The following is a 57,671-nucleotide window of genomic DNA, read 5'->3' on the forward strand; positions in this document are numbered from 1 at the left end:
ACATTCTAAACACAATTGAAAGAAACAAGGACTCGGTTTATATAAATAGTTTAATAAAAAGGGACAAAGCCGCTAAAGATCAGACTGTAGAAACCACTATGGACCTAGGCATATCAGGTCCTATTCATTGGTATGACCCTAGTTACAAGCCATTAAACTGGCGTAAAATCAACATACCCGGTTATTGGGAAGACCAAGGCATCAAAGATTTAAATGGCACGGTGTGGTATAGGAAGGAAATTAAGGTACCACAATCTATGGCAGAAGCGGAGGCTAAGCTATTTTTAGGAAGAATTGTAGATGCAGACCAAGTTTATTTAAATGGTACCAAAATAGGACAGACTTCGTACCAATATCCACAACGTCAATACTCCATTCCCAGTAATCTTTTGATAACTGGTAAAAATACATTGGTCGTAAAGGTTACCAATTACAACGGTAAAGGAGGCTTTGTGCCAGATAAACCATATTTCATTTCTTCAGAAAAAGACACTGTAGGTATTAAAGGATATTGGGAGTATAAAGTAGGTGAAGTATTTGCACCAAAGAACACGCCAAACGGCACAATATTCAATGCCCAAAACGAGCCTACCGCATTGTACAATGCAATGGTGGCTCCATACACCCAACTTGCACTCACGGGCGTATTATGGTATCAAGGGGAAAGCAATTCCGGTGAACCGGAAAAATATGCCCAATTATTACAAGGATTAATCATAGATTGGAGAAACCAGTTTGAACTACCCAATTTACCCTTTATATATGCGCAACTACCCAATTTTATGGATGTTAATTATCTACCGGAAGAAAGTAAATGGGCCGAGTTCAGACATGCGCAATCAAACGCATTGCAAATAGCAAATACAGCTATGACCGTTAATATAGATTTAGGGGAATGGAACGATATACATCCTGAAAACAAAAAAGATGTTGGGGAGCGTATGGCCTTGGCCGCGTTTAAATTGGCCTATAATGAAGACGTTGTTTTTTCAGGACCCCTATATAATGGCCATACTATTGAAAACAATAAGATCCTTCTTTCCTTTTCATATACAGGTAGTGGATTAATTACTGTAGATGGCGGTGCGCCGGCCCAATTTGCCATTGCCGGGGAGGATAAAAAATTTGTATGGGCCAATGCCAAAATTGAAGACAATAAGGTCATTGTATGGCATAATGACATAAGTGCTCCAAAATACGTGCGCTATGCATGGTCAGATAACCCAGATAACGCAAATCTTTATAACAAGGAAGGCTTACCAGCTTCACCATTTACTACGGAATAGAATTCTTAGAATTCTATAGGCACAGTTTACTATACACTTAACCACCTGATTTATTTTTCATTATAATTGCAAGGTCAATTTATTATAGTATTTTGATAGGCTAGATACCATTATTAACCCATTTCCATTTTAAAAAATTACATTGCAAATAGTACTAAACCATACATGTTAATGAAGATTGCCGTATTATCCCAAAACCCCAACCTATATTCCACCAAACGCTTAATCGAAGCAGGAATGAACAAAGGCCATGAAATGCATATCATAGACCATTCTAAATGTGATTTGATCATAGAGAAAAAAAGACCAGGTCTTATATACCAAGGAAAGGAACTGGAGGGTTTTGATGGGGTCATACCACGTATAGGAGCTTCCATAACTTTTTATGGAACGGCCGTTGTTCGCCAATTTGAAATGATGAAAGTCTTCAGTTCCGTAGAATCCCAGGCATTGGTTCGTTCAAGGGATAAATTAAGAAGTTTACAAATTTTATCAAGAGCCGGTCTAGGATTGCCTAAAACCATATTTAGCAATTATTCAAAAAATGTAGGTGCCATCATTGACAAGGCCGGTGGTGCCCCAGTAGTCATAAAATTATTGGAGGGGACCCAAGGTCTAGGTGTGGTGCTAGCGGATAACCGCAATTCCGCAGAATCTATTCTCGAGGCTTTCAACGGTCTTCAGGCAAGGGTCATTGTACAAGAATTTATAAAAGAGGCAAAAGGGGCAGATATTCGTGCTTTTGTAATAGATGGTGTCGTAGTAGGCTCAATGAAACGACAGGGCAAGGAAGGTGAATTTAGATCAAACCTTCATCGTGGAGGTTCAGCCCAAATTATTGAACTGACGGACGAAGAGGAAAATGCAGCTATAAAAGCTGCAAAATGCCTAGGATTGGGCGTTGCCGGTGTAGATATGTTACAATCTGACCGAGGTCCCTTAATTTTGGAGGTAAATTCATCACCAGGTCTAGAAGGTATTGAGGCCGCCACAGGAAAAAATATTGCAGGTAAAATTATAAAGTACGTAGAAAGAAATGTCGATTAAAAAACATAAGGTCCTAGGACAGCGTATTGAAAAAGGAAAAGGAGCCCAACTAAGTTTGGATATCGCAAAATTACATACGAGGACAAAGATAGAGGTCCCCGTAATTATAGAACGTGGAAAAAAGGACGGCCCTACACTATTGATAACGGGCGGAATTCATGGCAATGAGATAAACGGTGTTGAAATTGTTCGCCAAATCGTTTCAAAAAAGTATAACCGGCCAACCTACGGTATGGTCATTTGTATTCCGGTAGTGAATATTTTTGGATTTTTGAACCAGACAAGACAATTTCCTGACGGGAGAGATCTTAACCGGGTTTTTCCCGGTAGTTTAAGAGGCTCCCTGGCAAGTAGGTTCGCCTATCATTTGGTGAAGGACATAGCACCTATAATAGATTGTTGTATAGATTTCCATACTGGTGGTGATAGCCGTTTCAATGCCCCACAAATACGGATAGACAAGGATGATGAGGACGGTTTGGCCCTGGCAAAGGAATTTGGAGCAGAATTTATAGTAAAATCCGCAGGTAGGGAAAAATCGTTCAGGGAAACTTTACACAAACTGAAGAAAAAAGTTTTGTTATACGAAGGAGGAAAATCGCTCCATATTGATAAGGAAATCACCAACACCGGTATAGTGGGTGCTTTACGCATAATGCAACATTTAGGAATGCGTAATTTTGATGATGAAATTTCGCAATTATCCACAAAACCGGTAACCCCAAAATTGGTAAATGCCTCTAAATGGATACGGGCAAAACATTCCGGCATGTTTCATCCAATCGTAAAAGTTGGAGAGAAAGTTTCCAAAGGTGCCGAACTGGGAAGTATTTCAGGGCCTTTTGGATATTTTGAACGAAAGATAAAAGCAACGGAAAATAGCTATATCCTATGCATCAACCAATCTCCGATCGTAAATCAAGGAGATGCCATATTGCACATTGCCCATGATGTGGAATAACGTCTAAAAAACGCGTATACCGGCTATTTTCATATCATCCATTTTCATAAATTAGATTTAAAGATCCCCTAAAATTAAAATACACTAAAAGACTGATTACCCATGTATTAGGGTACATAAAAAACCTATTCCTATCATGAATGAAATAGAACAAACCCTAACACTTAAAAATGTGCGTCCAACGGCAATGCGCATTCTTATCTATAAATATATGGCAGAAAAAAAATCTGCCCTTGCATTGACAGATATAGAAAATGCCTTTGAAAAAGCTGAACGTACTACCCTATACCGTACCCTTAAAACATTTGAGGAAAATGGTATAGTACATCAAATAGATGATGGCACCCATGTTTCTAAATTTGCACTTTGTGAACCTGGTTGCAACTGTGAAATTGACCAAGATCTTCATTTACATTTTCACTGCAGCCAATGCGATACAACGATTTGCCTGACCGAGCATAAAATACCCCATATTAATTTACCAAAAGGTTACATTGCAGAAGATGTGAATTTGGTAATAAAGGGAGTCTGCGAAAATTGCAGCACGCATTAATTGCACTACTGTTGCATTCATAATTTATGGAACTTGCGATAATTATGAAGCATCAAAAGAACAAAGAGTTAGAAAAGAATACCATAAATCCCAGTACATGCGCGCATTGTCATGATGACCATAAAAATGACCTAAACGACAATGATACAAATAGACTTAAAGTCTATATACCAGCTATATTTAGCTTTTCCTTGCTGGTACTGGGAATAATCTTGGATTACAACCAGATTTTATTTAGGAATGGGTGGATCCGTCCATTATGGTATATCATAGCATATATACCCGTTGGTCTACCAGTATTAAAAGCCGGTTGGGAAAGTATTCAAAAAGGGGATTTTTTCACTGAATTCTTTTTGATGGGCATTGCAACCATTGGCGCCTTTGCAATTGGTGAATACCCAGAAGCTGTAGCTGTAATGCTATTTTATGCCGTAGGGGAACTTTTTCAAGGCGCAGCGGTCAAAAAGGCAAAAGGCGATATTAGGGCACTATTGGAGGTAAGACCAAAATTAGCTACGGTACTCCGTAATAATGAATATATTGGCGTAGCCCCGGAATCCGTATCCATCGGGGAGGTAATTCAAGTTCGCGCAGGAGAACAAATACCGTTGGATGGTATACTGCTTTCCGCAAAAGGCTCTATGAACAAATCTGCGTTGACAGGAGAAAGCAAACCAGATTCGGTAAAGAAAGGGGAAAGCGTATTTGCAGGAAGCATCAATTTAGACGGGGTCATAGAGGTTGAAACCACTAAAGCCTTCAAGGATAGCTCCATAGCCCGTATTATAGAAATGGTTCAAAATGCAACTGCCCGCAAATCCAAAACAGAACTGTTCATACGTAAATTTGCGCGCATTTACACACCTATTGTAGTTTTTCTGGCAATAGGCCTAACCTTTATACCCTATTTTTTTGTTCAAGACTATGTATTCAGCACATGGTTATATAGGGCATTGATTTTTCTAGTGATTTCATGCCCTTGTGCGTTGGTCATTTCAATTCCCCTTGGATATTTTGGCGGTTTGGGAGCAGCTTCCCGTAACGGAATTCTTTTTAAAGGCGCCTCCTTTTTAGATAGCATGACCAAAGTGAATACTGTAGTCATGGATAAAACAGGTACGGTAACCAAAGGGGTATTTAAAGTTCGTGATCTTGTTACAGATCAGATCATTACAGAGGCCGATTTCATGAACTACTTGATCGCTATAGAAAGTAAATCTACCCACCCCATAGCAAAGGCAATTATAGCGTACAATACAGAAGCCAATAAATATACCGCAACTGGTGTCGTAGAAATTCCGGGCAAAGGACTTAGGGGCAATGTAAATGGCAAAATAGTTTTGGCAGGGAACAAAGCTTTGATGACGGCCCATGATATTAAAGTACCAACAACTACCGATCAAATTGTGGAAACCATCATTATGGTTGCGATTGACGGAAAATTTGCCGGCTATATTACCATTGCCGACGAACTTAAGGATGATGCCCACCAAGCAATAAAACAAATACGTGATGCCGGAGTTAAAAAGATTATTATGCTTTCTGGGGACAAAGACCAGATCACCCAAAAAATAGCCGTTGAATTGGGTCTGGATTGGGCATTGGGCGGTCTCTTACCGGAAGATAAGCTTCGCGAAGTCGAGAAATTGCAAAAAGACCCGCATGTTAATGTTGCTTTTGTAGGAGATGGGATAAATGATGCTCCGGTACTGGCCATCAGTGATGTAGGTATTGCCATGGGTGGGCTAGGTAGTGATGTTGCAATAGAAACAGCGGATATTATCATACAAACAGACCAACCTTCAAAAATTGCAAGGGCCATTAAAATAGGAAACTCTACCCGAGCGATCGTTTGGCAGAATATTGTGTTGGCATTTGGTGTAAAAGTACTTGTATTGGCATTAGGTGCCGGTGGTCTAGCAACAATGTGGGAAGCTGTTTTTGCCGATGTAGGCGTTGCTTTACTTGCAATTTTAAATGCCGTAAGACTTCAAAGGATGAATTTGGATTAATTAGATTTACGAGAAATTCGTTAATACATATTTATCAAAAGTATTTTTGATAAATGAAACAATTGGTACAGGTATTGTATTTGGAAAACTTAAAATTAATAACAGTCTGTCTTTATAAGCCCTTTATTTTGCAGTTCCTCAATAGTAAGGGTAGTATTTTCAATCAATATAGTTTCCAACACATCGAGTACCTCATGCTGCATGGCTAAAGAACCGCAAATCATGACCGTGCCATCATTAGTTAAAGTATGCAACACAACATTTTGTTGTTCACGGACCAAATCTTGAACGTACCGTTTTTCATCTTCCCGGGAGAAACATGGCATGAAAGAAATTTTTTCGTTCGTTGTAATAATCCCATTTAAGAAATTCTCGTAGATTAAACTAGAATTCCGCGTTCGCCCTCCCCAGAACAATGCAATTTGCTTCTGTCTAGTATGTTGTAGCATACCTAAAAAAGGAGCTATGCCCGTACCATTGGCAATTAATATGGCCATGGCCGATTTTTCAGGAAAATGAAAATGCGCATTAACATCTATTGCAGCTTCTATAACGTCCCCTACTTCCAGTGCATATAAATAATTGGATCCACGACCCATTTCATGTTTTTTAACACTAAGTAATACTTCATCATTGATTTTGGCAATGGAATATTGACGTACCAGACCCGATTCATCTGGAAATACAGCCAACAGATCACCAGAAGTGAAGGTTATTTTTTGTTTTGGCCTAAATTTCAGCAAAAAGGTGTCATCCACATTAAGGCCCGTACGTTCAGTTAGCTCGAACGGGATTTTTACACGTTCTACCTCCTTAATGTAAGTATGTTCCAAAGAAATTTTTAAACCTTGACGATTACCCCATTGATCTACCCAATTGGCAAGGGTTTCATGATTTGCACTGTCTACCTTACACAAAGGCATAACCGGAGTAAAATTTGAATCTGCCTGTAACAATGCATCAATCTGGATTGCAAACTTGCAATAATCCGGGTATTCCAAGGATCCAAAACCAATTACCGCATATGAGATTGTATTAGGTTGCTTGATGTTAGAAAACAAGGTCGAAAACTTTCTGGCATTGGTAGGTGGCTCACCCTCACCATAAGTAGCTGTACAGATAATCATATGTGTTGCACGCGCGTAAGTGGTATATTTATTTAATTCGGCCAGATACACTTTCTTTCCGGTTTTACTTAATCCATCATAGAAACGTTGGGCAAAATCAAAGGTTGTTCCGGTTTCGGAACCCACCAGAATAATATATTCACATTCATCTTTATTAGGCATTTTTATGCTGACCTTTCCTTTTTTCCTTCGTTTTAAAGTCATTACGAAACCAGAATACATAAAAAACAGAATAGAAGCACTTGCCAATAATAAAATAATGGACCACAGTACATTGCCCTCACCGGTATGCAAGACCAGACTCAATCTGGAAGCCAGTACGGTAAAAGGATAATTGATACTGGTCACAATAGCTCCCGTCTGCTGATTTACTTGTATCTCCCTATCGGACAACGCTATTCTATAGTAATCCTCAGGATCGTCAGAAAAAGGAAATTCTACTTGCCGTACATCGTCCAAAGTGGTTTCCTTAAAAAATGGCACGTCCTGTATATCAGCAAAGACCTCAGCACTATGGTCAACATCCATTTCTTGGGGTACTTCTATACTATCTGGAAGCAGATCAAACTTTTCTGCGGATAGATAGACCCCGGTTATGGATAAAATAATAATGGGTATTAGAAACCACCTACTTAAGATTACGTGATAACGAAGTTCAAAATAATCTTTTTGAACCTTGTTAAATATTTTTTTGAACCCACCTTGGCGTTTGGCAAGTAAAACCAAGCCGGTGACCACTATAATAAACAATAATAAGGATATCAATCCTACAAAAAATCGGCCAACGCTTTTTAGAAACAAGGAACGGTGCAAATTGGTAGCAAATGTATAGATATAGGGCCGCTCCTCTACTTCCCCTAACTTTCCTCCTGTTTTTGGATCAATATAAATATCCAATGTCTCCAAATCCATTGTCAATACCTGTGCCTTAACAAAACCGGAAGATTCCACCTCCAGGCCAAGCACCTCATCATAGTTTTGTTTCAATGCATTTATGGCGACTCCTAATGGCACATCTTCCAAATCATGAACGGCATACCCCTTGGTCTGATATGTTATAGGCTCCACAGCCAGAATAACACCGGTAACCGCAGCAACCAGCAAGAACAAAGAAGATACAAGGGCAAGAACTAGGTGACTATAGCGCCAAATGGAAATGGTCATAGAAATATAAAAATAACGTAAACGGAAACCTTCAAGAAGGGCTTATATTATGGATTAAATGTAAGTAAGTAGTATAATCTAAATGTTCTGGAATATCGGTCTACGGACATCCCAGAACATTTAATTCAACATAAACACTAACACTATTGAGGTAACATTCTTACATAGCGGATAAATCCTTTGCCTTCTACTTTCGCCTTAAGGTTTTCTGAAGTCAGCTCAAATTGGATATCGTCCGCAAAATAGCCTTTATCCTCCACAGAAGTTTCAAATCGTATACTATACCCGTTATCTATTTTATCCTTTGGAATCTGTAGTACGGACAAGGTACGTTCACCACCACTAATGGTCTCCCCTGAAATAGCATCGATATTTGGCCTACTCTTACCGTAGAATTTCCACCATTCCGTAATCTCGCTGTACCATTCACTATCTTTACCTATTACATATAAAGTCTCCTCATAATTGGCTTTATCATTAACAATGGAAACAACTATATACGCTCCTTCACCACTGTAATTGGTCAATTGAATTAAGCATTTAACAGGTTGTTTGTCTACTGTGGTAAATGCCGTTAACAATGACCCTACCAATAGTATTGCCGGTATAAATTTGATTAATTTTTTCATTTATTACTCTATTCTATATTTAACTAATTGATGTGTGATCCATCATCAATTCTATATACTATTTACGATTACCCTTAAAGGCAAAATTACTTTAAGAAATTTAATGAAGTCTGTCCTTTGGCCAACACTTCGTTTTCACTTGCCAAATCATAGACCGTTTCTTCAAAATCGGTCGTTATTTTGGTATCCGCTCCCTTGGACACTAAATATTTGAGCATACGATCATTTTCCGCCTTCATCGCCGCCAAATGCAAAGCGGTCAATCCCTCGTTATTTTTAGCATTAATAGCAATGTTAAAACTATCCAGTTTTTTCAACAATTCCAGGTCATTGTTTTTAGCTGCAATATGAAGTAAGGTATTATTTCCCGCCTGTACGGTATTGAAAGCAACACCCTGCTCTTTTAACGATTGTAGTTTAGCATCAAAATTTTGAGGTTTTCTGGAGTTATGGGAAGCTGCCAAATAATAAGCCAATGAATTGCCCTCAGCATCTTTGACCGATGCATCTGCACCATTTTTCAGTAAATAGTCTACTACATTTGGATTATTATTTTCTACTGCAAGCATTAATGCTGTTTGACCATCATTATTGGCCAAATTATAGTTTTTGACATTTTCACCTAAAAGTTCAACAATAGCCAAATCGTTACGAGAAGCTGCATTTAAAAACGGAGTATTTCCCATTTCATCCTTTTGATTGACATTGACACCAGCAGCTAGAAAAAATTTAAAGATATCTACATCCTTATTACCAGCTGCCAATCTATGTAATGGCGTAGTTCCCGTTTTGGTCACCACATTGGGTTCCAATCCTAAGCTTTTCAAATATTCATACACCGGTAACGGGTTGCTATAGCCTCTTCCACCCTGGGTAGCGAACAAGAAAGCATTGCCCCCTTCCTTATTCAAACTTTTATAGTCCACACCTTTTGAGACCAATAATTTCAGAAAATCAATATTTCCCTTTTTAACGGCATAGTTAAAAATACCGTTACCGTCATCGTCTTTACTTTCAAGCGCTAGCCCTTTAGACAAAAAGAAATTTAGTTCTTCTTCATTTTTAATAGAAGGTGCAGCCATTAACAATAAGTTGGCGCCGTGATCATTCTTTTCTTTGGCAAGATCAACTCCTTTACCTTCAAAAGCATTATAAATTGCAGGGTTGGTCAATCCGGCATTTGCCGCAAAGGCCAATGGAGTAAATTGATGACTATCCAATGCCGTTACGGATGAACCTTGCTCCAATAAATAGTTGACCACCTCTTCATTACCTGCATAACCGGCCCAATGAAGATATATACGACTATCATGTGTTTTTTTATCCACGGCATTACCGTCCAATGATAACAGATAGGCTATGACATCTACACTGGCCTTACCCATTAAGGCAAAGGTAGTTGCATCAAAGGCATTATTATTACTTGCTACGGGATCGTTACCCTCCGCTATTTTTTGTTTTACGATTGCAACGGAAGGGTTGCTCTTCCAAAACCCACGGTCATGCAATTCATTTTTTTGTTGGGCCGTAACAACGGTACCCAGAAATAAGGCGACTAAGGATAGATTCTTAATTACTTTCATTTTAAAATATTTAGTTCTTTACAAATGATTCTATTACTTGGTTAATTTTAGCTTGGTCCTCATATCCTTCATCAAAAAGATATTTATACAATACTTTATGGTCAACTTTCTCCGCTAAGGTCAAGTCTTTGTTCCTACCGTATACTTGATCCCATTTTGTACGTACCAAAGCCCATTTATCTGCATTTTTCTTCCACCAATTAGCCGCTGCGGCACATTGCCCATCATCTACCTTAACATAGGTGTTATACCCTTTTTCCTTAGCCAAAACAATATCTTCCTTGCCTGGCTCACGAATAACCTTGGCATTGTCCTGATCGTGCAACCAGCCGTATTCCGTAATTTCCTGTCTATTACCACGAACAGTCAAATTATAATCACTTCTAGTGGTATATTCCCTTCTTGGCAATGGCGCATCTGCAGTATTCTCCCAAAAACTTTTGCCGTCAACATGTACCCAAGATGACGAACCCTCATATCGTGGACTATCATCAACTTGATATACTTTTTGGGTCCATTGACCCTTTACCTTATCGGCAGGCAAATTAGTATAGGACCACGTATTGTTTGCATTATATGTGTAGAGGTCCGTATTCTGGTAAAGCCAATCTTGTCTCCAATGCTTAACTATGTGTGGGGCCGATGGGTCGCCGACCTGAAGCAAATGCTGAATTGAAATCTTATCATCCTCATCAACAATTAATTGTGCCCATTCCAAACCTTTATCAACTTTTGTTTTTGATGGTTTATAAAGGGAATCATTACTATAATGAAAGGTTTCCGCAAAATTAAAAGTTACCTCATAGCAGCCGCACATACTCTTGATTGCATTAATGTCCTGTTTCTTTTTCTGCTTTTGCGCTATTATTGGTCCCGATACGAACAGGACGATAAGGAAATATAAAGGTGTTTTCATTGGTTGAATTTTTCTCATATAAAGTTCATGGACAAAAATAACTATTTTTATTTATTCTAAATAAGAATTGTTTATATATTTGCTCACTATTAAGAATTATTCTAAATAATATTGATGCGTTTAAATATTTATCTTCTAGTAGCGTCCGCTTCCATATATCAGGTAATGGCCCAAACGGCTAATGTTGCCGAAAAAGATTCTGTGGAAGCACTACACCTTACCGAAGTTATTGTAACCGCTACCCGTACAGAAAGGCAATTATCGTCACTGCCCCTTCCTGTAACCTTAATCGATAAAGAATCTATCCGCAGAACGGGTACTGTCCGTTTGAACGAAATACTGAACGAGCAAACAGGAATTATTACCGTAACCGATGAAAGCGGTTTTCAAGGTATTCAGATTCAAGGCATAGCTTCGGACTATATATTGATATTAATAGACGGCGTACCACTTGTAGGTAGAAATGCAGGTAATTTTGACCTAAGCAGGTTAACTGTAGGTAATATCAAACAAATAGAAGTTGTCAAGGGTCCTTCTAGTAGTCTGTATGGTTCTGAGGCGTTGGGCGGCGTCATCAATATTATTACCGAAAAGCCTAAAGGAGAAATTTTTGATGGTAATCTGTCCTATAGAATTGGCACGTACAGTCAACAGGACATTAATGTGGATATCAAACAAGGATTTAAAAAGTTTAGGTACGGTTTTTTTGCAAATAGATTTTCAAGTAACGGCTACGATTTAAATAAGGATATTGCCGGACAAACCGTAAACCCATTTAAAAACTATACATCTAATGGGCGCCTATACTATGATTTTAATGACAAATTAACCCTGTTTACATCTGCCCGTTTCTACAAACAGGTTCAAAATGGAGGTTTTATACAAGATAGTATAGCATTCCAAGGTGATACCGAAGAACAGGAATGGAACACCCATGTAAGACTTGACCATAAACCAAATGCACGTTTGCACACCTCCTATGAAATATATTACACCAACTATACCGCACAGGAATATTTAGAGGACCCAATTACCGCCATCGTTGCCAGCAATAGTTATTTTGACCAAAAACTATTTAGACCGGAAATAAGGGGAAGTTACCAGTTTAAAAATCCCAACAATGCAAAGGATACCGGCTTGGGCACAGGAACCCTTACTGCTGGAACAGGTTTACAATATGATGCGTTGGAGCGCACATACTTTGATGAGTCCGTTAGGTTTATATCTAATTATATGTATTTGCAATATGATGTGGAGCCTTTGGAAAAATTAAATGTTATAGCGGGACTCCGGTTTGATAAACATTCGGAGTACAACAATCAATTTAGCCCAAAACTTGCAATACGCTACAAGGCAAATAGCACATTTTCTATTAAAGGCTCTATAGGTTATGGCTTTAAGGCTCCAGATTTTAGACAATTATACTTTGATTTTACCAACTCCGCAGTTGGGTATACCGTACTTGGTTATAATGTGGCCATAGAAAAACTGCGGGAGTTAAATGGACAAGATCAATTACTGGACATTTTAGTTACGGAAGACGAACTCTCAAGACCCTTAGAGGCAGAAAGTTCTATTGGTTATAACATAGGGTTTACCCATACTCTACCCAGGCTAACAACGACTGTAAATTTTTTTAGAAATGATTTTAAAAATTTAATTGACACCCGTATAGTTGCACGTAAAACAAATGGTCAAAATGTCTTTAGCTACGACAATTTTGATGAAATATATACTACTGGACTAGAGCTCAATTCTAAATACTCCCCAACTAGCTCACTTAAGTTAAGTGCAGGTTATCAACTATTATTCGCTTTTGACAAACAGCAGCAAGATCGTGTGGCAAATAGGGATGTTTTTGTACGGCACACAGTCAACGGTCAAACAATGGTACTGGAAAAAGCAGATTATTACGGACTTATTAACCGTTCAAGGCATAATGCTAATTTTAAAGTTTTCTATACAATAGCGCCTGCAAATACTGATTTCAACCTAAGGGTCTTATACCGTAGTAAATATGCTCAATATGATGCCAATGGCAATGGATTGATAGACACTTACGACAATAGTTTCATCAACGGATTTTTAACCTTAAATGCAGCGGCAGCTAAGACTTTTTACAAAAAATTGAATCTCCAAGTAGGCGCAAATAACCTATTGGATTACACAGATAGCAATATCCCGAGTATGCCGGGCATTCAAGCATACATTAAACTAAACTATCAATTTTAACCCCCTGAAAACAAACAGGAATTAATTACATGATTATGACGAAGAACATTTTAGCACTAACATTTTTAGCAATGGCTTTTGCCTCTTGCAGCGATGACGATGACAGCACACCGTTAGACCCAGTACAAACTGAATCCGTAAGCAACCTTTATGCACCACAAACAGGTGGACAAGGAGAGCCAGTTGGGGGCGAATTTACCAAATTCGATTTTGAAACCGGTGCCGTAACAACGAGCGAAACGGATTGGGATATTGCTTTTAGGGGTACCACCATAGCTATTAACGGAGGTACGGAAACAGGAACCGCAGATGAACCTGTGCGCAACAGTAATGTAGGTGTAGCAATGGTTACTGGCACTATGGCAAGTGTAAGTACTGCAGATGGACTAACCTTTGTGCAAGATACCGATACGGCATTTGCAATACCAACCGGAAGCGATAATGGTTGGTACAATTATGCTGGTCCACCATCTCATTTAATCACCCCTATTCCAGGTAAAATATTTGTTTTTAGAACTACGGAAGGCAATTTTGCCAAAGTGGAGATTATCAGTTATTACGAAAACGCGCCAGCTGCACCTGATGCATTTGTAGACGCAACCCCTTATTATACATTTAACTATGTGTACAACCCTAATGAAGGAGATACTTCATTGGAATAATTTGCTTTTTGAGTTGTTTGTTGCAAAGCTCATCTGTAATGGATGAGCTTTGCTGTTTAAATTTTTAAATACATAAACAAAAGGGGACAACAGAACAAAAAATTGTATTTTGAAATGGGATTACCCAATATTTAAACTACCTACCAAGAACAACTATTGATGTTCAAAAATACTATAGCACCTATATAAATATGAAAATAATATCAAGCTCGGGAAAAGGAAATTTTAAGTTAGTAAGCCAAAATCAAGAAATCTGTGAATTGGAGTATACGAATTGGTTTTCCGGAAAAGCGCGCACAATTATAAACGGGAACCACATAGAAATAAAGCCGAAAAACATATGGACCAGTAAAGTTGACATCAGTAAAAACGGGCATGTTATTGGGGACATTACCTTTAACCTTAAAGGATATATGGTCATTAGAATGGAGCATATCCCCGGTAAGGAAATTAATTATGTTTTAAAAAATAAGGCAGTCTTTAAATTAAGGTTTGAATTATTTGATGAATTCAACAAAGATCAATTGACCATGAAGTCTGTTAATAGTTGGTCCAAATTAAATTATGACTATAATATCGAAACCGGCAATTATGTTTCAAGTATAAATCTTGAAGAAATGGTTGTGTACTGTGGGTACGCTGCAAATTTATATTTAGCATTGATCAGTGCAGTATAATCAATCCCACATGTTCTTCATCGAAATAATCTAGAAATTAGAATTTGTTAGTACCTAAAAATAATTAAGCAACACGTATATAATTAAATTATTAATCGTAATATTGCAATGTAACAATCAATTAAAGATATGGGCTTAGCCAAAACGGAAATGTTTACAGAGGGTCAGAATAAGATTTCCCTTTTTGCAAAGGTATTTGGACATCCGGCACGGGTGGCCATATTACAGCATCTTTTTAAAATGAATGCCTGTGTCTGTGGTGATCTAGTCAACGAAATAGGTTTGGCCCAGCCCACAATTTCACAACATCTAAAGGAATTAAAGAGTTTAGGTTTAATAAAGGGCAACGTAGAAGGTACAAGTGTTTGTTATTGCATAGACAAGAAAAATTGGACGGCCATGAAAACTATTATGATGGAATTTTTAGACCAAGACGTGTCCCAAGATATGGATTGTTGCTAAAAAATTTATGCAGATTCATCGTAAAATTGCAATGAACAAATATAAAGTTGAACTAATATATTAAACATATTATTATAACGATGCAAATTCATTAAATCCATACTCACGCATAAAATGCTTAAGAAACTAAATTTTACGCTACAAGCATAGAAAATCGATCATGATCGGCTAAAAGCAATAATTACTATTCACCATACTGTAAAACCATTAAACATGACAACGACAAAAACTAATTTATTTACTGATATAGAAAAGATTATCAAGACTTTAAATCCTGAAAGTATTACTGATGAACGGAAAATCATTTTACAACCGTTAATTGATTTTATCCAAAACAAGGTTAATGATCAACAACCCATAAGGATCAATTTTATTTGTACGCACAATTCTCGCAGGAGCCATCTTTCACAAGTATGGGCCCAGACGATGGCCTATTACTTTCAAATAAAGAATGTGCACTGTTATTCTGGCGGTACGGAGGCTACCGCACTTTTCCCAATGGCAGCAGAAACATTAAGAAATGCTGGTTTTAAGATTGAACAAATTACGGAAAACGAAAATCCTGTCTACAGTATAAAATATGCGGATAACGAACATCCTATCATAGGTTTTTCCAAAAAATTGGATGCAGAATTCAATCCAAAATCGGAATTTGCCGCTATTATGACCTGTTCCCAAGCAGATGGTGGCTGCCCGTTCATTGCGGGTGCAGAAAAGCGTATTCCTGTTACGTTCAATGACCCCAAAGCTTTTGACAACACCCCTCAACAAGCAGAAAAATATCATGAAAGGAGCATACAGATTGCTACAGAACTTTTGTATGTATTCTCACAAATAAATTTATAAGATGGCATCAAAAAAAATGAGTTTTTTAGACCGTAACCTTACTTTGTGGATATTTGCCGCAATGGCCTTTGGAGTAGCAATAGGCTATTTTTTCCCAACATTTCCAACCTTTATCAATTCTTTTAATAGAGGTACTACCAATATCCCTATTGCGATCGGTCTTATATTAATGATGTATCCGCCTTTGGCAAAAGTTAATTATAGATTATTGCCAAAAGTCTTTAAAAACACTAAGATACTTACCATTTCCCTTATTTTAAATTGGATTATTGGACCCATATTAATGTTTGTGCTTGCCATTACCTTTTTAAGGGATTATCCGGAATATATGGTGGGACTTATCTTGATTGGATTAGCACGTTGTATTGCCATGGTATTGGTGTGGAATGATTTGGCAGAGGGCAGTAGTGAATATGGAGCCGGATTGGTTGCCTTAAACAGTATTTTTCAAGTATTTGCTTACAGTTTTTATGCATGGATCTTTATTACCGTACTACCACCCTATTTTGGTTTTGAAGGTGCCATTGTAGACATTTCTATCAGTACAATTGCGGAAAGTGTGGCAATATATTTAGGCATACCTTTTTTTATGGGTATTTTGAGCAGATTACTATTGGTACCAATAAAAGGAGAAGAGTGGTATACAAACAAATTTATCCCAATCATTGCCCCCATGACCTTATTGGCTTTACTGTTTACCATAGTAATAATGTTTTCTTTAAAAGGAGAGTTGATCGTTGAGATACCCATGGATGTTTTAATCATTGCCATACCGTTACTTATATATTTTACGCTAATGTTCATAATAGGTTTTTTCTTTACAAAAGCATCTGGGGCAACATATGACAAAACAGCTTCAGTTGCATTTACGGCTGCAGGCAATAATTTTGAATTGGCCATTGCAGTCGCCATAGCGGTTTTTGGCTTAAATTCCGGTCAAGCATTTGCGGGGGTCATTGGCCCTTTAGTGGAGGTACCGGCCTTAATATTGTTGGTAAGGGTTTCCTTTTGGCTGCGTAAAAAATATTTCGGCAATACCGCTGTATAAACCATTAACCTTACAATTTTAATGTCATGCGTAAAAAGTAATGGAGCAATTTGGCACCACCAAAAACGTTCACTTTATAATTGCTAATTTAGCCTTATGAAAACCATTGATATCAGAACGGTAGACGTTGTTCAGTATATACAGCCCTTACGGGAAGGGGGCTCAATGCCTGCAATCGTAAAAGCCGATGATGATTTCTTATATGTATTAAAATTTAGGGGTTCCGGACAAGGAAAAAAATCACTAATTGCAGAGTTCATCGGTGGTGAACTGGCGCGTGCCATAGGATTAAAGGTACCGGAATTGGTTTTTATGAATTTGGAGGATTCGTTCAGACAAACGGAACCGGATGAAGAAATTCAAGATTTGTTGAAATTTAGTGTAGGCTTAAACCTAGGATTGCATTTTTTGTCCGGCGCAATCACTTTTGATCCTTTGGCCTCTAAGGCAGATGCCCTTACTGCATCAAAAATAGTTGTATTGGATAGCCTTATAAGCAATATAGACCGCACCGCAAAGAATGCCAACCTACTCTATTGGCACAATGAAGTATGGGTTATAGATAACGGCGCAAGTTTTTATTTTCACCATAATTGGGATACATGGGAAAATCATCTTTCCAGAACTTTCCCTTTTATAAAAGATCATGTTTTATTAGCTCAAGCTACAGCATTGCCAGAAGCTGCACAGGAAATAAAAGCACTACTGAAAGAACAAACGGTCAGCGACATTATTTCTAAAATCCCAGAAGACTGGTTAACCAACGAATCCGATATGTTAAATGTAGCGGAAAAAAGAGCCGCTTATAGACAATTTATTACCACTAAATTGGCCATGATGGATGTACTCGTAAAAGAAGCTGAAGATGCAAGATAGATACCTTTTTAAATACGCCATTATAAGAATCGTTCCTAAAGTTGAAAGAGAGGAATTTTTTAATGTAGGTGTTATTCTGTATTGCAAACGCTTAAAGTTTCTTGATATTAAATATTATATTGATACAAATAAATTAAAAGTATTCTCGCCAGAACTGGAACCTTCTCTTATAAACACGTATTTAGAAGGATGGAAACTGATCTGTGATGGTAATGCATCCGGTGGAGCCATAGGAAAGTTAGATTTAACAGACCGTTTTGGATGGCTTACAGCATGTAGAAGTACTATTATCCAAAGTTCAACAACCCGTTCCGGATTAAGTGTTGACCCCATTAAGGAATTAGAGTATATATTCAAGGAATATGTGCTTTAAGCTAGGGGGCCAAACAAAAAATCTGCAAGACTTTTAGTGATCTCTTTGAACATACCAATAGATAAATTCTTCTTTTTTCAACCCATATCAATTAAAAAAAATATTCATGCAACTTTTAAAATGCCATTACCATCCCGAAGTCACTTCTTTAAAAAACAAGTCCATTTTAAAGAGACTGGCCACCAGAAGCATTGCCATGCAAGGTAATGCCATCCTATTAGTGTATACCGCAAGGTATGAAGATTATAGTCTTCCAGGAGGTGGTTTGGACATTGGCGAAGACAACATAGAAGGTATGATACGTGAGCTTTGCGAGGAAACCGGCGCTAAGGATATTAAGAATATTCAACCTTTTGGAATATATGAAGAATTTAGACCTTGGTACAAACCGGACCATGAAATACAACATATGATATCCTATTGTTATACATGTGAAGTGAGCAAAGAACTAGGCCCAACAAAGCTGGAAGCCTATGAGATAAAAAATGGCATGAAAGCATTATGGATAGATATTGATAAAGCCATAGCACATAATAAAAGAACAATGATCACCAGTAATAAAATGGGCATGTCCATAATAAGGGAAACTTTTTTACTTGAACTGATTGCTAGTCGTTATGCAGCTCCTAAACCCATCCATTGAAACATAGTTTGTATATATAGACGCATATCATTCAGTTGTCAAACAAGTTAACAAACTATACAAAATCATGTTTTTAAACATTTTGGTCAAAACTGTATGTTTTCTATTATCTTAATAACTTCAACAAAACTAACAACCAATTGACATTATGGATAATGCTAAAAATCTTCAACAATTCGATGACCTAGATGAGGAACAGTTGCCCATTTCAAAACATAAGCTACATGACTGGACCCATTTTGCTGGCCTATATGCCGCAGAACATGTTGCCGCCACGGAATTTGTAATTGGAGCCACCTTTGTAGCCCTTGGCGCAAAGACCAAGGATATTTTACTGGGCTTGCTCATTGGCAATATTTTGGCAGTATTGAGCTGGACATTAATAACATCTCCAATAGCTGTGGAAACCCGGTTAAGTCTGTACACTTACCTGAATAAAATAGCGGGCGATTCCATGACAAAGCTCTACAACTGGGCCAATGTACTTATATTCTCCGTAATATCTGCCGCCATGATTACCGTATCATCCACTGCGGTGCGTTTTGCCTTTGATATTCCCGCCCAGTTGAACTGGTACCCAACCAATATGTGGTTTGTACTTATTGTTTTTTGTGTGGGAGCCTTTGTGGTCACCATTGCCATATATGGTTTTAATGCGGTATCTGAATTTTCAGGTATTTGTGCTCCATGGCTATTTGTCATGTTTACAAGTGGTGCCATGGTACTCCTACCTGCTTTGTCCCTTGATGTTTTAGGAAAAACCATTCCAGATGGCTGGAATGATTTTATTGCCTTGGGCAATCAATCCATTTGGACAGGTATAGATAGTAATGGCCAACCTGGCATAGGTTTAATAGAGGTAATTGGTTTTGCATGGGCTGCAAATACAATCACCCATTTTGGATTAATAGATATGGCCTTACTTCGTTTCGCAAAAAAGAAATCCTATGCCTTGGCAACCAGTACTGGAATGATGTTCGGGCATTATGTGGCCTGGATTGCTGCGGGAATCATGGGTGCAGGTGCGGCCGTAATACTAGGCAAATCAATAGTGGAACTTGATCCGGGCGATGTTGCCTATTATGCGCTTGGTTGGTCTGGTTTTGTCATCGTAATCGTAGCCGGTTGGACCACAGCCATAACCAACTTATATAGGGCAGGTTTGGCAACTCAGGCAATTTTCCACAATCATTCCAGAAAAAAAACCACACTTGCCGTAGGTATAGTAACCATAATAATAGCATGTTTCCCATTTGTTTTTTCACAAATATTACCGTTACTAACTTATGCGGGCTTGATCGTTGTACCCGTAGGAGGTATTGTATTTGCAGAACATCAGATTTTCCCCCGAATAGGATACACACGATATTGGTCACTCTATCAGAAATTAACTTTTAGCACTCCTGCAGTTGCCTCTTGGGCATTGGGCCTATTCTTTGGTTTTGGTTTAAATGCGTTAAACGTAATTTCATTTTTCTATCTATTTATACCTACTTGGATATTTACGATTTTGGTATACACCTTTTTGGCAGGTCGTTATGGTGCCAGAAAAGAATATCCAGAGGAAGCACAAAAAGAGTATATACGTAACAGGCAGATAGAGGAATACCAAGACGAAAAAGCAAAATTGACAGATGTAAAAGCAAAGGACAAGTCTATATTAACGAGAATATTGACCACTATAGGTATAGTGGCCCTTATATGTACATTAATACTTGCATCTATTGTATTATTTGGCAGTACAAATGAAATAAACTACCAGGAAAATAGGGAGCAATTTTATAATTATGCCTTCATTTGTACCATAGTATATTTCGTTGTTGCGTATTGGGCATTACAGCGTGGCAAACAAAAATCTAAAAATCAATGAAAAACGCAATTTCACTTACCCAAAACAATCTAGCTGAAATAGCTACCCATATTACAAGTCCAACATATTCTAGAAATGATCTTGAAATAGGAATTGTACATGTTGGTGTAGGAGGTTTTCATAGAGCACACCAAGCATTTTATACGAACAAGCTTCAAGAAACAAAAAATGCCAATGAGTGGGCTATTTGTGGCGTAGGACTACGTGAAGGGGATCGGAAAATTTATGATGTTTTAAAAAAACAGGATGGCCTATATTCACTAATCATAAAACATCCTGATGGAAATATTGAAACAAGTATAATTGGTTCCATTAAGGATATCCTATTAAGTGTTGACGATCCAAAAGCTGTAGTTCAAAGAATGGCAAACCCACAGACCAAAATTGTATCGCTCACCATTACTGAGGGTGGGTATAACTTTGACGCTTCCACCGGGGAATTTAATTTTAACAATACGGATATTCAACATGAATTACAAAATCCTGACGACCCTAAAACGGTTTTTGGATATTTGACCGCAGCTTTAAAGAAACGTTGGGACAGTGCATTGCCTGCATTTACCATAATGTCTTGTGACAATATAGAACACAACGGTGATGTAACCCAAAAAATGGTAATGTCATTTGCCAAAAAACAAAATCCGGACTTAGCGCAATGGATAGAAAACAATGTTAGTTTCCCAAACAGTATGGTAGACCGTATAACTCCGGTAACGACCCAAGCTGATATTGAATACCTCGAAAAGGAATATGGACTAAAGGATGAATGGCCCGTAACCTGTGAACCTTTTATACAATGGGTTATTGAGGATGATTTTAGCAATGGAAGGCCAGAATTGGAAAAGGTGGGCGTACAATTTGTGCCCAATGTAAAACCCTATGAAAAAATGAAACTACGTTTGTTAAATGCAGGCCATTCGGTTTTAGGGATTCTTGGAGCTTTGCACGGGCACCAAACCATAAACGCATGTATGGAAGATGCTACGTTCGTTAAATACCTAAGAACCTTTATGGATATTGAAGCCACCCCTACCCTGGATCAGTTAGAAGGTATAGATTTAGACACTTACAAGGATAGTCTGGAAGCCCGTTTTGCAAATCCAAACATAAAGGATAGCGTTAGCCGCATATGTTCTGAAAGTTCTGCCAAATTACCAAAATTCCTAATTGCCACTCTCAGCGATAATTTGGAAAGCCATAACAGTATTGAGTTTGCCACATTGGTCATTGCTTCATGGTGTTATTATAGTGACAAGCAATTAAATAAAGATGGACAACCTATTGAAGTGATCGATGCCATGGCTAAAGAATTACATGAAGCAGCAAAGCAAACCAGTTCCGACCCATTGTCATTCATTAAACAGAAGTCTATTTTTGGAAACCTTGCCGATAATGAAAGGTTTGCAAACCAGTACAAAGAAAAAATTGCTAAAATTTATAACGATACCGACATAAAAAAGCATATGAAGGAAATGATCTGAGCGTAGCATGGTAAACCGTATAAATAATTTAGATTTAATAGTGTAAATCTATCTAGCGTTTTAATCGTCCTGATGTATCGCCACTTAAAATATTAGTAACCTCATTGTCCGTTGAAAAGTTGACGTCACCTTCATAGGTATGTTTTAATGCACAGGCGGCACTTGCAAATTCCATTGCCTTGTAGTCATCATATTGTTGCAGCCCATAAATGAGCCCTGCGGCAAAAGCATTACCCGTACCTATACGATCTACTACATGGGTAATATCCAAATCCTCCGTTTCCCTAAATCAGTACCGTTCCACATTCTAGCCCTTATTTTATGCCAGGAGGAATTTAGGGAAGACCTAATTTTATCAAAAACTTTTTCTACTGACGGGAAAGTAGCGATCAACTGTTTACTTGCTTCAATAAATTCTTTGTTTGAGAAACCATATGCAGTACCTAGCACCTCATTAATTTCATTGACCCCTCCAATAAAAACAGTAGAATTCTTGAGCAGTATTGTCAGTGCCTCTTTTGGATCTTGGCCATAAGTCCATATACCACTTCTATACGTTGGATCGGCCGAAATGACCAAACCTTTTTCCTTTGCCAATTTTAGTTCGGCATTCAAGGTATCAAAAGCACCTTTTGACAACGCCTGTGTAATCCCTGTCCAATGCAACCACGTCCCTTGTTCCAACGCATTTTCCCAATCTACTTTTTCTGGTGTAATATCGGAAAATGCGGAATGAGACCGATTTTAGGAAATCATACTTGGTCTTAAAATTGCGCCTACTTCCAAGAAATATACACCTAAAGGACGTTTTGAAAAAAATATGGATGAAGTATCTACCCCAAATTAACGAATATAAGCAAGAGCGGTTTCTCCAATAGAATCTTGAGAAACGGCACTGATATGTTTTACATTGCCTCCAAAATTAGCAATGGAAATCCCCACGTTCAACCCTGTTCCCTCAAAATAAAACTCTACAATATTTGATTGTATGAGTTTCTTGTTTCCACGTGGTGAAATACGCATTAATACCTCCCCAAATGTTATTATTTTCCCCGCAATGTAAACTTAACCCCAATTTTTCAAAAACTATTATTTTATCAATAATGGAAAGCAAATAGAATTCTCTATTTGGGCATAGGTATGAACACTTCAAATACAGTACCTTGACCTACCGCACTCTTTACCTTCACATAACCTTTATGATTACGAACCACTCTTTTCACGATTGCCAATCCTATACCGGTGCCCGGGTATTCCGTATCGCCATGTAAACGTTTAAAAATCTCAAACACCTTTTCTTCATATTTTTGGTCAAATCCTATTCCATTATCGGTTATTAATATACGGGCATATTGGGTATGGGCCTTGAGGGGATAGTCCGGAAAATCAGTACTGTTTACTACTTCCCCACAGACTTGAACCTTGGCTTCCACATCTTTTCTTGCAAACTTGATGGCGTTGGAAAATAGGTTCAAAAGTAGTTGCCTAAATTGTAAGGGTATGACATGTACGGTACAGTCTTTTCCTAAGATGATCTTTGTATGAACTTCAATTACATCTTCATGAAGCATTGCTATGGTTTCCGCTACTAACTCAGTCAAAGAAATTGATTCCAAATTATTATGAGCACCATCTGCCGCACCATACATTAGAAGGTCTTGTATTAGGTTTCGCATTCTATCAATAGAAGCTACGATACGATCTAATTTATACCTACCATCATCAGAAAGCTGATCTGCCTCTTCGGTATTGATTTGGGAAATGAACATTTGAATTTTACGAAGAGGTTCTTGTAGATCGTGACTACATATATAATTGAAAGAAGCCAGTTCTACATTGGTCAATTCTAATTTTTTTGTCTTTTTCTCTAACTCTACCGTACGCTGCAACACCTTTTTTTCAAGTTTTTCCGAAAATGCGATCAGTTGTTCATTGGCACGCTCGAGTTCCATTTTATTCTTTCGCAGCTCTAACAAATGTATTACCTGTTCGGATAAAATGGAAAGAGCCTCTTGTTGGCTAGCTGTTAGTGTCCGTGGCTTTTTATCGATCACACACAATGTACCCAATGGCACTCCAGATGAATTTTTTAATGGAATACCGGCGTAAAAAACAATATTGGGATCACCTGTAACCAACGGATTGTCATGAAAACGCTCATCAGATCTTGCATCGGACAAAGAAAAAATTGTCTGATCAGAAGTAATGGCATGCGCACAAAATGCGTGTTCAATAGGCGTTTCCTGAACATTAAGCCCATGATTGGATTTAAACCATTGCCGTTTATCATCAAGCAGGGTAATCAATGATATAGGTGTCTGGCAAATTTCCGCAGCGAGTTTGGTAAGATTGTCGTAATCCTTTTCAGGTAAGGTATCTAATATGGAATATTCGGTTAAAATTTCAAGTCTTTCCTGTATTTTAGGGTGGGGATGCGCAATTTTCATGTTGTATTATGGAATACAGAATTAGAGTTCTTAAATCAAGATAATCAATTTTGGCAAGGTCAACGAATTTAAATTTTTTAATTAGTAACCGCAGTACGTGTAGTACATAAGTAAATTTAAAAATGCCATAAACCCTAAAAACAAAAACCCAATACCTTTCGATATTGGGTTTTGCTCTTGCGGAGAAAGAGGGATTCGAACCCCCGGAGGTGTGACCCTCAACAGTTTTCAAGACTGCCGCATTCGACCACTCTGCCATTTCTCCTGAGTGCCTCATCAGGTATTCCCTGAATGCGGGTGCAAATATATAAATGATTTCTTATGTATTAAAGCCTTTTCTTATTTTATTTTTTATGCAAAAAAAACAAGCCAAAAATTGGTAAAAGCCTAAGTTTAAAATTAGGTTTTATACTACCTTACGGACATGGACAAGCCCCTAGTAAGCATCTTAATACCGTTTAAAAATGTAGCGCCATATTTAGAGGAGTGCCTGGGTTCCATACAGCAACAAACGTATTTAAATTATGAGGTTATTGCCGTAAACGATCATTCTAATGACGATAGTTTGGCCATAGCCCAAAGATATTCCGCAAAAGATGCACGTTTTAAAATATATTGTAACGAGGAAAAAGGAATCATTACCGCTTTGAGAAAAGCTTACAAGCACAGTAAAGGAACGTTCATAACCCGCATGGATTCCGATGATTATATGACCGAACATAAAATTGAGACCATGGTAAGTGCTTTGATGAATAATGGCAAAGGTTCACTTGCATTAGGATTGGTACGTTATTTTTCCAAGACCGGGGTCAATGATGGTTATGCCAGGTATGAAAAATGGCTGAACAAATTAACGGTTAAGGGACATAATTTTAAAGAAATTTATAAAGAGTGTGTAATCCCCTCCCCTTGTTGGATGGTTTATAGATCAGATTTTGAAATCTGTGGTGCGTTTAAACCAAATAGGTATCCGGAAGATTATGATTTGGCATTTCGTTTTTACGAACATGGATTATCCTGTATAGCAACAAACCAAGTTTTACATTTTTGGCGAGATTATACCACGCGTACGTCTCGTACAAGCGAACATTATGCCCAAAATTATTTTATAGCCATAAAACTTCATTATTTTTTAAAACTGGAATATGATACGGGCAAAACCCTGGTAGTTTGGGGCGCAGGGAAAAAAGGTAAGGAAGTTGCCCGTTCGTTAATAGAGAAAAAAATACCCTTTACGTGGGTTTGCGATAATACCAAGAAAATAGGAAAAGAAATTTATGGTGTAAAACTGTTACATTATTCCCAGTTAGAAAAGATTTCAATATCGCAATGCATCATTACGGTTGCCAATGAAGATGAACAATATACTATTAAAACATATCTTGAAGAACTAGGCACAACATCATCTGTAGACTATTTCTTTTTCTGCTGATGGGCACATAAAAAAATAGTGTAAATAGACCTTAAAATAATAGTTGTGCTTCAACAGACTTCTACGAACAAAATAATTATCTTTGAAGTAATCAAATCTAGGAATGCAATTTAAATATCCAGAAATTCTTTGGGGCCTTTTACTACTACTCATTCCTATATTCATTCATCTTTTTCAATTACGAAGGTTTAAAAAAACCCCCTTTACCAATGTCAAGTTTTTACAACTGGTGGTATCGGAATCACGAAAAAGCAGCACTTTAAAAAAATGGTTATTGCTACTTAGCCGGCTAGGTTTAATTGCAGCTGTGGTCATTTCTTTTGCGCAACCATTTTTTGCCAATGAAACCGCCTTAAAAGAAAAGGAAACGGTATTCTATTTGGACAACTCTTATAGTATGGACGGTAAAAATGAAAACGGTAGCATCCTATATAATGCTATACAAGAATTTATTAAAAATACTCCGCAGGACCAACTATTTACTTTATTTACCAATACTAGCGTCTTTAAGAACATTACCATTAAGGATATTCAAAACGACCTTTTGGAAATAACACCCTCCGCTGATCAGTTAACCATAAACGATATATTATTAAAAGGAAATACTCTTTTTAGCAAGTTAAATGACGTTCAAAAAAATTTAGTTTTAATATCGGATTTTCAACGCCGCATGGGTGGTATTATACCACAAGATTCCATAATGGAAATCAATATTTTCTACTTAAATCCACTTAACCATACAATAAACAACAGTAGTGTAGACTCGGTATATATAGAAAATAGAACCAATGAAACTATTGATATAGCAGCTACCCTTACAACAAATACCTCAGAGGAGAGTCTTCCCGTATCACTTTACAATGACCAAACCCTAATTGCAAAAACTGCCGCCAAATTTAATAAGAACCAAAAAGCAAAGGTTACCTTCTCCATAAATGCAAATGAAAAAATATTGGGTAAAGTAACAATCACGGACAATGGTCTGGAGTATGATAACCAGTTCTATTTTAATATTGATGAAAAGTCCAAAATAAAAGTTCTTGTTATAGGAAAGCCTGCCAATGAATTTCTAGACCGAATATATTACGAAGAGGAATTTGAGTTGACATCCACTTCACTGTCCCAATTAAATTATAGTGATATAGAAAATCAGCATTTAATAATTATAAATGAAATTGATGAACTTCCAAGTTCTTTAGCAACCGCGGTAAAGTCATTTCATGACGATGGTGGCAGTTTTGTTGTTATACCTAGTACCAAAGGAGATTTAAACTCCTATAATCAATTAGCGAATTTTTATAATACAACGTATTATTCCAGTACCATAACGCAAAAATTGGCCATATCCAATATAAAGGTGGCTCATGACCTCTTCAATAATGTTTTTGAAAACAACGTAGATAATTTTCAGTTTCCTAGTGTAAAAACCTATCATAGAATGCAGACCATTGGCCAAGTTGCCATTGAGTTTCAAAATAAAGAACCTTTTTTAGTATCTACTGATAACGCCCATTTTTTTGCTACCTCATTATCCAATGAAAATTCAAACTTCCAAAATTCCCCACTGATAGTTCCTACTTTTTATAATATGGGTATAAACAGTTTAAAATTGCCTTCCTTATATGCAAATATTGAGGACAATGCAGCTATAGAAATACCAATTACCCTGCAGCAGGATGAAAACATTAAGGTCGTAAATGAAACCATTGAATTTATTCCGCTACAACGAGCTTTGCCCAAAAAAGTACAACTTACATTTATGGACAATCCTAAAAAAGCTGGCATTTATAAAGTTATGCATGACCAAAAACTGCTTAGGAACATTAGTTTTAATGAAAACCGGAAAGAAAGTGAATTGGTTTATAGCCAGATACCGGAAAATAACGGTATTACCTCAATAAATAAATATTTTACGGAGCGTCAAAAAGACAACGCCATAAATGAGTTTTGGAAATGGTTTGCTATTTTAGCATTCGCGTTTATTATCATGGAAACATTACTTCAAAGATTTATAAAATAGTCTATAAATGAACCACCCATAAGCCCTATGAACATACTCTTAAAATCAGTTACGATCGTTAATGGGAACAATAAGGACCTTCACAAAAAAAAGAAGGATATCCTTATTAAAAATGGCACTATAGAGGCCATAGCTACAAAAATAGACCCACCTGCAAAGACAAAAATTATTGAAAAAGATAATATGCATGTTTCCATAGGTTGGTTTGATAGTGGAGTAAGTTTTGGCGAGCCAGGATATGAGGAAAGGGAAACCATAGAGAATGGTTTGATGACCGCTGCCAAAAGTGGATTTACGGATGTCATTCTAAATACAAGCAGTACACCCACCCCAGATTCCGCATCGGACATCGTATTCCTTAAAAATGCATCAAAAAACCTACTTACAAAACTGCATCCACTAGGCAATCTCACTGCAAACGGAGAAAGTGAAGCGCTTGCAGAACTCTATGATATGAAAAACTCTGGGGCCGTAGGGTTTTACGATTTCAAACACCCCATATCCAATGCCAATCTCTTAAAAATCGCATTACAATATGCACAAAACTTTGATGGATTGATTTTTTCCTTTCCTCTGGATAGGAACATATCCGGTAAAGGCATTGTCAATGAAGGGGTAACCAGTACTAGGCTGGGCTTAAAAGGTATTCCGGCATTGGCCGAAGAACTGCAAATTGCCAGGGACCTTTTTATTTTGGAATATACCGGTGGCAAATTGTTTATCCCTACCATTTCTACGGCAAATGCCGTAAAACTTGTTGCAGATGCCAAGAAGAAAGGTTTGGAGGTATATTGTAGTGTTGCGGCCCATAACCTTACCATTACGGATGAGGCACTGGAAGATTTCAATACAAAATATAAGGTCATGCCTCCTCTGCGCACGTCCACTGACACCAAAGCTCTTATCAAAGGTGTTAAAAATGGTACGATAGATTTAATCACTTCTGACCACACACCGTTGAACGTTGAACTAAAACATGTTGAGTTTGATAATGCCGACTTTGGTTCTATTGGCTTGGAAAGTATTTTTGGAATGCTGAACAACATTCTGGATATCGAAGATACAATTGCACAATTATCCAAAGGAAGGGAAATTTTTAATGTGGACCCACCTAAATTAGAAATTGGCCAACCTGCTAATTTAACCTTGTTCGATCCGGAAATAACCTATAATTTTACACAAGACCATATTCACAGCACTTCCAAAAATGCCTTGGCAACAGGTCGGCAGATGAAAGGTAAAGTCATAGGAACGGTAGCGAACAACCAATTGGTCATAAACGAATAACACGTGGAAAAGTCCCCAAGCATACCAGGTAAAACAACGGCCATTGTCGCTTATCTAACAATTGTTGGCGCAATGATAGCCATGAGCATGAACTCGGAACCAAGACATAGATTTGCCAGATTCCATACAAGACAGGCATTTGGGCTTCATATTGTGTTTTTAGGCTTTGCCCTTTTAAACAGTCAGTGGGGAAATGTATATGGTTTTTACGGGTTATATATTTTTTATATAGTACTTTGGTTTTATGCATTTTTAGGGCTATTGGGCAATAAAGAACAAGAAATTCCGGTCCTTGGAGCCTATTTTCAAAAATGGTTCACATTCATTCAATAAAATTATGACTACAGCTCCCCTATCTTTAGAACATATTATAAGACCTTCTAACTTAACTGATAAAAAACCACCCGTTCTGTTTTTATTTCATGGTTATGGCAGTAATGAAGAAGACCTTTTTTCTTTTGCTCCAGAACTTCCGCAAGAACTTTGTATTATTTCCGTTAGGGCACCATATATACTTCAGCCATATGGCTATGCTTGGTATGCGATAAATTTTGATAATGAAAAAGGAAAGTGGAGTGATGATGAACAGGCTATTGCATCACGGGATAAAATTGTAACCTTTATCGATGAGGCCTGCAATGCATATGGCTTGGACACGAACCATGTAAATTTACTAGGTTTTAGTCAGGGTACCATACTCAGTTACGCCGTAGCTTTATCTTATCCTGAGAAAGTTAAAAACATAATCGCCCTAAGCGGATATATCAACGAGTCCATTTTAAAGGAAAATTATAGTACAAACGATTTTGACCAAATAAGTTTCTATTGTAGCCATGGAGACGTAGATCAGGTAATTCCGGTTGAATGGGCTCGTAAAGCAACGGAAATCTTAAAGAAATTAGGTATTGAACATCAGTATGAAGAATTTCCTGTTGGGCATGGTGTTGCACCTCAAAACTTTTATTCCTTACAAAAGTGGATCAAGGAAAAGCTTTAATTACTGCGGGTGTAAAGTAAGTGGTCCACAAGAGTAAAATCAACCCCCAAATCATCTTTTAGTTCATATTTAATAAGCAATTCGCCCCAATACTTTCCATCGGAAAAATCAGCCAAGATCCATTTATGGTTTAATATCTTAATTTTATTGATCTTAAAATCATTTTCCATTCCTTCATAAGGAATTAAAGGATTGTCTCCTTTTTGTTCATTAGTTTCCAACAGTTTGTCCGTTATATATGCAGCTGGGTTATTAAGATCCAAATGCTCGTAATAAGCCAAAGCATCATCATTATTTTCCAAAGAAAAATATTGCATATCCATAACCTTGACATTGGACCGTTGTACGGAATCCTTCAAAACATCTATTTCTGACTGTAACTTAGTTATTTTGACGGTGTTCATTTCCACCATTTTATTACTACTGACAAAGAGATACAAGCAGATTAAGGCCGTAAATAAAAAGAGGTATAAAAAGATATTTTTCTTCATAATTAAATAGTAATGGTTAAGTTATCAAAAGCCAAATGTACGTTAGGCGGAAGCATTGCTTCAACCTCATCATGAAAACCGAGCAAATGGCTAATATGGGTTAAATATGCGGTTTCCGGGTTTACCTTATTAATAAACTCCAAGGCCTCCTCTAAATTAAAATGGGAAATATGGGGTTGAATTCTAAGGGCGTTTACGACCAATACTTTAGAATGTTTTATTTTTTCCAATTCAGTGTCATCAATAGACTTAACATCCGTTAAATACGTAAAATCTTCAATACGATAACCAAAAACCTGTAGTTTATTGTGCAGTACATTAATGGGTAAAACAGTTTTGTTACCCAATGTAAAAGGACTATTTTTCTTTACCCTATTAATTTGCACCGAAGGCGCACCAGGATACTTATCCTTTTCATTAAAAATATAATCAAATCGTTTTTTCAAGGATTTCAACACGCGCTTATGAGCATAGATAGGTATACTGCCCTGCCGGAAAAAGAAGGGCCTTATATCATCAAGGCCTGCCGTATGGTCAGAATGCTCGTGTGTATACAGAATACCATCCAAATGTTGAATATTATGGGTCAACATTTGCTGTCTAAAATCTGGGCCACAATCAATTACATAATGATATTTGTCCCACGATACTAAAACGGATACCCGTAATCTTTTATCCTTTGGGTTTTCACTTAAACATACCGGATGTGTACTACCTATGATCGGAATGCCCTGCGATGTTCCCGTCCCTAAAAAAGTAACACGTAAATTATTTGTCATGCATTACAAATTTAATTCCTTTTTAGTAAAATAAAGGTTCAAAAATTAGAAGATCAGTGTAATTAAAGCGCAATAAAGTAAAGAATGAAAGTAATTCCATTTTTTTGGGGCATATGCCAAATGTAACGTCCATTCTTTATAACTTTGTTAAAAAGATAAACAGGTAAAAATGGCATCCGTATTAAAAAGAGATAGTGTTTTTGAAAACATTCCCTCGATCAAGGCAAAAACGTTACGTATAAATCTAAACCCAGATATTTATGGAACATTTGCTGAGATTGGCGCAGGACAGGAAACAGCGCGCCATTTCTTTAGATCGGGTGGAGCATCTGGCACGATAGCGAAAGCAATGAGTGCCTATGACAAGGATTTCAGCGACGCTATTTATGGCATTGAAGCAGATGGCCGGTATGTTACACAAGCCCGTCTTAAAACTATGCTTACCCATGAAATGCAGTTAATGGAGGAGCGTATAAGTAGGGAAAACCATCCGGACAGATTGTTCTTTTCCTATGCAAACACCGTAGCTACCATAGATTTTTCAAAACGGTACAAAGGTCACGGATGGGTTGGTATACGTTACCAATTGGACCCCAACCAAAAAGAATGGGATGAAATTATTTTACATATACGATTTAAACAAAATGAGGCTCGTTTGCAGCAAGAGACCCTAGGAACACTTGGTGTAAATTTAATTTATGGTGCTTTCTATAAGTATCATAAGCCAAAAAAAATGTTGAAATACTTATATGACCATATTGACAAGGATACATTGGAAATTGATATGGTCAATTTTTCAGGCCCAAATTTTAAGGATGTAGATAACCGTTTAATGAGCTTGCAGCTGATTAAGAACAATATGACAGATGCCGTTATGTTTGGCCCGGACGGCAATAACCTGTTGCCCGCCGCAGTATTGTACAAAAAAAATATTTTGGCGTTACGCGGTAGTTTTAGACCCGTTACCAAGGTAAATCTAGACATGTTTGAAAAATCGTATGATATCTTCATACGTGATTCTCAAGTAGACCAGAACAACACCATAGTAATTTTTGAAATTACCCTTTCCAATTTAAAGGCATCCGGTGAAATTGATGAGCAAGACTTCATGGACCGCGCAGAGCTGTTGTGTTCACTTGGTCATTCCGTTATGATTTCAAAATTTCAGGAATACTATAAGCTGGTTGAATATTTCAACAACTTTACCAAAAATAGAATTGGACTTACCATGGGTGTCAATAATTTGGTAGATATATTTGATGAAAAATATTACAGGCATTTAAGCGGTGGAATATTAGAGGCGTTCGGTAAACTTTTCTTTAAAGATCTACAAGTGTATCTATACCCAATGAAGAATCCGGATACCGGACAAATAATGACTAGCAATAATGTAAAGGTACACCCACGTATGAAAGAATTGTATAAATTCTTTAAATACAACGGAAAAGTAATGGATATCATTGATTATGAGCCGGATATCATGCATATTTTCTCTAGAGATGTACTTAAAAAATTAATGAACAATGAGGAAGGTTGGGAAAAAATGCTTCCTGAGGGCATTGCGGAAATTATAAAGGAAAAGAATCTTTTCAGCAGAAAGGATAATGAAGAGGAACTTCAAGAATCATAAAGTCTTTAAATTTTCTTACTTAAAAAAACCGAGCGTCCATAAATTGGGCGCTCGGTTTTTTAATTTAATCCTTAAAATTATTCCAATAGTTGTGCTGCATGGTCTTTGGTCTTCACCTTATCTATAACCTTTACAACCATACCATTACCATCTATAACAAAGGTTTTTCTATGTATACCATCATATTCCCTACCCATAAATTTTTTAGGTCCCCAGACGCCAAAAATATTAAGGACCGTATGGTCTTCATCTGCTAATAACGGAAAAGGAAAATCATATTTACTTTTAAATTTTGCTTGTCTTGCTTCAGAATCTGCACTTACCCCTAAAAGTTCATAGCCATTGGCTTGCAATTCTTGGTAATTATCCCTTAAATTACACGCTTCGGCAGTACAACCGGGGGTACTGGCCTTAGGATAAAAGAAGACGATCAGTTTTTTTCCTTTGTAATCAGAAAGTTTAACCAAATTACCATCTTGGTCCTTTGCTGAAAATGACGGCACTTTATCCCCGACTTTTAATGTATCCATAATAGTAGTTTAAATTTATGTTTAAAATATTTCATTCAAAATTAAACAAAAAATGACTAAAGCAGAAAAAATAGCGTTTACAATCTCTACGCTACAAGAGCTTTATCCTGAAATTCCTGTACCCTTAGACCATAAAGACCCGTATACATTATTGATTGCTGTTCTAATGTCTGCCCAAAGTACAGATGTACGGGTAAATAAAATTACTCCCTTGTTATTTGCAAGAGCTGACAATCCTTATGATATGGTCAAGCTGAGCGTAGATGAAATAAGGGAAATCATAAAACCTGTAGGTCTGTCCCCCATGAAAGCCAAAGGTATATATGGTCTTTCAAAGATATTGATCGAAAAACATGATGGTAAAGTTCCAAAAGATCTACCTTCATTGGAAGCATTGCCCGCCGTGGGCCATAAAACGGCTAGCGTTGTTATATCACAAGCATTTGGTATTCCTGCTTTTCCCGTAGATACACATATTCATAGATTACTATATAGGTGGGGTTTTACCAATGGTAAAAACGTAGTACAAACAGAGAAAGATGCCAAACGTTTGTTTCCCAAGGAAATTTGGAACGATTTACACTTGCAGATCATTTGGTACGGCAGACAATATTCTCCTGCCAGAGGTTGGGACCTGGAGAAAGATATCATTACCAAGAAAATAGGTAGAAAATCCGTATTAAACGAATATTATAAAAAGAAAAAGACCCGTTAAAAACGGGCCTTTTATTAGTTTAAAAATGTTTCGAAACTTAAATCATTGTGCTCAAATTCGTAAAGCGCCTGAGAATAACTCAACAAGAAATTAATTGTCTTTGGACATACTTTAACAAATTCTGCCTGTTCTTGAAAATTAGAGTAAATTTTTTCCATACTTCCTACGTTGTTACACTAAAATAACGCCGCAAAATTGGAAATATTGTCTACCCTATGTTCTTCCCTCTTAATTCGTAAGAACAATATTGTTTTTGTCGATGATTTTTCTAAGATTTATTAAAGCATAACGCATTCTTCCCAAGGCCGTATTGATACTTACTCCTGTATTTTCCGATATTTCCTTAAAGCTCATATCCTTGTAGATACGCATTAAAAGAACTTCTTTTTGATCATCTGGCAACTCTTCTACCAATTGTCTAAGATCTGTATCTATTTGATTTTTGATGAGTTGCTTTTCAGCATTTAACTTATCATCACCTATAACAGAAAAAATATTGAAATCATCACTACCTTCAAACATTGGCATTCTCTTATTTCTTCTAAAATGATCAATGATCAAATTATGCGAAATTCTCATTACCCATGGTAAAAATTTACCTTCCTCGCTGTATTTTCCTTTTTTTAAGGTCTTGATCACCTTTATAAAGGTATCTTGGAATATATCTTCTGTAATATCCCTATCCAATACCTTAGAATAGATAAAACTAGTAATACGCTGATTGTGTCTGTTGATCAATATTTCAAGGGCACTTTCGTTACCATTGATGTAATCCCTTACTAATTCTGAGTCTTCAATTTGTAGTTTCATACGAGTTACTTTCTTTTAAGGTTTTAGATTGGGAAAATCTAATTGGTTATTTTGGTTTGCTTTTTAATTCTGATATAAAACTATAGAAAAGGGGTGCTGTTCAAAAAAGTATGTTGTCAAACAGCACTTTTATGATGTGAAACATCGAAAAAGTATATTTCCATACAATAAATAAGAATATGGAAAGTTCAGTGAGAAATTTAGATATAGCTTTTAAGGACAGTAGTATATAAAAGAATATTGTTTTGGCCTTACTACAGGACTAATATTAAAATAGGAAAGGAACATTACAATAATGTATACGGTAAGGATACCTTATATATAATTGTATAAAAAAGAAAACCTCTTGAACTTCCGTCCAAGAGGTTTATATTATTTGGTAAGGATGATTAATTTAAATTACTTTCAAATTGTAATCCCTTTGTTTCTGTTATATCCAATGACTTAGAATAGGCCAATAAAAATTCAATGGTTTCTGGTCTGGCTTTTACTAAAGTGCATTTTTCAGTTTTATCGGTGTAAATTTTCTCCATAGTATTTGTTGTTTAGGTTCAACTAAAGAACGATACATTGATGAAGATAGTAGATCCACTCGACCTGTAACCAATTAATTCGTTAAAACTATACTATTGGCCTCAACTAACTTTCTTAGGTTGATCAATGCGTAGCGCATTCTTCCTAAAGCCGTATTGATACTGACACCCGTATTGTCCGAAATTTCCTTAAAACTCATATCCTTGTAGATACGCATTTCCAAAACCTCCTGCTGATCCTCCGGGAGTTCTTTGATCATCCTCACCAAATCAGTATCTATTTGCTCCTTGATCAACTGTCTTTCTGCATCAAGTTTTTCATCACCCAATAAGGAGAAAATATTATAGCTCTCCTTACTATTATACATGGGCATTCTGTTATGCTTTCTAAAATGATCAATAATCAGGTTATGTGCAATTCTCATGACCCAGGGCAAAAACTTTCCCTCTTCGTTATAGGCACCTTTTTTTAAGGTACGGATCACTTTCATAAAGGTATCTTGAAAAATATCCTCGGTCAATTCCCTATCCCCTACTTTTGAATAGATAAAACCGGTTAAACGCGAATTATGACGATTTATTAAAGCCTCTATGGCCTTTTCGTCTCCTTGAATATATTTTTTGACTAATTGGGAATCTTCAATCTGTACAACCATAAACTTTACTTTAAGGGTTAAAATGTGGTCCCTATTTCATTTGAACTAGGATACCAGTAGTATTAATTTTAACATTAAAAATGTAAAGTTGCTTTATAGGCCGATTAAATTTTATTAGGCTTCAAAGATAGAAAAAAAATAATACTCTTATAATTATGTGAAAATTTCTTCTCAGATTTTAGTTGGCCATCCATTTTTTAGAATAGAAAAAAGGCAAAGCGTATCTTTGTACAATTAGATTTTTATATGCCTACACTTACCGAAGTAAATCCGAAAGAGAACATAATCATTAAGGGAGCAAAACTGCATAACCTTAAGAACATAGATGTAGTTATACCTAGAAATAAACTTGTTGTAATTACGGGTTTGTCCGGATCCGGAAAGTCTAGCCTAGCATTCGATACGCTATATGCAGAAGGACAAAGAAGGTATGTAGAAAGTTTATCATCTTACGCAAGACAGTTTTTGGGCAAATTGGACAAGCCCAAGGTTGACTATATAAAAGGTATTGCCCCCGCAATTGCAATAGAACAAAAAGTAAACTCTACCAATCCTAGATCTACTGTAGGTACCACTACGGAAATATATGATTACATTAAATTATTGTTTGCCAGAATAGGAAAAACCTTTTCTCCCATATCCGGTAGCGAGGTAAAAAAACATACGGTTAGCGACATTGTCAACTTGGTAAAAACTTTTGACGAGCAAACAAAACTATTATTACTGGCACCCATCCAAATTAGGGAAGACAGGGATACTATTAAATCTCTGGAACTTTTTTCAAAACAAGGATATGCACGTATTAAATATAACAATGAAGTCCTGAGAATTGACCAAGCCCCAAAAGATATAGGCAAAAAATTTGATTTGGTCATAGATCGTATCATTACCAAAAACGATGAGGATTTTTATAATAGATTGGCCAATGCCATTGATACAGCTTTGTTTGAAGGTAAGGGAGAGTGCGTAATAGAGGAATTGGCTACCGGAAAACAGACATTTTTCAGTAATAAGTTTGAACTGGACGGAATGACCTTTCTAGAACCAAATGTACATTTGTTCAGTTTCAACAATCCATATGGTGCCTGTCCAAAATGTGAGGGATATGGAGATGTTATTGGTATTGATGAAGATTTGGTCATTCCCAATACGGCACTTTCAGTCTATGAAAATGCAATTTTTCCTTGGCGTGGAGAAAGTATGGGCTTTTATAGGGACCAATTGGTCAATTCTGCATATAAATTTGACTTCCCCATTCATAAACCTTGGTATGAACTGACAGAAGAACAAAAAGAATTGGTTTGGAAAGGCAATAATCATTTCATAGGACTTCATAAGTTCTTTGGTATGCTTGAGGAAAAAAGTTACAAGATTCAAAATAGGGTCATGTTATCAAGATACCGTGGTAAAACCAAATGTAATGTTTGTAATGGTAAAAGATTACGTACGGAGACCGATTATGTCAAAGTAGGCGGTGCCAACATCTCATCATTGGTAGGTCGTTCAATAGAAAAGTTAGGTGAATTTTTCAATACATTGGAGCTAAATGACAACGACGCCAAAGTAGCTTCACGCCTATTGATAGAAATTAGGACCCGTCTTGGTTTTTTAAGTAAAGTAGGTCTAAACTACCTGACCATAAACCGAAAATCCAACACCCTTTCTGGTGGTGAGAGTCAACGCATAAACCTGGCAACCTCTTTAGGTAGTAGTTTAGTGGGGTCTATGTATATTTTAGATGAACCAAGTATTGGCCTTCATCCAAAAGACACTGAAAATCTTATAGATGTTTTAATATCACTTAAAAATTTGGGCAATACGGTTATTGTCGTAGAACATGATGAGGATATTATGAAGGCTGCGGATATGGTCATTGACATTGGTCCTGAGGCAGGCAGCCATGGTGGTAATGTTGTGGCGCAGGGAACATTAAAGGAAATATTAAAATCAGACTCACTAACGGCACAGTACCTCAATGGTAGTATGGAAATTAAGGTTCCAAAAGAACGAAGAACCTCTAAAAATTACATTACTATTAAAGGTGCAAGAGAACATAACCTGAAAAATATTGATGTAACCTTTCCTTTGGATATGTTAACTGTAGTTACGGGTGTTTCAGGTAGTGGTAAAAGTACCTTGGTAAAAAAGTTACTCTATCCAACAATATTAAAAGAAACTGGTGGCTATGGGGAAAAAGCCGGACAGTTTACTGATGTGGAAGGAAAATATAAACATATAAAACATGTTGAATTTGTAGACCAAAACCCAATTGGTAGATCTTCCAGGTCAAATCCGGTTACTTATATCAAGGCATATGATGATATTAGAAATCTTTTTGCAAGCCAAAAGCTTAGTACCATAAGAAACTATCAGGCCAAACACTTCTCATTTAATGTTGATGGTGGTAGGTGTGAAAAATGCAAGGGGGAAGGCGAAATTACGGTAGAAATGCAATTTATGGCAGATGTGCATTTGGAATGTGAAACCTGTGGAGGCAAACGTTTTAAGAAAGAGGTATTGGAGGTAACGTTCAATGAAGCCAATATTGATGATATCCTTAATATGACCATAGATGATGCCATTACGTTTTTTGAAAAAGGTTTACAGAATAAAATCGTTACCAAGCTCAAACCCTTACAGGATGTAGGTTTAGGTTATGTTACTTTAGGACAATCTTCTTCTACTCTATCTGGAGGTGAAGCCCAACGTATTAAATTAGCCTCCTTTCTGATTAAGGGTAGCACCAAGGACAAAGCGCTCTTCATTTTTGACGAACCAACTACCGGATTACATTTTCATGATATTAAAAAGCTTTTGAAATCATTTAATGCGTTGATCAAGAAAGGACATTCCATTGTAGTTATAGAACATAACATTGATTTAATCAAATGCGCCGATTATCTAATTGACCTTGGTCCAGGCGGCGGGGAAAACGGTGGTCATTTGCTGGCCGAAGGAACTCCTGAAGAAGTCTCTAAAAGTAAAAAATCTTTTACGGCCAATTACTTAAAAGATAAACTATAAAGATAAATTGGTTTTATTTATATGGAAACTGAATCTAGTAAACAGCTGTTTATCAACAGTATAAATATAATTTATATTTTTTGGCACGCTGTTTGTAATGAAGTAAGGGAATGCGAATAATTGCATTTAGAACCGCTGTCGAAAGGCAGATTTAAAACCTTATATCATGAAAAATTTAGTACTCCTTTTTACGGCGATGATATTAAGCACCACAGGTGTTTTCGCTATCGGTATTAATGAAGATAAGGTTGCTAATAGCAATGCTTATAGATTTGACAACTCCTTCATATTTGTTGAAAACGGAATCACATTTTCGGTGTATCCAGATGGCGAATTTGATTTTTATATTGAAAGTCAAGTAAGCGGTAGCAGAAATGGCATTACGTTCAACTCAGGATATGATTATAGCCCTTTTGCTCAATATGATGATTATGGAGCAGTAATTCAAGTAGAAAACGTACCCATATTTTACGATTATTATGGAAGGGTAAACCAAATTGGTGATGTCCAAATCAATTACAGAAATAACCGTGTACGCAGCGTAGGTGGTATGTATGTGTATTATAACAATCAAGGATTTTATGACTATCATACCGGTTATATCAATATATACAATAGAAATTATGTTTATAGACCTTTCCATAGATGGTTTTCAAGGCCGGCAATTAACTTGTGCCTAGTATATAACAGACCCTATAGAAGATATTATACACCAATTAGGTATTCATATTATAGACCTTATAGAAATAACTTTAGAAGAGCATACGTAAATGTTGGTAAGACATATAGATATAATAAAGTTAGAAATGAAAGAGCTACAATATATAGAAATGACAAGCGTGTAGCGGTCAGGGACAATAATTTACGCAGTAACAGAACAGTAGCTAAGAGAGACAATGGACTTAGAAACGATAAAAGGGTTGTTTCCAGTAATACATCTAGAACAAATAGAAACACTACAATTAATAGGACAACTACCGTAAAGCGTAACAATGGTGCGGTTCGTAGTAATACTAATAATAGAAGTGTAAATAAAAGAGAGGTTACTAGAACTATTGGAAACAATACAAATAGCAAACGTAGTAACAATAATGCAGTGGCTCAAAATGGTCAAAAGAGAACGGTTACCAAAAGAGAGGTAATTAGAACGCCTAGGAGCACCACGGTAAAAAAAACTACTACAACACATAGAAAAGTAAATCCAAATGTTAGAACTCAGCGAAGTACAACGGTTAAACGTTCCGTAAATACACCTGCAAGAAGTAGAAGTGCTGTAAGTAAAAGTACAAGTACAAGGTCAACGGCAAAGACTCCCTCAAGAAGTTATAGCTCTAGATCGGTAAGCAAGGCTCCTTCAAAAAGTTCAAGATCGGTTTCTACGACCACAAGAAGTAGCAGAAGAAATTAAAAATAGTTTTTAGGTTGGTTAGTTGTTTAGCACCGTAATGAATACGTTCATTACGGTGCTTTTTTGTACATGACACTACAGTTCAAATTCAGGGAATATGTTATAAAATTTTTTTGGCAAAATTGCCTTAAAGTTCATGGTATTATTAGAAATGGGGTGTTGAAATTGTAAGGAATACGCATGTAGATAAAGCCCTTTGCCCCTAAGCTGTAAATTGTCCTTAAAGTAAAGTTTATCTCCCAATATAGGATTCCCAATAGCATATAGATGTTTACGGAGTTGATGCCTACGCCCAGTCTGTGGTTGCAACTCAACCAAGTTTAAATAGGTAAACCTATCTGACAAGGTTGATTGGATTACAGAAAAAGAAGAAGAAGCTACCTTGTTATCAATGGGTAACGAAATATGACCGTTTTCTCTCATCTCACCGATTGTAACAGCTAAATAAGTTTTTTTGATTGCCCTATTTTTGAACATTTGATTTAAGGCCACTATTGCACTATTGGTTTTTCCTACCAATAATAGGCCTGTAGTCTCATAATCCAAACGATGAACGGGTTGCGGATCAACAGCATCCTTGGCCCTACTAATTTTTAAATTTTGAGGAAGGGCATTGGCTATGGTCAAAAATTTATTGCCGCTCACCAAAATTCCTGCGGGTTTATTAATGACAGCTAAATACTCGTCTTCAAATATAACCTGCAATGATAATTTTAATCGTTTGGAAGGAGTTTGCGTATCTACGAGATATTCTATTTTCTCCCCTCCGGAAATAAATGTTGCGGTAAAAGCCTCTTTACCGTTGACCCAAATAAGTTTCTTTTTAATTGCTTTTTTTAAAGCGGATTTACTAGTAATGCCTTCAAAGATACCTACACCGTATTCTTGTAATCTACTTTTATGAATGTTCTTTGCTACAAAATGGGTCTCTCTAATATGCATAGGTATGAGGATAAAAGAATAGTTGGCAATAAAGTCACAAGTTAGATTTTTGAATTAGAAAAATAAGTTACAGAGTTAAATTATACTAAAATAATCAGTCACCTTTACCACAATCAATCCAACAGTAAAGATTAAAATTCCATGAAGAAAATTAACCATAAGCTCATAAGGCAGATAATCATACTTGCGCTTATACTTTTTCTTGGGGGATTGATCATCACCTATATGTTACCTTACATTTCCGGTGTACTGGGTGCATTAACCCTTTATGTCATCTTAAGAAAATGGATGATTAAATTATTGAACAAGGGCATGAAAAGAACGTGGGCGGCCACATTATTGATTATTGCCTCACTATTAGGAATTTTTATTCCATTGACCGGTGCAGCCTTTATGCTAGGTGCCGAAATTGGAAATTTGGCTGATAAATCCGAAGAAGTTACAAAAGCGCTCAAGGAACAGATATTTAAATTGGAAAAATATGCCGGTTATGACCTATCATCGGCAATTGACCCTAAACAAGCTTCTGGTTGGTTAACAGATAATTTACAAGGGTTTGCCAGCGGAACCTTTACCATCCTAATTTCTTTGGGTATTTTACTTTTTATTCTCTATTACATGCTTCAAAGTCCCAAGAAATTAAAGGATTCTTTATTGGAATATATTCCCTTAAGTAATAAAACATTGGTCATATTGGGAAAAGAAATAGATAATGTCGTTCGTTCCAATGCTATTGCCATACCATTAGTAGCACTGGCACAAGGAATTATTGCCTTAATAGGATTTTATATTTTTGGAGTGGATAATCCATTGTTTTGGTTTGTGATTGTTACTATAGGTTCTATGATTCCCTTTATAGGCACCTTTGTAGGAATATTGCCGGTATTTATTTTAAGTATGGCCGGCGGCAATGATTTTCAGGCGTGGGGCATCTTATTGTATGGCATATTGGTGGTAGGAATGACCGATAATTTAATTCGATTGGTAGTCTTAAAACAAATTGATAGCACCCACCCATTAATTACATTAATAGGAGTATTGATCGGGATACCTATTTTTGGATTTGTAGGATTGATTTTTGGACCGCTCATTATTAGCCTTTTTCTTGTTATCGTAAAAATTTACAAACAGGAATATGGTATACAGACCTCAAGTAAAAAAGCAAAACAGAAACTATAGTTAACGCCCTAAAATTTTATTTATAAATTGATATATATCGTCAGAAATCCTAAATTTATAAAGTACACCTACATATACCATCAACATTAAAAGGCTTTTTAACGCTATGTTCACTATTGGGTGAAAAGGAAAATCTACAAACCAAAATATACACCCTATAGCTACCAACAGTATAAAAACCTTTACAGTTTCTAGGGTAAAAGGTATAATTTTAAACTTGGACCTTACATAGATCAACTTTAAAGTATTGTAAACAAAGAAAGCACTAAAACTTGCGATTGCTGCACCATTTAATCCAAATGTTGGTATTAACCAAAGATTAAATAGAATAGCCATAAAAGTAAGTAATACCCCAAAAAATAAAATTGAACGGTAATAATCGGAATTATATAGAATAGAATTATTATTACCTAAAAGGGCATCATATACTTTGGCCAAGCCAATCCAAAATACGATCATAAATCCATTTGCATAATTATTGGGAAGTAATTTATAAAGTTCATCAAGATTTAAAAAAATCAACAAAAACAATATCCCAGACACAATGAACAAGGTTAACGAACTTTTCTGGTAAAGGGTTTTTAAAGCAGGTTTTTCCTTGTTGTTGATATAGCTTGCAGTTAATGGGTATGTTATTTGATGCATGGCCCTTGAAGGTACCGCAATAGTAGAAGCAATAAAACCAGAAACTGCATAATAGGCTACGTTATCAATTTCCAGAAAATTGTTCAGCATCACCTTATCCACTTCCAATAGCACAATAGCTGTAGAGCCACCTAATATAATCAAGGCACTGTATTTTACAATATTTATCCAATTATAGGGAAGTGTAAAATTAATCTTGGGCTTACGCAGGTAAAATGCATATACTTTCATGATCAACGCACGCAGTAGATATGAAGTTACAAGGGCATTGATAAAGAAATATACATCAATGACTTTGAACCACAATAAAATCAATAACACAGTTTGGACGATTCTGCAAAAAATCTCCTTCATAAAATTACCGAATATGGATTTCATTCTTATTCTGGCCCAAGCATAGAATATTTCAAAATAGGCCATGGCCATCCCCACAAAGAAAATATGCCATACATAACTACGCACAATGGGGTTTTTATTTGCCAAAATATTGCCTATAAAATCATTGGCAAAAAAACTAAGGAAGGCAATGGGTATGATTAAAACTAGAGGTAAAAACAAGATAAAGGTCAAAAAGCTGTCTTGTTTGGTATGATCTTTAAAACTGGAATAAAATTTAACTACGGTATTGGGGACGCCAAAGGCCAAAATGGGCATAAGTATGGCAGAAACCGATAAAATTACTTGTATTAGCCCATAATTTTCAGGCTTCATAAAACGGGTATACAAAAATAAGGTGTTGATTGCCCCAATGGCAAAACCAATATAGGTTACAATAGTATTGTTCAATGATTGTTTAAGTACAATGCCCATTAGATCAATTCTGATAATTTACGGGTCAGTTCCCTTCTGCTATAGGTTTCTATTCCTGAAGATGATATTGTAAGTTCACCTTTTTTATACTGTTCAAACCAACTTAAAAGTACATTTTTAAGTTCAATTTCATCCGTATACTCAAAAATACATCCAGCATTGGTTTCGTTAATTATTGCACCGACCTCCCAACCTTTTGGACCTATGGCAAGTATTGGTCTTTTTGCAGCCATATACTCAAAAAGCTTTCCTGGAATTATACCTTGGGTCTCAAAGGAATCTATTTCGGCCAAAAGTAAAATTTGAGACTTATCTTGAAAAGCCAGTGCCTCATGATGAGAAACATATCCTACGAGCTCCAAATTATCCTGTAAGCCATAATGTGATAATGAAGATAAAACTTCATCACTTACAACCCCTATAAAACGAAGATGCAACGCCTTCTTAAACGCTTTGTCCTGGTTCAGTAATTCAGACAATACCTTCCAAAGATTGGTTGGATTTCGACCGGACAACATAGAGCCGATATGGGAAATGGTAAATTTGACATCTAATATTTTTTTCTGACCTACTCCCCTGTCAAATCCGTTAGTGATAACAGTTATTGGTTGCTCCGTTAAAGTAGTGAACTCTTTCTTTGTTGTAGCACTGGTAACAATGATTTTATCGGCACTATTTAGAACCTTGGATTCCAAACGCTTATGTTTCTGTGCAGCAAATGAGGATAATTTCAATTTTTTATGATACCCTATTGTAGTCCATGGATCTCTAAAATCCGCAATCCAATTAATGGGCATTATTTGCTTCAACCGTAAACCAATTAAATGTACACTGTGCGGCGGACCTGTGGTAATTATTGAGGATATTTGTTCTTTATCGATAATATTCCTTAAAAATTTAACCGAAGGCCCAACCCAAAATTTTCTTGCGTCCGGTACAAAAAGGTTTCCCCTTACCCACAATAAAATCTTTTCTATAAATGACTGATCTTTGGTATTGATAATACCTGCGCTTATCCGCTTTGTTTTTTTTCTTGAAAATAGTTTTGCCCAACGGTAGGGTTCCAAAATTTCATGACTATAGATAGTAATTCCTTCTGGAATATCTTTTAAAAATGATTCATCCACTAATGGATAATTTGGATTCTTAGGAATATAAACTATGGGCTCAACATTAAAATCCCTAAGATACTTAACGAATTTGAGCCAGCGTTGTACACCCGGTCCGCCAGCGGGAGGCCAATAATAGGTAATGACCAGCACCTTCTTCATTAAGCTTCCCCTTCTTTTTTAGTATTCCAAAATGTAAAACCTATTCCGCCTAGAATTATCAAGACCAGTAATATATTGCTGGCCAATGTAATTTTACTTCCTTGAGCAACGACCTGAGGTTCAAATTTAAATTCAATTTTATGCGCACCAGCTGGAATACTTAGAGCGCGTAATACATAGTTTACCTTAAAATGATCAACCACCTCTCCATCAATGTAAGCATTCCATCCATTCTTATAATACATCTCAGAAAATACGGCAACACCTTCATTATTATTATTAGATCTGTATACTAGATGATTGGGCTCGTATGCCGTCAATGAAATGGTGGCAGTGGAATCCATTGGGTAAGTCAATGGTGCTATTTTTTCAAATTGGCTTTCATTGAACACAGCATTATTTTTGGTGTCAAGACTATCCAATGCCTTAATTTCTTCATTGGCATTAGGTACCGGAACCAGTTGCTGTACAAACCAGGCATTTCCATTTGCATTTGGGTTTTCAATAGGAAAAGTTTTTCCTTCTTGATCTTGTCTTATTAAATACTTGACATTGAGCATATTCATGACGGACAGATTTCCATTATAAATATGAAAGTTGAACAAATCTTGCATTCCTGCAGGTTTTGCCGCATGATACCCCGTTATAGTTTGATGAAAATAGGCCGTTTTTGCAGAATCAAATCCATCGGTTTGGTCAAAAACCCTATATACCCCTTCGTCCTTGGCAATGATTTTATTGGCCGCCGATGCTTGAAAAGGTTCCAGCATTTTACGTTTAGAAACAAAATTATCATTGTTCACATAGCGTAAATCAACATTTACCAAATCAATGACGATCATAAGCCCTATGGCTATTACCAAATAATTTAATCTTATTTTTTGTTTTAAATAGAACCAGATTAACAATGCCGTTACCAAGGCAAAACCTAACGAGCGTAAAAGATCGTTCGTATATACTGCTTTGCGGTCCAGCCTTAACATTTCCGGCAGTTCCTCTAAACCGGTCATCCGTAAATTATCATCTGCCGCACCCACAAAGTCAAAACTTCCCTTAAATAAAAAAAGGATAGCCCCAATACCCACTATTACCCCTGTAGCCAGTTTAAGTGACTTGAATTTATCCATAGTAGGGACTTTATCCTTAGCAACTTTCTTCAAGGCCAATATAGCAAGGATCGGTACACAGAGCTCCAATATGATTTGAATGGAGGAAACCGCCCTAAATTTATCATATAAAGGAAAATAATCGATCATAAAATCCGTAACGACGCTAAAATTCTTTCCCCAAGAAAGTATAAGCGACATTAACGAACCGAAGAGTAACCACCATTTATGTTTTCCTTTTACAAGAAATAGACCTAGGAAAAACAGAAAAAATACTACAGCACCTAAATAGGCAGGCCCGGATGTACCAGGCTGTTCTCCCCAGTATAATGGTAATCCGCTCACAAATTCCAAGGCACTGGACCTTGGTAGTCCCTTATCTATCAAGTAATTAAAAGACTTTGATTCCTCTCCCAAATTTTCCTGACTTGCACCACCAAATAATCGGGGTACAAATAAATTTAATGACTCCGTAATACCATAACTCCAATTGGTGATATAGCTCTTGCTCAAGCCACCTATATTTTGTTTTGGAGAACCGTCTGGATTAATGGTCAATTCACTTTTACCACGCGTACTCCAATCCGCATATTCCTTGGTAGCCATTAGTCCAGTGGCATTTGCGGCAATACCCAATGTTACTGCAATTGCTAAAATTCCTACTGATATTCCAAAATGCTTGATTTCCTTTTCCTTGATAGCATATACCAAATACACCACTCCCATAATAAGAACCAATAGCATAAAATAATAGGTCATTTGGTAATGATTGGCAGTAATCTCCAATGCCATTGCCAATGCTGTAAGTACAAAGCCCCACAGGTATTTTTTTCTAAAGACCAAAACTATTCCCGCCAAAAGAACAGGAAGGTAGGCAATGGCATGGGCCTTGGCATTATGTCCGGCACCCAAAATTATTATCAAATATGTAGAAAAACCAAATGCCAGAGCACCTACTACAGCCAAACGATAATCGACTTTTAAACAGCATAACAAAATATAAAAGCCAAGCATGTATAAGAATAGATAATCTGCAGGCCTTGGCAAAAACCGAATTACCCGGTCTAATTGCTTAATATAATTATGAGGATAATTTGCCCCAAGTTGGTAAGTGGGCATGCCGCCAAAAGCACTGTTGGTCCAATAAGGCTCTTGATCATTAGCTTTCCTAAAATCATTCTGCTCCTTGGCCATACCGGTATATTGGGCAATATCATGTTGGTACATGACCTTTCCCTGAAGTACGGGGTTAAAATAGGATAGGGCCGCTACTATAAAAAAGGCAATAACAAAAAAATGGATGAAAAAGAATTTTAAGCCTTGCTTCATTTGAAAGATACATAGTGTTTAGACAAAGATAACTAGTCTAGCTCTTCAAAATCAATGTATTCGCCTACTTTTTCCGAATCTCTCTTTTTCCTGGAAGTTTTTTTGTTTATAATGACATCCCCTACTTTCTCCTCTGTAGAAGCACGTTGGTTATCAAAAGCTTGCTTAAAATGGGATTCTGTTTTTTTAGCCGCGTAACTTAAAATTGTAGGTGCAAACAACTTAACTAAAAATTTTAGCAGGTAATACACCAAGAGAATAATTAATATCGTTTTTAAAAAAGCCATTTATTATTACTTAGGTATATCAAAAATACAATTATCACGTTGTATTAGTAGAATCATACTATTAAAATATATATAAAATCGTGTTCATGAATAGTCTATTGGCTTACTCTAAACCCAATTATTACATTTTTGCCTTTTTATTGCTTATACCTCTATATGGCCTTTCCCAATATACCGATGTAATAAATTCAAATAGACCTGGACTATCGGTTAGTGCCTATGCGGTAGGAAAGAATGTGGTACAGGCAGAAATGGGTTTATTCTATGAACAAAAAGATCATACTTTGCTCAATACACAATCTGATATTTGGGGTACGGATATTGCCCTAAGATATGGTTTGCTGTTTGAACAACTTGAGCTTAGTTACGAAGGTACTTTTCAAGATCAAGACCTTACCTATTCCAATTTTAATCTTTTGGCCAAGAGAAGGGATTTTTCAAGAAATAGACTAGGGCTGAAATACCTTGTTTATGACCCGTTTAAAAATCCAGAGGCCAATAAACCAAATCTCTACAGTTGGAGAGCCAACCATAAATTTCAGTTTAAAAACCTTCTACCTGCAGTGTCCCTATATGGTGGGGCCAATTTTGTATTTGGGGACAACCCCTTCTATGTAGGGGAACCTACCATATCCTATCGCGGTATGATCGCTACACAAAGTCGACTTACCCCAAGGTTTGTATTGATTACCAATACCGCCTTTGACCGAATAACAACGGACGATCCGGAACTAAGCTATTTAATTTCATTATCCCACGCCTTTAGAAATCCTAAATGGAGCGTTTTTGTAGAGCACCAAGGTATACAAAGCGATCGTTATGCAGATCTATTGTTAAGAGGTGGAATTGCACATTTATTAAAGGAAAATCTTCAGTTAGATTTTAATATGGGGGCAAGTTTAAAAAACACGCCTACCCGAATCTTTTTTGGTTTTGGCGGATCATACCGTATGGATTTTCACAAGGACAGCCTTAAACCCATAGAAGATCAAGAAGCCGATCAAAATGGTGGTGCAATTGACAAAAACGCAATGAAGAAGGAAAAAAGAAAAAAGCGGAAGGGTAACGGTGCTGAGGATATAGACCTAGGACCTTCTAAAAAGCAGCTTAAAAAGTTGAAGAAAAAAGAAAAGAAGAAACAAAAGGAGTCTAGCGAAATAGACTTCTAAATTTGGTACATTTTACTTAGTTCCTACTTTCCTGTTATAATTAATATACCTAATATTGACACTTCTAAAAACGTGTCATGATCAGTATAAAAGAAGCAAAAACAAAGCAAGATTTAAAACGCTTTGTAACCTTTCCTTTTTCCTTATATAAAAACAATAAGTTTTGGGTACCCCCTATCATCAATGATGAACTGGAAAGTTTTGATAAGAACAAAAACCCTGTTTTCAAAGATGCCGAAGCTTGGTTTTATCTTGCCTATGAAGGAAGTAAAATTGTTGGTCGTGTAGCTGCCATCATTAATCATCTAGAGGTGAACGAACAGCAGGTAAAAAAAATGAGATTTGGATGGTTTGATTTCGTCGATGACATAGAAGTATCCAAGGCACTTTTGCAACAGGTAGCAGAAATAGGCAAAAATAATGGCCTAGAATTTTTGGAAGGTCCTGTAGGTTTTTCCAATTTGGATAAGGTTGGAGTTTTAGTAGAGGGGTTTGATCATATTGGCACCATGATCACATGGTACAATCATGCCTATTATAAGGACCATTATGAACAATTGGGATTTGTAAAGGAAAAGGAATACATGGAAAACAAATTTCCTGCTAAAAATGCAGACCCGAAACTGTTTTCCAAATTAAACGATTTGGTCAAGAGACGCTACGGTTTAAAAGAAGTGAACTTTACGAAAACCAAGGAGGTTATGCCATTGGCAGATGAAATGTTCGACCTATTTAACAAAACATACGCCAACCTCAGCTCATTTGTTCCTATCACGGAAATCCAAAAGGCATATTTTAAAAAGAAATATATTAGCTTTATCAATCCTGAGTACATCAAGTTCATAAAGGACAAAGAAGATAAATTGATTGCCTTTGCCATTGTCATGCCCTCATTTTCAGAAGCTTTGCAAAAAGCAAATGGCAAATTATTTCCTTTTGGTATTTTTCATCTTCTAAAAGCCAAGAAAAATAGCAAGGATGTTATTTTCTATCTCATAGGAATAGATCCGGAATATCAAAATAAAGGAGTTACCGCAGTAATTTTTAATGAATATTACAAAACCTTTACCGAAAAGAATATTGATATGTGCTATAGAACACCGGAACTAGAGGAAAATCTAGCAATAAAACAAATGTGGAAGCATTTTGACCCGGTAATCTACAAACGTAGAAGAACCTATAAAAAACCGTTATAAATAAAAAAGTCCGTGATCAATTACATCACGGACTTTTTTATTTATTATTTACCAATTTATTCTCCCATTGCTGCAGCTACAGCGGCAGACAATCTTTTATAGGTACCGTTTTGCAAACGTTCACGTATAGCTGAAAAAGCAGCTAAAGTCTCCTCAACATCTTGTAAAGTATGGGTTGCCGTAGGAATTAAGCGTAATAATATCAATCCTTTAGGTATTACAGGATACACAACGATCGAGCAGAAAATACCGTGATTTTCACGTAAATCCTTTACCAAGGCCATTGCTTCTGGAATACTACCGTTTAAATAAACAGGAGTTACACAACTGGTCGTTGTACCTATATCAAATCCATTTTCCTTTAATCCGTTCTGCAATGCATTTACATTTTCCCAAAGTTTCTCCTTAAGCTCTGGTTGGGTACGCAACATCTCCAAACGCTTTAATGCCCCTTTAACATATACCATAGGTAATGATTTAGCGAACATTTGCGAACGTAAATTATATTTAAGATAATCTATTATTCCTTGATCTGCCGCTACAAAAGCACCAATACTGGCCATAGATTTGGCAAAAGTGGCCAAATATACATCTATTTCATCCTGTACTCCTTGCTCCTGTCCTGCACCACCGCCGGTCTTACCCAAGGTGCCAAAACCGTGGGCATCATCTACCAATAATCTAAAATTATATTTTTTCTTTAATGCAACGATTTCCTTCAAGATACCTTGTTCTCCACGCATTCCAAAAACACCTTCTGAAATGACCAAAATACCGCCACCGTTCTGCTCTGCCATTTTACTGGCACGCTCTAGGTTTTTTTCAAGACTATCTACATTATTGTGTACGAATGTAAAACGTTTACCCATGTGCAAACGAACACCATCAATGATACAAGCATGACAATCTACATCATACACTATAATATCATCCTTGGTAACCAACGCGTCTATTACGGACATAAACCCTTGGTATCCAAAATTCAATAAATATGCAGCTTCCTTTTCGACAAAGGCAGCACACTCTCTCTCTAACTGTTCATGAAATTCAGTGTGGCCGCTCATCATTCTAGCACCCATTGGGTAGGCAGCACCGTATTCTGCAGCCGCCTCACCATCTACCTTTTTAATTTCGGGTAAATTTGCCAAGCCTAGATAATCGTTAATACTCCAGGTAATAACATCCTTACCTTGAAATTTCATTCTATTAGAAATAGGACCTTCTAATTTAGGAAATACAAAATAACCTTCTGCTTGAGAAGCCCATTTACCTAAAGGGCCTTTATTTTCTAAAATTCTATCAAATAAGTCTTTCATTGCTTAATTCGCTTCTATCTGCAAAAGTAAATAATTTTGATTAGCTAGCATAAATTATTTACTACGCAAAAAAGTGGGTTTGAAACCCACTTTTTTTCTATAATTTCAATACGATTGATTATTTTATAAATTGTATTTCCTGCGTTTCTTCAACGGTTGCCGCATTTAAGAAACCTTGGTCTTCCATCCATTGATCACTATATATCTTGCTCATATAACGGGAACCATGATCGGGAAATATAGCAACTACGTTGCTATCCTTATCAAATGTATTCAGTTCATCCAATTGTTTTAAGGCCTGCATAACCGCACCACTGGTATAACCTACGAAAATCCCTTCAGTTTTAGATATTTCTCGTGCAGTATGGGCACTTTCTGCATCCGTGACCTTAATGAACTCATCTATTGCGGAAAAGTCAGTGGCCCCGGGAATTAAGTTTTTACCAAGTCCCTCTATACGATAAGGATAAATCTCATTAGTGTCCAACTTGCCAGTCTCATGGTATTTTTTTAATACGGAACCATAGGCATCAACACCAATTACCTTAATATTTGGATTTTGTTCTTTTAAATATCGAGCCGTCCCCGAAATAGTACCTCCCGTACCACTACAGGCCACCAAATGTGTTATTTGGCCACCAGTTTGTTCCCAAATCTCAGGACCGGTCGTCTTATAATGGGCATCCATATTCAACGTATTGAAATACTGATTTATATAAATGGAGCCCTTGGTCTCTTTATGCAATCTTTTGGCAACCTCATAATATGACCTTGGGTCATCTGCACTAACATGTGCCGGACAAACATATACCTTTGCGCCCATTGAGCGTAACATATCTATTTTATCCATAGAGGATTTGGAACTAACCGCCAATATACACTCGTAACCTTTAATGATACTAGCCATGGCTATACTAAAGCCCGTATTACCGGAAGTAGTTTCTATGATAGTACTACCTTCTGTCAACAGACCTGCTTTTTCTGCCTGTTCAATAATATGCATAGCTATACGATCTTTAGAAGAATGGCCTGGATTAAAGGCTTCAACTTTAGCGTAAAAGTTACCGGTAAGGTTTTTGGCAATTTTATTTAATTTGACCAATGGTGTATTGCCCACTAGTTCTAAGATATTATTGTAAGCCCTGATCTCATTTTTCATAAGGGGGATCAATGTTTAGTTTTACACAAACAAAATGTGTAAATATTATTGCTACAAAGCTACTATTTTTTTTCAACTATGCGATTTTTCCTTCTAAATCTAGGATAAAAGCGTATTCCTTGGCTACTTCACGTAACGATTCAAACCTGCCGGATGCACCGCCATGACCGGCTTCCATGTTAATATGGAACAGTAATAAACAATCATTTTTTTTCAGTTCCCTTAATTTTGCCACCCATTTGGCCGGTTCAAAGTATTGCACCTGAGAATCGTGCAAACCTGTGGTCACTAACATATTAGGGTAATTTTGGGCCTTTACATTATCATAGGGCGAATATGATTTCATATACTCATAAAACCCCTTTTCGTTTGGATTGCCCCATTCGTCATATTCACCTGTAGTTAATGGTATAGAGTCGTCTAACATGGTAGTAACGACATCTACAAATGGAACTGCTGCAATGACCCCGTTGTAAAGGTCGGGTTGCATGTTTATGATTGCCCCCATCAAAAGTCCTCCTGCAGAACCGCCCATGGCGTATAAATGTTCCGCACTTGTCATCTTTTGTTCGATCAAGAACTTTGAACAATCTATGAAGTCGGTGAATGTATTTTTTTTATGCAGTAATTTTCCGGTTTCATACCATTTCCTACCTAAATATTCCCCTCCCCTTACATGTGCTATGGCATAAACAAAACCACGATCCAGTAAACTTAACCTGACCGTTGAAAAATAAGGGTCTATGGTTGAACCGTATGAACCATATGCATATTGGAGCACCGGTGTTTGTTCGTTTAGCTCAGTATCATTCCTATATACTATGGACATGGGCACCTTGACCCCATCACGTGCAATTGCCCATATTCTACGTTCGGTGTAATTTTCTTTCTTAAATTGCCCCCCTAGAACCTGTTGCTCCTTTTTAATTTCCTTTTCCCTAGTGCGCATGTTAAAATCTATCACCGAACTTGGTGTGGATAAGGAATTATAGGAATACCTTAAAATTTCAGTATCAAAATCTGGGTTGCTGCCCACATATGCAGTATAGGTTTCCAATTGAAAAGGCAGATAATAATCCTCGGTACCGTCCCAACGAATGATCCTAATTTTATTAAGACCGTTCTCCCTTTCGGACAGCACGTAATACTCTTTAAATATATCAATATCCTCTAACAGGACATTTTCCCTATGTGGTATGAATTCCTGCCAATTAATTGACGAGGTATTACCTTCATCAACCTTCATTATTTTAAAGTTCTCTGCCTTATCCTTATTGGTCAGGATATAGAAGTTATTTTCATAATGGAAAATGGTATACTCCAATCCACGGGTTCTAGGGGAGAAAATTTTAAACTCGCCGTCCGGATTGTCCGTAGGTAAAATTCTAAACTCGGAAGTTAGCGTGCTAAATGACCCTATGACCAAATATTTTTTTGATTTTGTACGGTAAATAAACGTACTGAACGTTTCATCCTCTTCATGAAAAACCAGTACATCCTCTGAGGTAGGCGTACCCAGTTTGTGTTTATAAATTTTATCCGAACGAAGTGTTACGGGGTCTTTACGGGTATAAAACAGTGTTTCATTATCATTGGCCCAAACACCGCCTCCTGTGGTATTCTCTATTCTATCTTCATAAACGGTACCGGTTTCCAAATTTTTAATTTGCATAACGTACTGTCTCCTAGAAACAGTATCTACACCAAATGCAGCCAATTTATTATTAGGACTAATAGCTATACCTCCAAGGCTAAAATAATCATGACCTTTAGCCATATCGTTGCCATTGAACATAACCTCTTCAGCTGCCTCCAATGTTCCTTGATACCTTGAGTATAGAGCATATTCGCTACCAATTTCATATCGGGTGCTATACCAATATCCATTTAGTTTATAAGGTACGGAGGAATCATCTTCCTTAATACGGCCTTTCATCTCTAAAAACAAGGATTCCTGAAATTCCTTGGTATGGGCGGTAAGGGATTCGTAATAGGCATTTTCTGCGTTTAAATATGAAATTACCTCTTGATCTTCTTTTTGGTTCATCCAATAATACTCATCTATACGAACATCATTGTGCTTGATCAATTCTTTAGGAATTTTTCTTGCAACCGGTGCTTTTTTGCCCTCCATAACCTATTTATCTATAAAGTGCGCAAAAATAAGACTAATTCACAGAAGCCCTAAGATTTGTAAAAGGAAAAAAGAACTGCCTTTTTATTATTTTTGCAAACAACAATAAAACAAAAATTATGTTTGGAGATATGATGGGAATGATGGGCAAACTTAAAGAAACCCAACAAAAAGTTGAGGCAACGAAGAAAAGACTGGATACCGTTACGTTAAATGAAAAATCAAGCGACGGTTTACTAAATGTTACCATAACAGCCAATAGACAAATAAAGGCCATAGATATTGACGATTCTTTACTAGCGGACAAAGAGCAGTTAGAAGATTATCTAATCCTCATCATTAACAAAGCTATTGAGCAGGCTACAAAGGTCAACGAAACAGAATTGGCGGCTGTCGCAAAAGAGGGCATGCCCAATATTCCTGGTATGGATTCGTTATTCAAGTAATACTGGCAAGTTTTTTGCACTGGATATATAAATTTATATAATGAAACATCTATTGGTAATACTGTTATTCCCGTTAATTATTTCTGCACAGGCAGACCTATCGATAACGGAAAATTCAAAATGGCTCACAGATTACGACACAGCTGTGTCCAAGGCAAAAAAACAAGATAAGAATATACTTCTGTATTTTACAGGAAGTGATTGGTGCCCGCCTTGTAAGATGTTAAAACAGGATTTATTTGAAACCGATGGTTTCAAGACGCTTTCTGAGAACTATATATTACTATATGTAGACATTCCAAGAAACAAGGATATCCTATCAAAGAAACAATTGGAACACAACAAGGAATTATTGGGCAAATATAACGCCCGAAAAGTCTTTCCCCTACTAAAGGTATTAAATGCAAAGGGTAAGGAACTGGATGAACTTTCAGGATATAGTATGAACGGGGTGGTAGATTCCCATCTTAATTTACTGGAAAGGAACAAATAATTTTCTTAGATATTAACAATAGAAAAAGGGCTTACACCAACAAGTAAGCCCTTTCATTTAAACAACTAAAACCAACCAATTAGTTATTTATCAATCTAAACTGAGTTCTTCTGTTTACGGCATGTTCCCTAGCTGTACAAGAAACACCATCCTTACATCTGTTCAATAATTTTGTTTCACCATAACCGTTCGCTACCAAAAGACTAGAGTTGATACCTTTGGAAATTAAGTAATCCGCAACAGCCTTAGCTCTTCTTTCGGATAAATCTTGATTGGAAGCAGCTCCTCCTTGCGAATCTGTATGTGAAGCCAATTCAACCTTAACACCAGGATTTTGAGCCAAGACAGGTAACAATCTGTTATCGATAATACTTTTTGCCTGTGAAGTCAAAGTTGCGCTACCAGAATCCCAGTTAATAGGCAATGCTTGATACTCAACCAAAGCACATTCAACTTCTTTCCAAGTTGTAAGGCCACCTTTTTTACTTAATACTTCTCTAGTAATAGTTCTAGTTTTTGCAGGTATGGTCTCTTCTACCGTATAAGCATCCTTATCCAAAACCGTTTTAGTAATCTCCTTATATTCTGCAGGAATGATTTTTTCAACAACTGTAGCCGGAGAAATCAATACTCTTTTAGTGTAAGAACCATTTGTAGAACCTAACGGTGTAGAAGTTGTAGATGCGGCATTGGCAAGAACTTGGGTTGAAACCGTTTCAAATTCCGCAGGATACCCTTTATAACACCAGTATCTACAATCGTCTGGATTACCAGATTCACAATCAGGCGCTGCAACACCTAGCTCCCATTGCGCATATGCAGGTTTAATTTCTAAAGTTTCTGAACTAGGGGAAAAAGATGCAGGAATAACTTTTAATGAATTTCCACCACCTTTAGATACGTAAGTTACAGTCTCTGTACCCCATTTAGCAGGTACTACCGTTAATACTTTTTCTTCTTCCTTTACCAACACACGTTCCGT

The 57,671-nt window shown here is 36.7% G+C and carries 53 protein-coding genes and 1 tRNA gene (2 of these 54 running past the window's edge); 30 read left to right on the forward strand and 24 right to left on the reverse strand.

The annotated features are described in order from the left end of the window. The 5 genes from CHB68_RS13265 to CHB68_RS13285 all read left to right on the forward strand — a co-directional run. Positions 1 to 1,286, forward strand: partial view of a sialate O-acetylesterase gene (locus CHB68_RS13265; RefSeq protein WP_218822507.1) — the 3' portion only. 649 nt of this gene lie to the left of the window's left edge; 1,286 of the gene's 1,935 nt are visible here — the last part of the coding sequence; the start codon falls outside the window, past its left edge; it ends in the stop codon at positions 1,284 to 1,286. 171 nt (positions 1,287 to 1,457) lie between these two features. Further along, on the forward strand, positions 1,458 to 2,333 hold the full coding sequence (rimK, locus tag CHB68_RS13270) for a 30S ribosomal protein S6--L-glutamate ligase (RefSeq protein ID WP_089261621.1): 876 nt from the start codon (positions 1,458 to 1,460) through the stop codon (positions 2,331 to 2,333). Further along, positions 2,323 to 3,294 carry a succinylglutamate desuccinylase/aspartoacylase family protein gene (locus tag CHB68_RS13275; protein WP_089261428.1) on the forward strand — a complete coding sequence of 324 codons (972 nt, stop codon included), beginning with the start codon at positions 2,323 to 2,325 and terminating at the stop codon, positions 3,292 to 3,294. The genes rimK and CHB68_RS13275 overlap by 11 nt, the downstream gene beginning before the upstream one ends. A 136-nt stretch (positions 3,295 to 3,430) precedes the next feature. Further along, positions 3,431 to 3,847: a Fur family transcriptional regulator gene (locus tag CHB68_RS13280; RefSeq protein WP_089261430.1), complete on the forward strand. Its 417-nt coding sequence runs from the start codon at positions 3,431 to 3,433 to the stop codon at positions 3,845 to 3,847. A 44-nt stretch (positions 3,848 to 3,891) separates the two neighbouring features. Next, positions 3,892 to 5,859, forward strand: a complete 1,968-nt coding sequence (locus CHB68_RS13285) for a heavy metal translocating P-type ATPase (RefSeq protein ID WP_089261432.1) — start codon at positions 3,892 to 3,894, stop codon at positions 5,857 to 5,859. Between the two features lie 95 nt (positions 5,860 to 5,954). Here CHB68_RS13285 and CHB68_RS13290 read toward each other — a convergent pair whose 3' ends face one another. The 4 genes from CHB68_RS13290 to CHB68_RS13305 form a co-directional block, all read right to left on the reverse strand. After that, on the reverse strand, positions 5,955 to 8,150 hold the full coding sequence (locus CHB68_RS13290) for a PepSY domain-containing protein (RefSeq protein ID WP_089261434.1): 2,196 nt from the start codon (positions 8,148 to 8,150) through the stop codon (positions 5,955 to 5,957). Positions 8,151 to 8,293: 143 nt separating this feature from the next. Further along, positions 8,294 to 8,779 (reverse strand): DUF2271 domain-containing protein, encoded by a 486-nt coding sequence (locus CHB68_RS13295; protein ID WP_089261436.1) that lies wholly within the window; start codon positions 8,777 to 8,779, stop codon positions 8,294 to 8,296. 86 nt (positions 8,780 to 8,865) lie between these two features. Further along, positions 8,866 to 10,362 carry an ankyrin repeat domain-containing protein gene (locus tag CHB68_RS13300; protein ID WP_089261438.1) on the reverse strand — a complete coding sequence of 499 codons (1,497 nt, stop codon included), beginning with the start codon at positions 10,360 to 10,362 and terminating at the stop codon, positions 8,866 to 8,868. A gap of 10 nt (positions 10,363 to 10,372) precedes the next feature. Next, positions 10,373 to 11,278, reverse strand: coding sequence for a DUF6607 family protein (locus CHB68_RS13305; protein WP_089261623.1), 906 nt, complete (start codon positions 11,276 to 11,278; stop codon positions 10,373 to 10,375). Between the two features lie 114 nt (positions 11,279 to 11,392). On the opposite strand from CHB68_RS13305, the gene CHB68_RS13310 reads away from it, so the two are divergent. The 11 genes from CHB68_RS13310 to CHB68_RS13360 all read left to right on the forward strand — a co-directional run bounded on the left by CHB68_RS13310 (position 11,393) and on the right by CHB68_RS13360 (position 22,448). Continuing rightward, the gene (locus tag CHB68_RS13310; protein WP_245838941.1) at positions 11,393 to 13,510 is read left to right on the forward strand and encodes a TonB-dependent receptor plug domain-containing protein; all 2,118 of its coding nucleotides are present in this window, start codon (positions 11,393 to 11,395) and stop codon (positions 13,508 to 13,510) included. Positions 13,511 to 13,545: 35 nt separating this feature from the next. Next, entirely contained in the window at positions 13,546 to 14,172 is a 627-nt protein-coding gene (locus tag CHB68_RS13315) for an HmuY family protein (RefSeq protein ID WP_089261627.1), read from the forward strand. 191 nt (positions 14,173 to 14,363) lie between these two features. Beyond that, positions 14,364 to 14,849 (forward strand): aminotransferase, encoded by a 486-nt coding sequence (locus CHB68_RS13320; protein ID WP_089261440.1) that lies wholly within the window; start codon positions 14,364 to 14,366, stop codon positions 14,847 to 14,849. 129 nt (positions 14,850 to 14,978) lie between these two features. Next, positions 14,979 to 15,311, forward strand: a complete 333-nt coding sequence (locus tag CHB68_RS13325; RefSeq protein WP_089261442.1) for an ArsR/SmtB family transcription factor — start codon at positions 14,979 to 14,981, stop codon at positions 15,309 to 15,311. 213 nt (positions 15,312 to 15,524) lie between these two features. Continuing rightward, entirely contained in the window at positions 15,525 to 16,157 is a 633-nt protein-coding gene (locus CHB68_RS13330) for an arsenate-mycothiol transferase ArsC (protein ID WP_089261444.1), read from the forward strand. 1 nt (position 16,158) lies between these two features. Further along, positions 16,159 to 17,205, forward strand: coding sequence for an ACR3 family arsenite efflux transporter (gene arsB / locus CHB68_RS13335; RefSeq protein ID WP_089261446.1), 1,047 nt, complete (start codon positions 16,159 to 16,161; stop codon positions 17,203 to 17,205). A gap of 96 nt (positions 17,206 to 17,301) precedes the next feature. After that, on the forward strand, positions 17,302 to 18,081 hold the full coding sequence (locus CHB68_RS13340) for a HipA family kinase (RefSeq protein WP_089261448.1): 780 nt from the start codon (positions 17,302 to 17,304) through the stop codon (positions 18,079 to 18,081). After that, entirely contained in the window at positions 18,071 to 18,454 is a 384-nt protein-coding gene (locus tag CHB68_RS13345; protein WP_089261450.1) for a DUF3037 domain-containing protein, read from the forward strand. The genes CHB68_RS13340 and CHB68_RS13345 overlap by 11 nt, the downstream gene beginning before the upstream one ends. Positions 18,455 to 18,560: 106 nt before the next feature. Further along, entirely contained in the window at positions 18,561 to 19,097 is a 537-nt protein-coding gene (locus CHB68_RS13350) for an NUDIX hydrolase (protein ID WP_089261452.1), read from the forward strand. Between the two features lie 148 nt (positions 19,098 to 19,245). Beyond that, positions 19,246 to 20,967, forward strand: coding sequence for a purine-cytosine permease family protein (locus CHB68_RS13355; protein WP_089261454.1), 1,722 nt, complete (start codon positions 19,246 to 19,248; stop codon positions 20,965 to 20,967). After that, the gene (locus CHB68_RS13360; RefSeq protein ID WP_089261456.1) at positions 20,964 to 22,448 is read left to right on the forward strand and encodes a mannitol dehydrogenase family protein; all 1,485 of its coding nucleotides are present in this window, start codon (positions 20,964 to 20,966) and stop codon (positions 22,446 to 22,448) included. The genes CHB68_RS13355 and CHB68_RS13360 overlap by 4 nt, the downstream gene beginning before the upstream one ends. A gap of 52 nt (positions 22,449 to 22,500) precedes the next feature. Here CHB68_RS13360 and CHB68_RS18825 read toward each other — a convergent pair whose 3' ends face one another. The 5 genes from CHB68_RS18825 to CHB68_RS13375 all read right to left on the reverse strand — a co-directional run bounded on the left by CHB68_RS18825 (position 22,501) and on the right by CHB68_RS13375 (position 25,160). Beyond that, a complete protein-coding gene (locus CHB68_RS18825) occupies positions 22,501 to 22,719 on the reverse strand; it encodes a hypothetical protein (RefSeq protein ID WP_317043826.1) in 219 nt (72 codons plus the stop codon). Beyond that, entirely contained in the window at positions 22,701 to 23,132 is a 432-nt protein-coding gene (locus tag CHB68_RS18830; protein WP_317043827.1) for a carbohydrate kinase family protein, read from the reverse strand. Before CHB68_RS18830 ends, CHB68_RS18825 begins: the two co-directional genes overlap by 19 nt. 159 nt (positions 23,133 to 23,291) lie before the next feature. After that, positions 23,292 to 23,471: a hypothetical protein gene (locus tag CHB68_RS18835; protein WP_317043828.1), complete on the reverse strand. Its 180-nt coding sequence runs from the start codon at positions 23,469 to 23,471 to the stop codon at positions 23,292 to 23,294. 101 nt (positions 23,472 to 23,572) lie between these two features. Continuing rightward, a complete protein-coding gene (locus CHB68_RS13370) occupies positions 23,573 to 24,895 on the reverse strand; it encodes a GAF domain-containing sensor histidine kinase (protein WP_089261458.1) in 1,323 nt (440 codons plus the stop codon). Positions 24,896 to 25,075: 180 nt separating this feature from the next. Next, positions 25,076 to 25,160, reverse strand: a tRNA-Ser gene (locus tag CHB68_RS13375). Between the two features lie 159 nt (positions 25,161 to 25,319). On the opposite strand from CHB68_RS13375, the gene CHB68_RS13380 reads away from it, so the two are divergent. The 5 genes from CHB68_RS13380 to CHB68_RS13400 all read left to right on the forward strand — a co-directional run bounded on the left by CHB68_RS13380 (position 25,320) and on the right by CHB68_RS13400 (position 30,631). Continuing rightward, positions 25,320 to 26,327 carry a glycosyltransferase family 2 protein gene (locus tag CHB68_RS13380; protein ID WP_089261460.1) on the forward strand — a complete coding sequence of 336 codons (1,008 nt, stop codon included), beginning with the start codon at positions 25,320 to 25,322 and terminating at the stop codon, positions 26,325 to 26,327. A gap of 103 nt (positions 26,328 to 26,430) precedes the next feature. Continuing rightward, positions 26,431 to 28,347, forward strand: a complete 1,917-nt coding sequence (locus CHB68_RS13385; protein WP_089261462.1) for a BatA domain-containing protein — start codon at positions 26,431 to 26,433, stop codon at positions 28,345 to 28,347. 27 nt (positions 28,348 to 28,374) lie between these two features. After that, positions 28,375 to 29,634, forward strand: a complete 1,260-nt coding sequence (locus CHB68_RS13390) for a dihydroorotase (protein ID WP_089261464.1) — start codon at positions 28,375 to 28,377, stop codon at positions 29,632 to 29,634. A 3-nt stretch (positions 29,635 to 29,637) separates the two neighbouring features. Then, entirely contained in the window at positions 29,638 to 29,967 is a 330-nt protein-coding gene (locus CHB68_RS13395) for a hypothetical protein (RefSeq protein WP_089261466.1), read from the forward strand. Between the two features lie 4 nt (positions 29,968 to 29,971). After that, positions 29,972 to 30,631 carry an alpha/beta hydrolase gene (locus CHB68_RS13400; protein WP_089261468.1) on the forward strand — a complete coding sequence of 220 codons (660 nt, stop codon included), beginning with the start codon at positions 29,972 to 29,974 and terminating at the stop codon, positions 30,629 to 30,631. Here CHB68_RS13400 and CHB68_RS13405 read toward each other — a convergent pair. Beyond that, positions 30,628 to 31,122 (reverse strand): hydrolase, encoded by a 495-nt coding sequence (locus CHB68_RS13405; RefSeq protein WP_089261470.1) that lies wholly within the window; start codon positions 31,120 to 31,122, stop codon positions 30,628 to 30,630. The two genes, CHB68_RS13400 and CHB68_RS13405, sit on opposite strands and share 4 nt — an antisense overlap. A 2-nt stretch (positions 31,123 to 31,124) precedes the next feature. Continuing rightward, a complete protein-coding gene (locus tag CHB68_RS13410; protein WP_089261472.1) occupies positions 31,125 to 31,901 on the reverse strand; it encodes an MBL fold metallo-hydrolase in 777 nt (258 codons plus the stop codon). 169 nt (positions 31,902 to 32,070) lie between these two features. Here CHB68_RS13410 and CHB68_RS13415 point away from each other — a divergent pair, with 169 nt between their 5' ends. Then, positions 32,071 to 33,531, forward strand: a complete 1,461-nt coding sequence (locus CHB68_RS13415) for a nucleotidyl transferase family protein (RefSeq protein ID WP_089261474.1) — start codon at positions 32,071 to 32,073, stop codon at positions 33,529 to 33,531. Between the two features lie 77 nt (positions 33,532 to 33,608). On the opposite strand, the gene bcp is transcribed toward CHB68_RS13415, so the two are convergent. Continuing rightward, positions 33,609 to 34,061 carry a thioredoxin-dependent thiol peroxidase gene (bcp, locus tag CHB68_RS13420; RefSeq protein WP_089261476.1) on the reverse strand — a complete coding sequence of 151 codons (453 nt, stop codon included), beginning with the start codon at positions 34,059 to 34,061 and terminating at the stop codon, positions 33,609 to 33,611. A gap of 52 nt (positions 34,062 to 34,113) precedes the next feature. Between bcp and CHB68_RS13425 the strand changes: the two genes are divergently transcribed. Beyond that, entirely contained in the window at positions 34,114 to 34,776 is a 663-nt protein-coding gene (locus CHB68_RS13425; RefSeq protein WP_089261478.1) for an endonuclease III domain-containing protein, read from the forward strand. Positions 34,777 to 35,004: 228 nt separating this feature from the next. On the opposite strand, the gene CHB68_RS13430 is transcribed toward CHB68_RS13425, so the two are convergent. The 3 genes from CHB68_RS13430 to CHB68_RS13435 form a co-directional block, all read right to left on the reverse strand. Then, a complete protein-coding gene (locus tag CHB68_RS13430) occupies positions 35,005 to 35,586 on the reverse strand; it encodes an RNA polymerase sigma factor (protein ID WP_089261480.1) in 582 nt (193 codons plus the stop codon). A 389-nt stretch (positions 35,587 to 35,975) separates the two neighbouring features. Then, positions 35,976 to 36,119 (reverse strand): hypothetical protein, encoded by a 144-nt coding sequence (locus tag CHB68_RS18590; RefSeq protein WP_179213203.1) that lies wholly within the window; start codon positions 36,117 to 36,119, stop codon positions 35,976 to 35,978. A gap of 74 nt (positions 36,120 to 36,193) precedes the next feature. Continuing rightward, complete coding sequence (locus CHB68_RS13435; protein WP_089261482.1) at positions 36,194 to 36,775, reverse strand: RNA polymerase sigma factor; 582 nt, start codon at positions 36,773 to 36,775, stop codon at positions 36,194 to 36,196. A gap of 246 nt (positions 36,776 to 37,021) precedes the next feature. Between CHB68_RS13435 and uvrA the strand changes: the two genes are divergently transcribed. Both uvrA and CHB68_RS13445 read left to right on the forward strand, forming a co-directional pair. Continuing rightward, a complete protein-coding gene (gene uvrA / locus CHB68_RS13440; RefSeq protein WP_089261484.1) occupies positions 37,022 to 39,799 on the forward strand; it encodes an excinuclease ABC subunit UvrA in 2,778 nt (925 codons plus the stop codon). 166 nt (positions 39,800 to 39,965) lie between these two features. Continuing rightward, positions 39,966 to 41,207 carry a hypothetical protein gene (locus tag CHB68_RS13445; protein WP_089261486.1) on the forward strand — a complete coding sequence of 414 codons (1,242 nt, stop codon included), beginning with the start codon at positions 39,966 to 39,968 and terminating at the stop codon, positions 41,205 to 41,207. A 75-nt stretch (positions 41,208 to 41,282) separates the two neighbouring features. On the opposite strand, the gene CHB68_RS13450 is transcribed toward CHB68_RS13445, so the two are convergent. Further along, a complete protein-coding gene (locus CHB68_RS13450) occupies positions 41,283 to 42,149 on the reverse strand; it encodes an RluA family pseudouridine synthase (protein WP_089261488.1) in 867 nt (288 codons plus the stop codon). Between the two features lie 141 nt (positions 42,150 to 42,290). Here CHB68_RS13450 and CHB68_RS13455 point away from each other — a divergent pair, with 141 nt between their 5' ends. Continuing rightward, complete coding sequence (locus tag CHB68_RS13455; RefSeq protein WP_089261490.1) at positions 42,291 to 43,328, forward strand: AI-2E family transporter; 1,038 nt, start codon at positions 42,291 to 42,293, stop codon at positions 43,326 to 43,328. On the opposite strand, the gene CHB68_RS13460 is transcribed toward CHB68_RS13455, so the two are convergent. Genes CHB68_RS13460 through CHB68_RS13475 form a run of 4 tightly spaced genes read right to left on the reverse strand, consistent with a single transcriptional unit; the run spans position 43,329 to position 48,776 of the window. Continuing rightward, the gene (locus tag CHB68_RS13460) at positions 43,329 to 44,783 is read right to left on the reverse strand and encodes a lipopolysaccharide biosynthesis protein (protein ID WP_089261492.1); all 1,455 of its coding nucleotides are present in this window, start codon (positions 44,781 to 44,783) and stop codon (positions 43,329 to 43,331) included. Then, positions 44,783 to 46,054 (reverse strand): glycosyltransferase family 4 protein, encoded by a 1,272-nt coding sequence (locus tag CHB68_RS13465; protein ID WP_089261494.1) that lies wholly within the window; start codon positions 46,052 to 46,054, stop codon positions 44,783 to 44,785. The genes CHB68_RS13460 and CHB68_RS13465 overlap by 1 nt, the downstream gene beginning before the upstream one ends. After that, positions 46,054 to 48,489, reverse strand: coding sequence for a YfhO family protein (locus tag CHB68_RS13470; RefSeq protein ID WP_089261496.1), 2,436 nt, complete (start codon positions 48,487 to 48,489; stop codon positions 46,054 to 46,056). Before CHB68_RS13470 ends, CHB68_RS13465 begins: the two co-directional genes overlap by 1 nt. A 32-nt stretch (positions 48,490 to 48,521) precedes the next feature. Continuing rightward, entirely contained in the window at positions 48,522 to 48,776 is a 255-nt protein-coding gene (locus CHB68_RS13475) for a DUF4834 family protein (protein WP_089261498.1), read from the reverse strand. A gap of 86 nt (positions 48,777 to 48,862) precedes the next feature. Between CHB68_RS13475 and CHB68_RS13480 the strand changes: the two genes are divergently transcribed. Then, positions 48,863 to 49,945 carry a transporter gene (locus tag CHB68_RS13480; protein ID WP_089261500.1) on the forward strand — a complete coding sequence of 361 codons (1,083 nt, stop codon included), beginning with the start codon at positions 48,863 to 48,865 and terminating at the stop codon, positions 49,943 to 49,945. A 77-nt stretch (positions 49,946 to 50,022) separates the two neighbouring features. Then, the gene (locus CHB68_RS13485; protein ID WP_089261502.1) at positions 50,023 to 51,141 is read left to right on the forward strand and encodes a GTP cyclohydrolase; all 1,119 of its coding nucleotides are present in this window, start codon (positions 50,023 to 50,025) and stop codon (positions 51,139 to 51,141) included. A gap of 56 nt (positions 51,142 to 51,197) precedes the next feature. On the opposite strand, the gene CHB68_RS13490 is transcribed toward CHB68_RS13485, so the two are convergent. From CHB68_RS13490 to CHB68_RS13500, 3 genes are all read right to left on the reverse strand, one after another. Next, entirely contained in the window at positions 51,198 to 52,457 is a 1,260-nt protein-coding gene (locus tag CHB68_RS13490) for an aminotransferase class I/II-fold pyridoxal phosphate-dependent enzyme (protein ID WP_089261505.1), read from the reverse strand. Positions 52,458 to 52,575: 118 nt separating this feature from the next. Further along, positions 52,576 to 53,616, reverse strand: a complete 1,041-nt coding sequence (locus CHB68_RS13495) for a PLP-dependent cysteine synthase family protein (RefSeq protein ID WP_089261506.1) — start codon at positions 53,614 to 53,616, stop codon at positions 52,576 to 52,578. Between the two features lie 76 nt (positions 53,617 to 53,692). Beyond that, a complete protein-coding gene (locus tag CHB68_RS13500) occupies positions 53,693 to 55,750 on the reverse strand; it encodes a S9 family peptidase (RefSeq protein ID WP_089261508.1) in 2,058 nt (685 codons plus the stop codon). A 119-nt stretch (positions 55,751 to 55,869) separates the two neighbouring features. Here CHB68_RS13500 and CHB68_RS13505 point away from each other — a divergent pair, with 119 nt between their 5' ends. Beyond that, entirely contained in the window at positions 55,870 to 56,196 is a 327-nt protein-coding gene (locus tag CHB68_RS13505; RefSeq protein ID WP_089261510.1) for a YbaB/EbfC family nucleoid-associated protein, read from the forward strand. Between the two features lie 40 nt (positions 56,197 to 56,236). Next, complete coding sequence (locus CHB68_RS13510) at positions 56,237 to 56,689, forward strand: thioredoxin family protein (protein ID WP_089261512.1); 453 nt, start codon at positions 56,237 to 56,239, stop codon at positions 56,687 to 56,689. 79 nt (positions 56,690 to 56,768) lie between these two features. On the opposite strand, the gene CHB68_RS13515 is transcribed toward CHB68_RS13510, so the two are convergent. Further along, positions 56,769 to 57,671, reverse strand: partial view of an OmpA family protein gene (locus tag CHB68_RS13515; protein ID WP_089261514.1) — the 3' portion only. The gene runs 198 nt beyond the window's last position; the window shows 903 of its 1,101 coding nt (coding positions 199-1,101); its start codon lies beyond the right edge, outside the window — the gene reads right to left on this strand; the stop codon is at positions 56,769 to 56,771.

It is taken from the genome of Maribacter sedimenticola (assembly GCF_900188415.1).
In the GTDB taxonomy this organism is placed as follows: Bacteria; Bacteroidota; Bacteroidia; order Flavobacteriales; family Flavobacteriaceae; genus Maribacter; species Maribacter sedimenticola.

Excerpts from the sequence above, each read along its gene's own strand:
- CHB68_RS13425 (WP_089261478.1), top strand. The coding sequence starts at position 34,114 with ATGACTAAAGCAGAAAAAATAGCGTTTACAATCTCTACGCTACAAGAG.
- CHB68_RS13415 (WP_089261474.1), top strand. The coding sequence starts at position 32,071 with ATGGCATCCGTATTAAAAAGAGATAGTGTTTTTGAAAACATTCCCTCG.
- CHB68_RS13360 (WP_089261456.1), top strand. The coding sequence starts at position 20,964 with ATGAAAAACGCAATTTCACTTACCCAAAACAATCTAGCTGAAATAGCT.
- CHB68_RS13370 (WP_089261458.1), bottom strand. The coding sequence starts at position 24,895 with ATGAAAATTGCGCATCCCCACCCTAAAATACAGGAAAGACTTGAAATT.
- CHB68_RS13495 (WP_089261506.1), bottom strand. The coding sequence starts at position 53,616 with ATGAAAAATGAGATCAGGGCTTACAATAATATCTTAGAACTAGTGGGC.
- CHB68_RS13380 (WP_089261460.1), top strand. The coding sequence starts at position 25,320 with ATGGACAAGCCCCTAGTAAGCATCTTAATACCGTTTAAAAATGTAGCG.
- CHB68_RS13385 (WP_089261462.1), top strand. The coding sequence starts at position 26,431 with ATGCAATTTAAATATCCAGAAATTCTTTGGGGCCTTTTACTACTACTC.
- CHB68_RS13305 (WP_089261623.1), bottom strand. The coding sequence starts at position 11,278 with ATGAAAACACCTTTATATTTCCTTATCGTCCTGTTCGTATCGGGACCA.
- rimK (WP_089261621.1), top strand. The coding sequence starts at position 1,458 with ATGAAGATTGCCGTATTATCCCAAAACCCCAACCTATATTCCACCAAA.
- CHB68_RS13340 (WP_089261448.1), top strand. The coding sequence starts at position 17,302 with ATGAAAACCATTGATATCAGAACGGTAGACGTTGTTCAGTATATACAG.
- CHB68_RS13310 (WP_245838941.1), top strand. The coding sequence starts at position 11,393 with ATGCGTTTAAATATTTATCTTCTAGTAGCGTCCGCTTCCATATATCAG.
- CHB68_RS13445 (WP_089261486.1), top strand. The coding sequence starts at position 39,966 with ATGAAAAATTTAGTACTCCTTTTTACGGCGATGATATTAAGCACCACA.
- CHB68_RS13300 (WP_089261438.1), bottom strand. The coding sequence starts at position 10,362 with ATGAAAGTAATTAAGAATCTATCCTTAGTCGCCTTATTTCTGGGTACC.
- CHB68_RS18835 (WP_317043828.1), bottom strand. The coding sequence starts at position 23,471 with ATGCGTATTTCACCACGTGGAAACAAGAAACTCATACAATCAAATATT.
- CHB68_RS13290 (WP_089261434.1), bottom strand. The coding sequence starts at position 8,150 with ATGACCATTTCCATTTGGCGCTATAGTCACCTAGTTCTTGCCCTTGTA.
- CHB68_RS13400 (WP_089261468.1), top strand. The coding sequence starts at position 29,972 with ATGACTACAGCTCCCCTATCTTTAGAACATATTATAAGACCTTCTAAC.
- CHB68_RS13450 (WP_089261488.1), bottom strand. The coding sequence starts at position 42,149 with ATGCATATTAGAGAGACCCATTTTGTAGCAAAGAACATTCATAAAAGT.
- CHB68_RS13410 (WP_089261472.1), bottom strand. The coding sequence starts at position 31,901 with ATGACAAATAATTTACGTGTTACTTTTTTAGGGACGGGAACATCGCAG.
- CHB68_RS13455 (WP_089261490.1), top strand. The coding sequence starts at position 42,291 with ATGAAGAAAATTAACCATAAGCTCATAAGGCAGATAATCATACTTGCG.
- CHB68_RS13485 (WP_089261502.1), top strand. The coding sequence starts at position 50,023 with ATGATCAGTATAAAAGAAGCAAAAACAAAGCAAGATTTAAAACGCTTT.
- CHB68_RS13280 (WP_089261430.1), top strand. The coding sequence starts at position 3,431 with ATGAATGAAATAGAACAAACCCTAACACTTAAAAATGTGCGTCCAACG.
- CHB68_RS13505 (WP_089261510.1), top strand. The coding sequence starts at position 55,870 with ATGTTTGGAGATATGATGGGAATGATGGGCAAACTTAAAGAAACCCAA.
- CHB68_RS13315 (WP_089261627.1), top strand. The coding sequence starts at position 13,546 with ATGACGAAGAACATTTTAGCACTAACATTTTTAGCAATGGCTTTTGCC.
- CHB68_RS13490 (WP_089261505.1), bottom strand. The coding sequence starts at position 52,457 with ATGAAAGACTTATTTGATAGAATTTTAGAAAATAAAGGCCCTTTAGGT.
- CHB68_RS13320 (WP_089261440.1), top strand. The coding sequence starts at position 14,364 with ATGAAAATAATATCAAGCTCGGGAAAAGGAAATTTTAAGTTAGTAAGC.
- CHB68_RS13285 (WP_089261432.1), top strand. The coding sequence starts at position 3,892 with ATGAAGCATCAAAAGAACAAAGAGTTAGAAAAGAATACCATAAATCCC.
- CHB68_RS13475 (WP_089261498.1), bottom strand. The coding sequence starts at position 48,776 with ATGGCTTTTTTAAAAACGATATTAATTATTCTCTTGGTGTATTACCTG.
- uvrA (WP_089261484.1), top strand. The coding sequence starts at position 37,022 with ATGCCTACACTTACCGAAGTAAATCCGAAAGAGAACATAATCATTAAG.
- CHB68_RS13470 (WP_089261496.1), bottom strand. The coding sequence starts at position 48,489 with ATGAAGCAAGGCTTAAAATTCTTTTTCATCCATTTTTTTGTTATTGCC.
- CHB68_RS13435 (WP_089261482.1), bottom strand. The coding sequence starts at position 36,775 with ATGGTTGTACAGATTGAAGATTCCCAATTAGTCAAAAAATATATTCAA.
- CHB68_RS13345 (WP_089261450.1), top strand. The coding sequence starts at position 18,071 with ATGCAAGATAGATACCTTTTTAAATACGCCATTATAAGAATCGTTCCT.
- CHB68_RS13510 (WP_089261512.1), top strand. The coding sequence starts at position 56,237 with ATGAAACATCTATTGGTAATACTGTTATTCCCGTTAATTATTTCTGCA.
- CHB68_RS13350 (WP_089261452.1), top strand. The coding sequence starts at position 18,561 with ATGCAACTTTTAAAATGCCATTACCATCCCGAAGTCACTTCTTTAAAA.
- CHB68_RS13295 (WP_089261436.1), bottom strand. The coding sequence starts at position 8,779 with ATGAAAAAATTAATCAAATTTATACCGGCAATACTATTGGTAGGGTCA.
- CHB68_RS13390 (WP_089261464.1), top strand. The coding sequence starts at position 28,375 with ATGAACATACTCTTAAAATCAGTTACGATCGTTAATGGGAACAATAAG.
- CHB68_RS13275 (WP_089261428.1), top strand. The coding sequence starts at position 2,323 with ATGTCGATTAAAAAACATAAGGTCCTAGGACAGCGTATTGAAAAAGGA.
- CHB68_RS13465 (WP_089261494.1), bottom strand. The coding sequence starts at position 46,054 with ATGAAGAAGGTGCTGGTCATTACCTATTATTGGCCTCCCGCTGGCGGA.
- CHB68_RS13355 (WP_089261454.1), top strand. The coding sequence starts at position 19,246 with ATGGATAATGCTAAAAATCTTCAACAATTCGATGACCTAGATGAGGAA.
- arsB (WP_089261446.1), top strand. The coding sequence starts at position 16,159 with ATGGCATCAAAAAAAATGAGTTTTTTAGACCGTAACCTTACTTTGTGG.
- CHB68_RS13430 (WP_089261480.1), bottom strand. The coding sequence starts at position 35,586 with ATGAAACTACAAATTGAAGACTCAGAATTAGTAAGGGATTACATCAAT.
- CHB68_RS13460 (WP_089261492.1), bottom strand. The coding sequence starts at position 44,783 with ATGGGCATTGTACTTAAACAATCATTGAACAATACTATTGTAACCTAT.
- CHB68_RS13330 (WP_089261444.1), top strand. The coding sequence starts at position 15,525 with ATGACAACGACAAAAACTAATTTATTTACTGATATAGAAAAGATTATC.
- CHB68_RS13325 (WP_089261442.1), top strand. The coding sequence starts at position 14,979 with ATGGGCTTAGCCAAAACGGAAATGTTTACAGAGGGTCAGAATAAGATT.
- CHB68_RS18590 (WP_179213203.1), bottom strand. The coding sequence starts at position 36,119 with ATGGAGAAAATTTACACCGATAAAACTGAAAAATGCACTTTAGTAAAA.
- CHB68_RS13500 (WP_089261508.1), bottom strand. The coding sequence starts at position 55,750 with ATGGAGGGCAAAAAAGCACCGGTTGCAAGAAAAATTCCTAAAGAATTG.
- CHB68_RS13405 (WP_089261470.1), bottom strand. The coding sequence starts at position 31,122 with ATGAAGAAAAATATCTTTTTATACCTCTTTTTATTTACGGCCTTAATC.
- bcp (WP_089261476.1), bottom strand. The coding sequence starts at position 34,061 with ATGGATACATTAAAAGTCGGGGATAAAGTGCCGTCATTTTCAGCAAAG.
- CHB68_RS13480 (WP_089261500.1), top strand. The coding sequence starts at position 48,863 with ATGAATAGTCTATTGGCTTACTCTAAACCCAATTATTACATTTTTGCC.